We start from the raw sequence: 54406 nt of genomic DNA, 5'->3' as shown, positions 1-54406 counted from the left end.
ATGGCCAGGCCCATGGTTGCCAGCGGAATTTGCCCACGCCCGGCCCCGAGGATCGACCACACGTAGTCGTCGCCAAACAGCCGGTCGGCGGTGCGACGCATGTGCGCCAGGTCTTCCGGGTGCCCGCCGATGCCGCCGCGCAGGCCGAACACCGACTGGATAAACAGCGGTGGCTTGAGCAGGCCGCGTTCCAGAAAGTGGGCAGCGGTGTAAAGGTGGCCGATGTCGTAGCACTCGATTTCAAACCGGGTGCGGTTCTCGGCGCAGGAATTCAGGATGTGGGTGATGTCGCGGAAGGTATTGCGGAAGATCCGGTCGTCACTTTCTTCCAGGTAAGGCCGCTCCCAGTCGTGCTTGAACTCGGTAAAGCGGTTGAGCATTTCGTACAGGCCGAAGTTCATCGAGCCCATGTTCAGCGAGGCCAGTTCCGGCTTGAAGTGCATCACCGGTTGCAGGCGTTCTTCAACGCCCATGGTCGGTGCGCCGCCGGTGGTGATGTTGATCACCACGTCGCTGGCGGCCTTTATCTGCGGCAGGAATTCGGCGAACAACGCCGGGTCCTGGCTGGGGCGGCCGTCAATCGGGTCACGGGCATGCAGGTGGACAATCGCAGCGCCCGCTTCGGCGGCGCCGATGGCGGCGTCGGCAATTTCCTGCGCGGTAATCGGCAAATACGGCGACATTGACGGCGTATGAATGGCACCGGTAACGGCGCAGGTAATGATGACAGGACGATTTTTGGACATGACGAGACTCCGACTTTTATTCTTATGAAAAAAATCCCGGGTGCAGCGATGTGTTCTTCCGTGAGTTACAGGTACTCGACGTTGCCGTCGACGCTGATCGCCTGGCCGGTCACGTTGCGCGCGGCAGGGGAACAGAGAAACAAGGCCATGGCAGCCACGTCTTCGGCGGTGACCATGCGCTTGAGGGAAATCTTGTTGAGGTATTCCTGACGCATCTCGGCTTCGGGCACGCCGACCTGTTCGGCGCGGGCGCGGATCACGCCGTCCATGCGCGGGCCTTCAACGATGCCCGGCAGCAAGGCGTTGACGCGGATGTCGCTCTCGCCCAACTCCGAGGCCAGGGATTTCATCAGGCCGACGATTGCCCATTTGGTCGCCGCATAGGGCGTGCGCCACGCGTAGCCCAAGCGCCCCGCCACCGAGGCGATATGCAGCAAATGGCCGTGGGACGATTCCTTGAGCATCGGCACGGCGTGGTGGGCAAAGCGGTATTGCGCCGTGAGATTGATGTTGATGGTGGCTTGCCATTCGGCGTCGTTGATCGCATCGATTCCGCCGGTAGGCCCGGCGATTCCGGCGTTGTTGACCAACACATCAAGGCCACCGAAATGCTCGCGCTGAACCTTGAACACCGCCTCGATCTGCGCGGCGTCACTGACGTCGGCGCGGGTGGCGACACTGCCCGGGTATTTGTCGCGAAACGCCGCCAGGGCCGGCTCGCTCACATCACACACATGCACCTGCGCGCCGGCCTCCAGGTACGCCGCCGCCAACACTTCACCAATGCCGGCAGCCCCGCCGGAAATCAACACACGTAACCCAGGATAGGGCTGCAGCCGCTGTAGGACACTCATGCACGTTTACCTCCTGAAGCAGACGACCGCGAACGGTCGTTCTTGACGAGCAGGCGCGCCAGGGAATCGGCGGCCTGCATGATGTCATCGGTCACCGCTGCGCGAGCGCCGGCGCCATCACGGGAAGCCAGGGCTTCGACGATGCGCGTATGCGCCTCCATCGAGCGTTGCAAGTGAGCTTTATCGGGGGCGACCAGGGCAAAACACGGGCCCATGTGCAGCCAGAAGTTTTCCACGGCGGCCATTGTCAAGTCGGCCTGGGCCACGGCGTAGATGCGCCGGTGAAAGGCGAAGTTGGTCCACAGGTAGCGGGACACGTCGACTTCATCGGCAGCGTGCTGCATTTGCCGGCACAGGTCGGTGATTTCATCGAGGTCGGTCTTTTGCAGAAGCAGCACCGCCTTTTCCGCGAGCAAGCCTTCAAGGGCCACCCGCGCATCACGAATTTCACGCAGACGCTCTACCGTCATCAGGCGTACCCGCAGACGCGAGGTTTCGGTGACTTCAAAGGCATTTTCGGCGCTGAGGCGTTGCAAGGCTTCGCGCACCGGCATGGGGCTGGAGCCCAGCGCTTCGGCGAGGCCGCGGATGGTGAGTTTTTGGCCAGGCTGGAAACGGCCACTCATGAGAGCTTCGCGGATCTGGCGATAGACCTGGTCTTGCAAGGTATCGCGGGACACCTGACGCAGGGTGGGCAGGAGGAGCGGACCATCTGTCATGAGTCAAACCTGTGTTGTCGTTCTTATGGCCTCAATATGTGATCACAAATCAAATATGTCAAATAGCTTCCTGAGTCGATTTAAGCTCGATTGACGAGTGGATGTGCGCTGACTCTAATGGCGCATTAATCAACGCAAGGAGCGCTCACTCATGAAATTTGCCTACACCATCCTCTACGTGCCGGACGTTGCGGCGTCGCTGGCATTCTTCGAAAGGGCCTTTGGCTTCAGTCGTCGTTTTCTGCATGAATCAGGCACGTATGGCGAACTGGAAACCGGCAATACGACCCTTTCATTTGCCGCGCATGAATTGGGTGAGATGAATTTCAAGGGCGGGCATGTGCAGGCGCACACCTCTCGGCAGCCGCTGGGAATGGAGGTGGGGTTTGTGACTGACGATGTGCCTTCGGCGCATGCCAGGGCGCTTGAACAGGGCGCACTAGAGCTGTCGGCGCCGAGCACCAAGCCGTGGGGGCAAGTGGTGTCTTATGTGCGTTGCCCGGATGGGACGTTAGTGGAGTTGTGCACGCCGATTCAGGCTTGAACACTGTTCCAATGTGGGAGCTGGCTTGCCAGCTCCCACATTTTTTACCGCTTACTTCCGGGAAATCAGGGTTTTAGTGGCCGTCCGGCTGATCGTGGCGCTGCTGTTCTTCAGCCACTTCCACCTCCCATTCGTATGAATTTGTCACACGCCCACCCACAGGGTTTCTGACGCCGCTCTGTATTGATAGCCTGCGTGCATCAATAGATCCAAATTACTCACTTATCATTTCTAAATGTGTCAGCCACTATCGGCGGTCTTAAGCGAAACAAGCACTTTAAAAAGAACGCTGGAGACACAAAACCATGACAAGCCCTTCCCGGCCCGCCTCTGCCCGCTCGAAAGTTGGTGCGGTTTTCCGCGTTACTTCGGGTAACTTCCTCGAACAGTTCGACTTCTTTCTGTTCGGTTTCTACGCCACCTATATCGCTGCCGCGTTCTTCCCCGCCGCCAACGAATTTGCGTCATTAATGATGACCTTCGCCGTCTTCGGTGCCGGCTTCCTGATGCGCCCGCTGGGCGCAATTATTCTGGGTGCCTACATCGATGACGTCGGCCGTCGCAAAGGGCTGATCGTGACGCTGTCGATCATGGCCAGCGGCACGCTGCTGATCGTGCTCGTTCCGGGTTATCACACCATTGGCCTGTGGGCGCCGGCGCTGGTGCTGCTGGGCCGCCTGCTGCAAGGCTTCTCGGCCGGTGCGGAACTGGGCGGTGTGTCGGTTTACCTGGCTGAAATGGCCACCCCGGGCCGCAAAGGTTTCTACACCAGCTGGCAATCGGGCAGCCAACAGATCTCCATCGTGGTCGCCGCTGCACTGGGTTACGGCCTGAACGTATGGATGGAACCGGCCGTGGTTGCCGATTGGGGCTGGCGCATTCCGTTTGCCGTCGGTTGCGTGATCATCCCGTTCATTTTCCTGCTGCGTCGCAACCTGCAGGAAACCGAAGAGTTTGCCAACCGCACACATCGCCCGACCATGCGTGAAGTGCTGGCCACGCTGGTGAAGAACTGGACCGTGGTGATTGGCGGCATGATGATGGTGGCGATGACCACCACCGCGTTTTACCTGATCACCGTGTACGCGCCGACCTTCGGCAAAACCGTGTTGCAACTGAGTACTTCGGACGCCCTGCTGGTGACCTTGCTGGTGGCCGTGTCGAACTTTGTGTGGCTGCCGATCGGCGGCACCTTGAGTGACCGTTTCGGCCGCAAGCCGATGCTGATCGCCATGACTGCCTTGACGGTAATCACCGCCTACCCGGCGCTGTCGTTTGTGGTCAACGCGCCGAGCTTCGGCCACATGCTGGAAACCTTGCTGTGGTTCTCCTTCCTTTATGGCATGTACAACGGCGCGATGATTCCGGCCCTGACCGAAATCATGCCGGTGGAAGTGCGCGTGGCGGGCTTCTCCCTGGCCTACAGCCTGGCAACGGCGATCTTCGGCGGGTTCACCCCGGCGATCTCCACCTGGTTCATTCACATCACCGAAGACAAGGCCTCGCCGGCCTACTGGATGATGTTCGCCGCGCTGTGCGCCTTTTGCTCGACCCTGGCGCTGTATCGCAATGCGAAAACCCGTGGCCAGGTGATTCAGGGGGCCGTGTGATGAAGCCGCTGATCAACACCCTGACGGCGCTCGCCCTCGGCGCCCTCGCGCTGACGGCCCAGGCTGAAGAGCTCAAGGTCATGACGTCCGGCGGCTTCACCGCTGCGTATAAATTGCTCGGCCCGCAGTACACCGAGAAAAGCGGCGACACCCTGGACACCCTCCTCGGCCCGTCGATGGGCAAGGCGCCGGAAGCAATTCCCAACCGCCTCGCCCGTGGCGAACACGCCGACGTGGTGATTATGGTCGGCTACGCCCTGGATGACTTGATCAAACAGGGCAAGGTCGACAAGGCCTCGCGTGTGGAGCTGGCGGATTCGCGAATCGGCTTGGTGGTAAAGGACGGCGCGGCGAAACCTGCGATCGGCACTGACGCCGAATTGAAAGCCGTGCTGCAAAAGGCCAAATCCGTGGCGTATTCGGACAGCGCCAGCGGTGTGTATGTCGAGAAAGAGCTGTTCAAGAAACTCGGCATGCCGGCCAAGGGCAACATGATCGAACGCATCCCGGTGGCCTCGGTGGTCGCCAAGGGTGATTACGAGGTGGGCTTGCAACAGGTCGCAGAATTGCTGCCGGTGCCGGGCGTGACCTATGTCGGCAAAATCCCCGAAGACGTGCAGTCGGTGACGCGCTTTGCGGCGGGTATACCGGTTAACGCCGAACACCCGGCCCAGGCCAGGGCGCTGCTGCAGTTCCTGGCTTCGCCCGAGGCGCAACCGGTGGTGCAATCCACCGGCCTGGACTCGGTGTCACACTGACCGAAACGGCGTCTCGCGCACTAACCGCTCCAACTCCAGCGCCGCTGGCGGCAGTGTCCGCCCGCGGCGTTTTATCAAGCCCACGTTGCGCATCACCTGCGGCTCCACCAGCGGCACACTCACCAGAATCGGGTGCGTGCCGGCCGGCATCGCAATCGACGGCACCATCGCCACGCCCAGGCCCGCCTCCACCAACCCGATCATGGTGGTCACGTGGTGCGTCTCGCAAATGCTCGGTTTTTTCACCCGCACGCCACGCAACGCCTGGTCCAGCAGGAAACGGTTGCCGGAGGTTTTGTCCACGGTGATGTAGTCGTGCTCATAGGCCTCGGCCCAGGTCACGCTCTCGCGCTCGGCCAGCGGATGATCCCGGCGACAGGCCAGCACGTAGCGTTCCTGCAACAGCAACTCGAACTCCACTTCATCGGCCAGGCTGCCGCTGAAACTCACGCCGAAATCCGCCTCGCCACTTTCCACCGCATTGCACACTTCACCGGCACTGGCATCCAGCACGCGCAGGCGAATTTTCGGGTACAGCTTGTGGAATTCGGAGATCACGTGGGGCATGAAGTAGTACGCGGTGGACGGCACGCAGGCGATGGTCACATTGCCCATGCGCGTGGACGCCACGTTACTGATGCCCATCAAGGCGACGTCGAGGTCATCGAGCATCCGCTCGACCTGCGGCAGAAACGCGCGCCCGACCATGGTCAGGCTGACCCGCCGGGTGGTGCGTTCGAACAGCTTCACGTCGAGGGCCGATTCAAGCTTTTCGATACGCCGGCTGAGGGCCGGCTGCGAGATGCGGATGGCCTCGGCGGCGCCGCGAAAACTGCCCTTGTCTACCACGGCGCGAAAGGCCTGGAGGTCGTTGAGGTCGAAGTTGATGATCACGAGGGTTGGCCAGGGTGGTCGATGTGGGGGGCATTATCGTCTGCGCGGCAGTGGTGCGCCATGCGCGCGGGTGTCGGTTTGAGTTAATAACCCTGCTACAAATATGAAGTCATACATATCAGCGGGTTATCTGTCTGGCTGAGCCACGCTGGCGCGAGATAGGCGCTGGCTCAACTCGATGCCCTTGAAGACTACATCAGTGTTTTATGGCGGCCAGAATTACGCAGCTTTTTTACACAATGAGGGCGACTGAGCTCGTTTGGTCGCACCGCTGAACGATGAGTGAACAGCCCTTGTCTACCCCAACGCGGAACGCCAGGCTGGCGCCGACCCGATCTTTGACAAGGTTTGGTACAAAAACCCTCAAAACCCGTCAAATCGGCTCGATTTAGTATAAATTGCACGCAGTTTATCTAAGACATTCAAGGAGGTTATCCGTGGCAACTCTGCAAGCGACTACGATCCAGGCTCTGCTGAACAATCGCACTTCCCTGCTCTCCGAATGGGTAGCCAGCCAGGAAGCTACAGGCGCCACGCGTAACCTCAAAGACGATGAAGTCAAACGCCAGACCGGCGAGTTTCTCAGCCTGCTGACCGGTGCACTTGAGAACAACGGCTCGCAAAACACCCGTCAGGAAAACTGGGCAGAAACCCGTACATTCCTCGAGAAGCTGTCCCACAGCCGTGCACTGGCCGGCCAGGACTCGCAACAGACCGCCAGTTTTATTTTTGCCCTCAAAGGCCCGCTGTTCGCTCTGCTGCAACGCGAGTACGCCAACGACGCAACGCAATTGGCCGAACAACTGTGGGAAATCTCCGAGTTGCTCGACGCGCTGGGCATGCACACCATCCGTACCTTCCAGAAATCCCGCGAGTCGGTGATCAAGCGCCAACAGGAAGAGCTGCTGGAACTCTCCACCCCAGTGGTGAAACTGTGGGACGGCGTACTCGCCCTGCCGATGATCGGCACCCTTGATTCACAACGCACCCAGGTGGTGATGGAATCGCTGCTGCAACGCATCGTCGACACCGGCGCCGAAATTGCCATCATCGACATCACTGGTGTGCCGACTGTCGACACCCTGGTGGCCCAACACCTGCTGAAAACCGTGACGGCTATTCGCCTGATGGGCGCTGACTGCATCATCAGTGGCGTGCGTCCGCAAATCGCCCAGACCATCGTTCACCTCGGCCTGGACCTGCAAGGCGTGGTGACCAAAGCGAATCTCGCCGACGCTCTCGCGTTGGCCCTCAAGCGTCTGGGCGTCACTGTCACCAAGGCGGTTTAAGCATGGAACGCATTCCTATTCTGCAGATGGGCGATTTTTTGCTCGTCACCATCCAGGTCGACATGCATGACCAGCTCGCGCTGACCCTGCAGGACGACTTGTCCGAACGCATCAGCCGCACTTCGGCGCGTGGCGTACTTATCGATATTTCGGCGCTGGACATGGTCGACTCGTTTATCGGTCGCATGATCGGCACCATTTCCGGCCTGTCGCGGATCATGGATGCCCAGACCGTACTGGTCGGCATGCAACCGGCTGTCGCCATCACCCTGGTGGAGCTGGGCATGACCTTGCCCGGGGTGGCCACCGCGCTCAATGTCGAGCGCGGCATGAAACTGTTACGCGACCGGGTAGAACACTCATGACCCAAGCCAGCAACGGCACGCACCCCGTGCTGATTGAACAGGACGTTGTGCTGGCTCGACAATTGGTGCGCAAACTGGCGCAGGAATGCGGCATGCGGCTGATCGACCTGACCAAGCTGGTCACGGCCGTCAGCGAACTGGCCCGAAACACCGTGGTGTATGGCGGCGGCGGCTACATGGACTGGGCGGTGATCGAAAAAGACCACCGCGCCGGCATACGCCTGACCTTTCGCGATGAAGGGCCGGGCATCCCCGACCTCAAGCTGGCGATGACCGACGGCTGGACCTCCGGCGGCGGTTTGGGCCTGGGGTTGACCGGCGCCAAGCGCCTGGTGGATGAGTTTGAACTGGACACCGTGCCAGGCCAGGGTACCCGCGTGACGATCACACGATGGTCCTGAATATTCCCAGCGCGTTGACGCACGTGTTGTTGATTGAAGACGTCAGCCAGGTCGGACACGCCCGGCGCACGGCGCAACACTTGGCCGAGCACCTGGGTTTCGATGAAACCGACGCGGGGCGCGTGGCGTTGGTTGCCACCGAGCTTGCCAGCAATGTTCTCAAACACGCCGACCATGGCGAACTGCACCTGCGGGCCACGGGCAATGGCGGTGTCGAGATGATAGCTGTCGACCGTGGGCAAGGTTTTGATATCAGCAGCGGCCTGGTAGACGGGTTTTCCACGGGCGGCACCCAAGGCATAGGGCTCGGGGCAATTTCACGCGTAGCCCAGGTGTTCGATGCTTACACCGGTTCACGTGGGACGGCGATTCTGGCCAGGCTGACACCACGTTCAGGCGCGGTGAAAGACATTCGCTATGGCGTCAGTCAGCACTCGCTGCACAACGACCCGCACTGTGGCGACGCCTGGCACCTGGCGATCGAACCGGGGCGCTTCAGCGTGATGATGGCTGACGGGTTGGGCCATGGTGAGTATGCAGAACGTGCAGCCCGGGCCGGTGAAGAAGTGTTCGCGAAAGAAGCGTTTCTTGATGCCCAGGTGTTGATGAACGATATGCACATCAACATGACTGGCACCCGCGGGGCAGCCATGGCCATCGTCCAATACGACGCCGGCGCTGACCGACTGCGCTTTACCGGTGTGGGAAACATTGGCGGCAGCCTCATCAGCCCTGGCAAGTCACGAGGGTTGGCCTCGCACCCCGGCATCGTCGGCGTGCAGTTTCGCAAGGCACAACCCTTCGACTACGATGAGGTGGCCGATCAGTTGCTGATTCTGTACAGCGACGGCCTGCAGTCACGCTGGAACCTGTCGGACTATCCCGGGCTCATCTATCGTCACCCGGCCCTGATCGCCGCCATTTTGCACCGTGACTTTTGTCGCGGCCGGGATGATGTCACCGTATTCGTGATCGCCCTGGAGGCTATTGATGTCTGAATCCACTGCCTCGCTCGTCAAGGAAGTCCAACAACTTCGCCAGGAAGCGGACGCGTTGCGTGCTGAACTGGACGAGACCAACCAGGGCGTGCTGGCGCTGTATGCCGAATTGGACATGCAGGCCGACCAACTGCGCCAGGCGTCAGACCTGAAAAGTCGCTTCCTGTCGTACATGAGCCATGAATTCCGTACGCCGTTGGGCTCGATCCTGAGCATCACCAGCCTGCTGGTGGATGAGCTGGATGGCCCGCTGAGCCCCGAGCAGCACACCCAGGTCGGCTTCATCCGCAGCTCGGCACGCGAACTGCGCGAAATGGTCGATGACTTGTTGGACCTGGCCAAAATCGAAGCCGGGCGCATCAACATCTCGCCAGCCTGGTTCGACATGCTTGACCTGTTCTCGGCCCTGCGCGGGATGTTCCGGCCCATCGTTGATGGTTCTTCCGTGGACCTGATTTTCGAAGAGCCCTCTGGCCTGCCGCGCCTGTACACCGATGACAAGAAGCTTGCGCAAATCCTGCGCAACTTCATTTCGAATGCGCTGAAGTTCACGCTGCAAGGCGAGGTTCGCGTCTCGGCAAGCATGTTCGGCGAGCAGGAAATACGCTTCGCGGTGCACGACACCGGGCTGGGTATCGCACCGGAACTGCATAAAAACCTGTTCGAAGACTTTTCCCAGATCGACTCTCCCCTGCAAAAACGCTTGCGCGGTACCGGCCTGGGCCTGTCATTGTGCAAGCGCTTCGCCGAATTGCTCGGTGGACGGGTTGGTTTGGAAAGTACGCCGGGCGTGGGCTCAATGTTCTACGTGATCATTCCTCTGTCTATTGCCAGTGAGAACGTCGATGAATCGTGATATCCAGCTGCTGATCGTCGACGACAACGCCGCCACGCGCTACGCATTGCGCCGCCGACTGGAGCGCCATCGTTTCGTTGTCAGCGAAGCCGGCACTGGCCAGGATGGCCTGGACCAGATTGCCCGGGGAAAAGTCGATGCGCTGATTCTGGACGTCAACCTGCCGGACATGAGCGGTTTCGATATCGTGCGTAAACTGCGCGCCGATCCCGCCACGGCGTTGCTGCCGGTGGTGCATGTGTCGGCGGCGTCCATCGAGACCGGCGACATTATTACCGGCCTGGACGCGGGAGCCGATGCCTACCTGATTCACCCGGTGGACCCGGATGTGCTGCTGGCGACCCTGCGCACCTTGCTGCGGGTACGCGACGCCGAATACGCCCTGCGCGAGAGCGAGGCGCGCTTTCGCGAGATCTTCTTCAACATCAGCGCGCCGATTGCCGTGATGGATGCGCAACTGAAGGTCCACGAATGCAACCACGCCTTTGCTCAACTGATCCTCGACAACCTTAACCCCGATGCCTTGCAGGAATGCTTTGCTGACGATCAGCAAGCTGTCCTCTCCGAGATGTGCCTCGGGCTGTCAGGGGGCGAGCGCTGGAAAGGCACGCTGCAAATGAACGTCGAGGGTCAGCTGCGCGAAACCGAATGGCAGATCTCACCTTACAACCGCACGGATTTGAGCCTGGTGTTTGTCGAGGACGTCACCGAGCATCGCCATCGCGAACGCCATCAACAGGCTGAGCTGGCAAACGCCACCACTCAACTGGCGCGCACCGAGGCGCAGTTGCTGCAGGCGCAAAAGATGGACGCCCTGGGCAAACTCACCGGCGGCATTGCCCACGATTTCAACAACCTGCTGACCGGCATCATCACCAGCCTGGAACTGATCAAAAAACGCATCGAAGCCGAGCGTACCGACAAGGTCGTCCACTATGCCGACGCTGCGCTCACGTCAGCGCTGAGCGCCGCCGCGCTGACCAACCGTTTGCTCGCCTTCGCGCGGCAACAGCCACTGGATACGCGGCCGGTAGACATCAATGCGCACGTCCGCTCGCTGGAAGACCTGCTGGTACGCACCATCGGCGAACACATCGCGTTGAAACTGGAGCTGACCACAGGTACGGCCGTGGCGATGGTGGACCCGATTCAACTGGAAAGCGCAGTGCTCAACCTGGTGATCAACGCCCGCGACGCGCTGCCCCAAGGCGGCATTATCTGGGTGACGACTTACCCGGCTTACTCCAACGGCAACCTCAAGCTGGAAAACGGCCCGTACATCGCGTTGTCGGTACGCGACAACGGTGTGGGTATCGAACACAGCGTGATCGACAAGGTGTTCGATCCGTTCTTCACCACCAAACCCGTTGGCCAGGGAACCGGTCTGGGCCTGTCAACCATCTATGGGTTTGCCCGCCAGTCCGGCGGTGATGCGCAGATCCGCAGCGTCACGCGCCAGGGTACCGAAGTGACCATCATGCTGCCCGCTGCTGCCGGGCCTGCCATCGCGCCGGTGACCAAGGTCGTGGCAGCACCGGGTGTGAGCAGCGGCGAGCACGTGCTGATCGTTGAAGACATGCCATCGGTGCGCAGCTTTATTTCAGAAGTACTGATAGACGCCGGGTACCGCTGCACCCTGGCGGCGGACGGTGATGAAGCCATTGGCATCTTGCAGGCCGACCCGTCCATCGAACTGTTGCTGACTGACGTGGGCCTGCCGTACATGACCGGCCGCGAACTGGCAGATGTAGCCCAGACATTGCGCAGCGACTTGCCGATTCTGTTCATGACCGGCTACGCGGAAAACGCCGCCAACCGGCAGAGCTTCCTGGGCGAAGGGATGGACCTGATCGCCAAGCCGTTTCATATCGACGAGCTGCTGGAGAAGATTCGACAGGGCCTGGAGCGGCGTTTACAGGTAACGCCGAAAGGGGACAGCGGCGCCGTCACAGGCTGAAATCCTGCGACATGCTTGGTAGGTTTGTCAGCGCTCCACCCTACCCGAATGACTGCTGGCGCTGACCGATGACGCACGCTCTAAAACAAAACCGCCCCCTGCAACGTCGCTGGCCGTCCTTGGCCTGCTTGGCCTGCTTGGCGTTGCCAGCCGTACCGGTTGGCTTGCATTGCCTGATAAATATTAAGTCATCAATATCAGTCGGTTATTTGTGCAGCTTGAGCAGCGTAATACCCACCAGCGACAATACTGAGAGCTTATCAGCGCCACCTCTCAGTAGGCCCGACATGGAAAAAACAGTCATCGCTGCAACCCCGTTCTCGTGTCAGCAGCGTTTTCAGTGCCACGTTTCAAGGACTGGAAACGAGCAGATTCAAGTCACTCACTTGCATAAGTCCCACTACGGGACTAGGCTCTTTGCATGAGAATTATCGCGATCAGCCAACTCAAAATCTTTTGGCAGAAACACCCGGACTCAGAGCAATCTCTGCTCGCCTGGATAGACGAGGCAAAAACTGCCGATTGGTCCACCCCGGCGCAGATTAAGGATCAGTTCCGTCACGCGAGCATTCTCAAGAGCCGACGGGTCGTCTTCAACATCAAGGGAAATGACTACCGGCTCGTGGTCGCCGTGGCCTATCGCTATGGCGCTGTCTATATCAAGTTCGTCGGTACGCACAGGCAGTACGACACCATTGACGCCGATACCGTTGAAGCGGAGTAACCCATGAACATCCGACCTATCCACACCGAACAGGACTATAAAAAAGCCTTGAAGGCTGTGTCGCCGCTGTTCGATAACGAACCAGAGCCTGGCACGTCAGAGGGTGATTACTTTGATGTCATGATCACGTTGATCGAAGCCTATGAAACGAAGCATTTCCCGGTGGACCTACCCAACCCAATCGACGCCATTCGTTTCAGGATGGAACAATCCGGCCTTACTGCGGCCGACCTTGTACCGGCCATTGGTCGTCAAAATAGGGTGTATGAAGTGCTCAATGGAAAGCGCGCGCTCACCCTGCCGATGATCTGGAAACTGCATGAGATGTTTGGAATACCGGCGCAGAGTCTGATCAAACCGGTAAAGCATGCCTGAGGGCAATGCCTGTGTACCTGACTCAAAGCCTGCTGAACATTGCGCTCAGCAGGCTTTTCGGCTTCAAGAGCCAGACCTTTCGCGGTCTTTGGAAACCGGCCATTCCTGGCTGATACCAGCCCGATGAGGCCAAATATTATCAGACAGATTTCCAAAAACCTTGAAAGGGCTGGCTTTAAGAGCCGATCAATTTCCTGGCGGGTTCCCACGCCAGAGGGGCTGCGAAAAACGCCTGCGCATTACTGTCCAGTGTTTCCAGGTGATAACCACCCTCCTGCACAATCACGCACGGCAAGCCCAGCCCGCGTATGCATGCCCCTAACCGCGCAAACCCTTCCCGGGTGACTGCGACTTTGCTTTGCGGGTCCAGCTCGTAGATATCGAAACCCAGGGACACCACCAGCACCTGCGCCGAGAAGTCTTTCACCGCCGCCAGGGCGAGGTCGAGCTTTTCGAAAAACAGCGCCTCACTGGCGCCGTGAGGCATTGGCAGGTTGAGGTTGAAGCCTTCACCGGCGGCGCTTCCATGCTCGTCGGCAAAGCCTGCAACACCGGGATAGAAGTTGGTGGGGTCGCCATGGATCGACACATACAGCACGTCGTCGCGGTCGTAGAAAATCTCCTGAATACCCTGGCCGTGGTGCATGTCGGTATCCAGCACCGCCACGCGCGTGAACCCTTCGCGCAGGGCTTGCGCCGCAACGGCCGCGTTGTTGATGTAGCAAAAACCACCGGCGGCGTCGTATCGAGCGTGATGGCCTGGTGGGCGGCACAAGGCATAGGCGGCGGGTGCGCCAGCGAGGATGTCCCTGGCGGCGGCGACGGCACTTTGGGCTGACCAGTAGGCGGAGCGCCAGGTGAGTTCGCCCACCGGGCAACTGCCGTCCGCCAGGTAGCGCGCGGCCTGGGCGAGGATGCCGCGCAGGGCATTGGGCTCGCGCACGAAGAGGTTGGACATGACTTCGTCGCCCCAGTCTTCCGGGATTTCCTTCCAGCGTTGGTGCGCTTCTTGAAGGAAGGCCAGGTACAGCGCGCTGTGCACGGCGAGCAGCGGGTCGAGGCCGTAATCTTGCGGTTGCTGAATATCAAAGCCCAGGGTTTGCGCGGCCAACAGCAGGTTGCGCGCGCGCTCGGGGACTTCCTGTGGGGTGCGCATCTGGCCACGGGAGTAGTAGTTGCGCGGATGGTGCAGGAGTTGTTCGGGGTGAAAATAAGTACGCATAAAGTGCTCCTGGATGATCACCGAACCTGTGGGAGAGCTTGCCTGCTCCCACATTTGAATGTGGTCTGGCTTGGAAAATGAGGTGTCAGTGAGCCTGGCCGGCGCGTTGCAGCACGGCGTTGAGCAATACATCGGTGCCCTGACGCACGTCTTCGGGCAGCACGTCTTCGGCTTCGTTGTGGCTGAGGCCGCCGACGCACGGAATGAAGATCATCGCGGTCGGGCAATAACGCGCCAGGTGGATGGCGTCGTGGCCGGCACCGCTGACGATGGGTTGTTGGCTGTAGCCCAAGGCGTCCACCGCCGTTTGCACACAGGCCACGCAGTCTGCGTCGAATGGGGTGGCGGGGCTGATCCAGTGCGGGCTGATGGTGACGCTCAGGCCACGTTTGTCAGCGATGGTTTGCAGCCGCGCGCGCACGTGTTGCTCCATGGCGTCGATGTCGGCGTCACGGTGATGACGCAGGTCGACGGTGAAATTCAGCAGGCCGGGAATCGTATTGCGCGAGGACTTGGCAATGTTTAATTCGCCGACGGTGGTCAGGCCTTCAGGGGCGAAATCCGTCGCGAGGTGTTCCAAGGCCTGGATCATTGTGGCGGCGCCGTACAGTGCGTCTTTACGCAGCGGCATCGGCGTGGTGCCAGCATGCGCGGCCATGCCTTCGACGCGCACGTCGAGCCAGCGAATCGCCTGGCCGCCGGTAACCACGCCGATGCTCTTGGCGTTGTCCTCCAGGATCGGGCCTTGCTCGATATGCGCCTCGAAATACGCATCTACCGCGCCACCCAACGGGCGCTCACCGCTGTAGCCAATAGTGCGCAGCGCTTGCGCCACGCTGATGCCATCCACATCCGCCGTGGCCAGCGCCTCGTCCAGCGCCAAGGCCCCGGTGAACACCGCCGAGCCGAGCATGGCCGGGGTGAAACGGGCGCCCTCCTCATTCGTCCACACCGCGATTTCCAGCGGTTTGCGGGTCTGGATGCCGTGATCGTCGAGGCTGCGCAGCACTTCCAGGCCCGCCAATACGCCGTAGACGCCATCGAAACGTCCGCCTTCGGGCTGGGTGTCGAGGTGGCTACCCATCATCACCGGGGCGGCGTCCGTGTCGGTGCCAGCGCGACGCGCGAACAGGTTGCCGATGGCATCCACGCCAAGGCTCAGCCCGGCAGCGGTACACCAGTGGCTGAACAGCTCACGACCGGCTTTGTCTTCGGCACTCAAGGCCAGGCGGCAACTGCCACCGCGTGCGGTCCCGCCGACTTCGGCCATGGCCATCAGGCTCGCCCACAGGCGCTCGCCATTGATTTTCAACATCACGCAACCTCCATCATTTCAACGCGGTGAGCAGCGGCGTGGCGGCGTGACAATGCCAGCACACACACCAGCGAAACCGCCGCGATCAGGCTGTAAAACACCGCCATCGGCCACCACTGCCCCTGGTATTCGTGGGCCAGCCAGGTGCCAATCAACGGCGTCAAGCCACCGGCCAGCGCGCCGCACACCTGATACGCCAGGGAGATCGCGGTGTAGCGCACGCGGGTCTCGAACAGGCCGCTGACAAAGCCTGCGATCACCGCATAAAACGAGGCCATGCAGACCACCGCCAAGCCGATGCCTAGAATGATCAGCGGCGCCTGGCCGCTGCTGACGAGCATAAACATCGGGTAAGGCGAGGCCATCGCCAGCACGGTCATGGCGCAGAGAAAACGCGTGGCACCGACCTTCTCGGCCACCCAGGCGGCCAGCGGCTGCACGCAGAACTGGATGATGGCGACGAAAAACAAGCACTCCAGAATCAGCGAGCGCGGCAGGTTCAGTTGCTGCGTGGTATAGGCAATCATGAAGGTGTTGGTGAAATACACACCGGCGATGCCAAGGGTGTTGGCGCCGATGCACAACAACAGAGGGCGCCAGGCGGTTTTCAGCACCTCGATGACCGGGGCCTGATCCTTCTTGATCGCCCGCGCCTTTTGCGCGAGGGCTTTGTCTTCAAGAAATTCAGGCGACTCGTTCACGCCCAGACGAATCGCCAAACCCACAATCAACAGCAATGCACTGGCGAGGAACGGCACACGCCAGCCCCAACTCAGCAGGTCGTCTTCCGGCAAACGGGTGACCGCGCCAAACGCAAGCAGCGACAGGATCAACCCCGCCGGGCTGCCCAGTTGCGCGAAGGAAGCAAAGAAGTTGCGACGGCCCTTCGGCGCATGCTCGCCAGCCATCAACACGGCTCCGCCCCACTCGCCGCCGACGGCAATGCCCTGCACCACGCGCAACAGAATTAACATCACCGGCGCCGCGACTCCGATCTGTGCGTAGGTCGGCAACAGGCCGATACACACCGTGACCACGCCCATCATCACCAGAGTAATCACCAATGATTTCTTGCGCCCGATGCGGTCACCAACATGCCCGAACACAACGCCGCCCAGCGGCCGCGCAAAGAAGCCCACGGCGAAGGTACCGAACGCGGCCATGGTGCTGAACAGTTTGTCTTCGGAGGGGAAAAATAGTTGGCCAAACACCAGTGCGGCGGCGGTGGCGTAGATGTAAAAGTCGTACCACTCGATCATGGTGCCGATAAAGGCGGCGGCCGCAGCACGGCGCGGCTGCGGCGAAGCGGAAGGCTTCATGGGGCTGGCTCCTTTGGTTATTTTTTTGGCAGGAGAAGTTCAAACCGGGGCGCTCTGATGGCGCTTGTTGAGGGAGATTAATCGTCGCGGGGCTATGATTAGTCAATTTTCTATTTATTATTCCAATTATAAATCCTGCTTATGATTAGGCGGTGCCATGCCTGAGACTCGTCGCGATATTCACCCACTGCTCAACGACCGCCTGGACTGGAACCTGCTGCGCACCTTTCGCGTAATCGGCCAGGAACTGAGCATCAGCCGCGCCGCCGCCCGCCTGCACTTGACGCAACCGGCCATCAGCCAGGCGCTCAAGCGTTTGGAAGACCAACTCGACTGCCAACTCATCGTGCGCCGAGGCCCGCGCTTTGTGCTGACCGAGGCCGGCGAGCAGATCTTTGCCATTGCCGGCGAGATGTACGGCCAGGTGTCGCAGATGAGCAATGCCCTGCAAAAACCCGGCGACGAGGTGATCGGTAAGGTACGACTGCTGATGATCAGCCGCATCAACTCGGACACCTTCGACGACTTTCTCGCCAGGTTTCACCGCGAGCATCCCCGAGTAGACCTGGACGTCGAGGTGATGCGCAGCTCAGACATCGTCGCCGCCCTGCTGGAAAAAACCGCGACCCTGGGCCTGAGCCTCAATCGCCGGCCCCAACCGCGTCTGGAGCAGCACCTGTTCCTGCGCCAGCGCTACGCATTTTTTTGCGGGCGACACCACCCCCTGTTCGGGCGCAGCGGCTTGGCCGAGGGGGATTTGCAGTCGGAAAATTTTGTGAGCTTCACCAGCGACCAGATTGGCGGAATGCTCTCGCCCTTGACGATTTTCCGCGACCAGCAAGGGTTCAGCGGGCGAATCGTGGCGTCGTCTTCGAGCCTGGAAGAGGTGCGCCGTTTGGTGATTGCAGGGTTTGGCCTGGGGTGCTTGCCGATCCATGTGGTGGCCGAGGATGTGAAAAACGGATTGCTGTGGCGGCTGCCGCCGGATGAAGGCATTGCGGATGTGGATATACACCTGCTGTGGAATCGGGAGCAGAAGATGAGTCGGGCGGAGACGGTGTTTATCGAGCGTCTTTCGGGGCGGTTGGCCGATCGATAAAGGGCGTGCTTTGCAAGGCACCTGACGCCCTCTTGCTGGCGTAGGAACACCAACCACTCTTCAACTCACCAGTGTCTTCTCGACGCTGCTGGCCATGATCTGCAAATCCTCAAAAGGGTTTCTGCCGATCAGCATGAACCCATGGGATGGGTTGGACCAATACACCACATTCATCCCACGGCGTTGCTCGGTTGCGACCGGTTGCGCACCTTTTTTGCTGGCCGTGATGCACAGCGCCAAGGGGCCGTGGCGCGGGTCAAGGTAGGTCAGTTGGCCGATCAATACGCTGTCATAGTCGAGAATCTGTGCACGCCGAAATTCGGCGCCGGGCAGGCTTACGGACTCAGGGGATAACGGCAAACCCAATTGCGCACCTACGGCGTTGAGTTGAGCGCGGTGAGAGGCCGGATCGCTGCTGAGGTGTTCCAGGGTTTGCGGCGTGTACAAGGCCATGTACTCAGCGACTGACGCGCGCCAGCCCTGGCCGGACTCCGCGTGGGGCCAGTTCATGAACAGGCGGTCGGCCACCACGCCGGCCACCGTGAAGCTCGCGGCGACGGCCAAAAACCGACGTCGGCTAAACGTGGCTGTTGGTGCGGACGGCAATGTCTTGAGCATCGCCTGCAGACGTTCGTTGGGGGCTTGATTGAGCACCGAGTCAAACGCTGCCTTGAACGGCATATCAGCGCAGTGCAATGCCTCCAGGCGCGCGGCCAGGTCTGGGTCGGTTTGAATCTGGTCGGCGATAAGCCTGTGCTGTTCGGGCTCCAACTCACCGTCCAGGTAGGCCACCAGCAGTTCGTCCGTCGGTGCATGAGCATGAGTCATCGACGTTCTCCGCTGGATTTTTCAGGCTGGGCTTTCGAGGGCGCCGTTTCTGCCAGCTTCAGGCGTGCAGCCGCCAGACGACTCATCACTGTTCCCACCGGAATGTGCAGCACCTTGGCAATTTCCTTGTATGAAAGACCTTCCACGTACGCCAGAAAAACTGTCTCCCGCTGCGCTTCCGGCAGCCCGTTCACGCGCTTGATCACCTGTGCGGCCAACACGTGGTCCTGCGCGTGGCTTTCCCCGTCAAACGACAGTTCCTGCTCCGCATCGACAAAGCCCTGCCCCTGACGCACGCGCTGGGAGCGCAGCTCGTTGAGCCAGATCGAGTGCATGATCGCCAGCAACCAGCGATCCAGCCGCGTGCCCGCGGCAAACTGCCCCGCACGCTCCAGCGCCCGCACGCAGGTGGCTTGCACGAGGTCTTCGGCCACGTGCTTTTGTCGCGACAACACCAACCCATATCGCCATAAACGCGGCAACAACAGGCCCAACTCGCGACGAAACTCAGCCTCTCTGGTGATGGCTGCACCCTGCCCTTTCACTCATGGGTTTAAGCCTGCGGTGCAGCGGCTGTGGGGCAGGTAATCGGGTGTTCCTCGCGGTTCTTCATCGTGGGCATGCTCCGTAACGAATGGGGAGTACAGCAGCAATATTCATTTTTCAAGCGCGCCGGGCAGCATACGGCGCAGGGTGTTGTCGCCCTTCACAGAGTGATGCCACAACGCAGCCACCGCGTGCAGCCCCGCCAGCAGGATGATCGCCCACGCCACATTGTTATGCAGACCGCCGAGGGTGCCGCGCCACTCGTGATCAATCACAAAGGGCGCCGGGATGGGGAACAGCCCGAAAAAGCTGAACGGCTCGCCTTGAGCCCAGCGAAACAGAAAGCCCAACACGATTTGCGCCAGCAGCAACAGGTACAAGAGACCATGCGCCATTTTTGCCAGCAGGTTAAGTGTGGGGTGACTGTCGGCCTTTATGCGAGTGCCCCCGGACAGGCGCCAGATAATTCGCGCCGCGATCAGCACCGCCAGTGCAATGCCAAGGGAGATATGCACCGATTGCAAGCCCTTGCGCAGTGGCGTGCCCTTCTCCAGGTAGTCCCAGATGTGCGCGCTGGCGAACATAAAGATCACCACGGCGGCGGTCAGCCAGTGGAAGGTGCGGGTCAGGCGGTCGTAGCGGGCGACGGTGGTGTTCATGGGCGTTTCCTGGAGGGTCTGTAAGGTGAACACCACAACGCGTGAAGTTATTCGCTGAGGCGCCAATTATTTATGCCGCTGATCTGGCATACACCGAACGCAGGTAAACGAAAAGCCCCGTAGCTGGCTTTGCTGCGGGGCTTTTAATGCAATGGCGAGGTGGGTAATTCAGTCCCCGCGCTCTTTGTTGGATTGGGACAGCACTGAAGCAGCCAAGGATTTTGTCCCGTCACTGTATTTGTCGCTCTGAAGTGCTTTCCCGGCTTTTTCCTCCATCTCTGCACCGGTTTGTTTATCGGTGCCGCTCTGGGCCAAGGCTGAAGCGGCAAGGCTTTTGGCAATGGCCGATGCAGTTGGATTGCTGAGCGTTTCACCTGCCAAGGTGGCCATCTTGTCGGATGTTTGTTTCGTGTTCGTACTCATCGGGCACTTCCTTTGCGGTTTAAAGATTTATACCTACGGATTTAAGCGATTTAACTCGCAACCAAAAGATAGTGCGTTAGATAAATCACCGCAATAAACTCACTATAGCCGACATCGCAAACATAAGTACGAAAGAAGAATGCATGATGTAGTCCTCGTACTACATGCCATCGCCATAACTTCACACCTGCAAGTAAAAACAAAAAACTTGAGTCTTCTGCCTACTTTTATTAGATTTAGCCCGACTAACTAAACCCTGACCATTACCCGCTGCACGCTTAGCCAAGGATGCTCACAATGCCCCAACCTGCACTAAACGACACGCTTGTAACGTGGACGTTTCAAAACTACACAGCGCTGATTGGACTATTAAGTGGCTTCGCCGTATGCGCCCTGGTTTTATATATTTACTCGCGCTCAGGCTCATTGATTTTCCTGCGTGATTTGATGTGGCGATTTTTCGGTGGATCGACGGTATTCGAAAACGAAAAATATGAAACCACCCGCAAAAACCTCCGCGAAGTTGAATATTATCGGTTCGAATTCAACATTCCCGCCCTGAGCCTGGAGCATGCCGAAAAGGCCGACAAATGGATCACTGATAACAACTTCAGTTATAGCGACGTGTCCAGAATCAGAAAATATATCGACTGGAGAGATTTTGATAATTTATCACTTAAGGAAAAAATGGTTTCCTCGGGTAAAAAACAATGGTTTCTGGGTCTGGGCGCATTTTTCCTTGCCATCCTGAGTGTCACTCCTCCGCTGGCAGACTCCAGCTACCTGATGGTCTCTTTGCGAAAAGCGCCGGAGGTACCGTCGTTTTATCTCTCGGAAAACAATGCAAAATTCCACTTCTGGCCCAGCGAAACCCTTTCTGTCGACGAGTGCAAATCACCGACCGCGCTGGAAAAATTCTATAACGATGATTTCTCTGAGCACACCATCAACACTATCTGTTCGTTATTCCTTTCTCCCACTTACCGCGACAATGTAAAAGCCGGATTGAAGGAGCAAAAAGGGTTTTTACTGTTTATAGCCTGCCTTTCCATATTTGCCGTTTTCTGCATATTGACCAAGCTCTCACGCCTGGGCGTGGCAAAAAAACTCCACGATCAAGTGACCACGCAAGCCAGCAATGCTCAAACAGAAGTGCCTCAAGGTTGAAAGCGGAATACGTTCTGAGCTACGACGTGGGATAACCTCTTTAAAAATGGCAATGCCCCCAGACCACGGGGGCTGGAACACTGCATTATTTCTGCCTCCAAACGCTCTATAGCGCTCTATCGGGCCCGTCGCATCGATTGCACTGATGATTACTATCGAAACGAGCGCCTGCCCGATTCTCAACACTGATTCCTATAATCGCCTCCTAATTCCCTCCCCTTCGCCTGTTTACAGGCGACGTTCACCCTGGAACCAGACACCATGCCAAGCGCCAGCCAGGCCCCTAGCGGTCTTCCCGAACATAATCAGCAGAGCGTCAAACAGCAGTGGCTGGCGATTCTCTCGGTCGCCGTGGGTGCCTTCGCCCTGGTGACAAGCGAGTTTCTGCCGGTGGGCGTACTCAATGACGTCGCCAGCGACCTGGGCATCAGCGCCGGGCATGCAGGCCTGATGGTGACCCTGCCCGGCATCATGGCCGCCCTCGCCGCGCCTTTGTTGTCGGTGATCATTGGCGCCATGGACCGTCGCTACCTGTTGATTGGCCTGACGCTGATCATGATCGTCGCCAACATGGTCGTGGCCTACGCCAGCGACTTCAGCCTGCTGCTGTTCGGCCGCGTGCTGCTGGGCATCAGCATCGGTGGTTTCTGGGCCACTGCGATCGCCCTCAGTGGCCGCCTGGCCCCCAAAGGCGTCGGCGTGGCGAAGGCTACCTCGATCATCATGATGGGAGTCACCCTTGCCACCGTACTGGGCGTGCCCGTCGGCACCTGGCTCAGCGGCCTGATGGGCTGGCGCATGACGTTTCTGGTCACCGCGCTGGTGGGCATCCCGGTGCTAATGGCTCAGGTCTTGCTGCTGCCAACGCTGAAACCGGAAAAAGCGATTCTCGTCAGAGACCTGCCGGCCCTGTTTATCAACCCACGCGCGCGGGTTGGTTTGATTGCCGTATTGCTGATCGGCCTGGCGCACTTTGCGGCGTACACCTATGTGGCACCTTTCTTCAAAAACAGCTCCGGCTTTGACGGCCCCACCATTGGTTCACTGTTGCTGATGTTTGGTGTGGCTGGGGTGGCGGGTAATGTATTCGCCGGTTTCGCCGCCAACCGCAGCGTGCGGTACACCCTGCTGCTGGTCGCGCTGATGATCGGCACCAGCACCGCCCTGTTCCCCTACTTCGCCACTGGCCTGACCGGCGCAACCATGCTGATCGCGCTCTGGGGTTTTGCCTTCGGCGCCTTCCCGGCCTGCGCCAGTATCTGGATGTTTGTGGTAGCCCCCAAGGACGTCGAACGCGGCATGCCGCTGTTCGTGGCGTTGTTCCAGGTCATTATTGCGCTGGGCTCGTTCTTTGGCGGGCGGATCGTTGACCAGATGGGCACCTCGGTGCTGTTGAGCTTGGCCACGGCGTTGGTCGGCATTGGTTTTGCGACGGTGCTGGTGTTGGGCCGCAATGTGAGTAATAGCGCGGTGGCGCAAGCCGCCTGACCTGACGGTAACGATTAAAAAGCCTGCTGAGCGTTGAGCTCTGCAGGCTTTTTTTGTTTCAGATACGGGTCATTTTTCGCCGGGTGGATCGGTGGGGAAATTGCGCTCAAGTACAGCGTCCACCAGCGTCTGGGCATTCTCGATCAATTGAGCAAGGCCCATGATTACGGGTGACTGCGTGCTGTCCGGGTTTTCGGCGGATTGATAGGCGGTGTGAAGTGCGGATCCAGCACACGGCAATCAGGAGTTTGGAAAAGCTTTGTAATCAGAATTCGCAGAACGAAGCGTGTCTGCCCAAAACGCTGAGCTAGCCTCAAAAAGGTCGCTGGCGTGGCGACACTTTGCTGAGGAGTTCATATGCCAACTGGATATCGTGATGCGGTCACAGAGGGGCGTGACAGAAAATGAGGACCATGCGTCGACACGTACTTGCCAACAATGCAGGCTTGATCCAAGGTAATGACAAATGTCATTACATCGGGAATTTTTTCATGGCCTCCATAAACATTCGAATCGATGACGACCTGAAAGCTCGCGCCTACCTCGAACTGGAGAAACTCGGCGTCACGCCTTCCGAACTCATGCGCCAAGCGCTGCAGTATGTGGCAGACCGTGGTCAGTTGCCCTTCAAACCGGTGCTGATGACTGAGGACGATGAAGCTCTGATGGCCACTGTGCGAGAACGACTGGCGTCTCCTCAACGTGTGAAGGTTTCCATAGATGACCTATAGCCTCGATTTTGATGCCCGCGCATTGAAAGAATGGCAAAAACTCGGCGACACCGTCCGTCAGCAGCTCAAAAAGAAGCTGGTGGAAATCCTGAAAAATCCACGCGTTGAAACTAACCGCCTGCATGGCCTGCCGGACTGTTACAAGATCAAGCTGCGTAGCAGTGGTTACAGGCTGGTTTATCAAGTGATTGATCAGGAAATTACCGTGTTTGTGGTGGCCGTAGATAAACGGGAGCGTGATCAGGTTTATCAGAAGGCATCTGAGCGATTGAGCTAGTCGTAAATTTGATGGTCCTGTCATAAAAAAATTCGTCAAAACAAAAAAGCCCCGTAGCTTATTCAGCTACGGGGCTTTTTCTATGTAATGGCGGAGAGATAGGGATTCGAACCCTAGGTACCGGTGAAGGTACAACGGATTTCGAATCCGTCCCATTCGGCCACTCTGGCATCTCTCCAACGGCGCGCATCATAACAGTGTGTATCGCGAAAGCAAACCCAAACTGCGATTTTTTTCCGTGCTATCAGATGCTTGCGTCGATTAAAGCGGTACGCCCAGACGGTTGGCGACTTCTTCGTAGGCTTCGATGACGTCACCGAGGCCCTGGCGGAAGCGGTCTTTGTCCATCTTCTTCTTGGTGTCTTTGTCCCACAGGCGGCAGCCGTCCGGGCTGAACTCGTCGCCCAGGACGATGGAGCCGTCGTGGAACACGCCGAATTCGAGCTTGAAGTCGACCAGCAGCAGGCCTGCGTCGTCGAACAGTTTGCTCAGCACGTCGTTGACCTTCAGGGACAACTCTTTCATGCGCGCCAGTTGCTCAGCGGTACCCCAGCCAAACGCCACCACGTGGGATTCGTTGATGAACGGGTCGCCCTTGGCGTCGTCCTTCAGGAACAGCTCGAACGTGTAAGGGTTGAGCTTGAGGCCCTCTTCCACGCCCAGACGCTTGACCAGGCTGCCGGCGGCGTAGTTACGCACAACGCATTCAACCGGGATCATGTCGAGCTTCTTGACCAGGCACTCGTTGTCGCCCAGCAGTTTGTCGAATTGGGTCGGAATTCCGGCCTCTTCGAGTTTCTGCATGATGAAGGCGTTGAACTTGTTGTTCACCATGCCCTTGCGATCGAGTTGTTCGATGCGCTTGCCGTCGAACGCCGAGGTGTCGTTGCGAAACAGCAGGATCAGGCGGTTGGCGTCGTCGGTCTTGTATACCGATTTGGCTTTGCCGCGGTAGAGTTCTTCACGTTTTTCCATGATGGGCTCCGCTTGCTAAATGGTGGGCTAGGCGATGTGTCGCCAGTCGAGCCCTGAATCTTGATCGGCCAGTTGCAGCCAGTCCGGGTCACACCCGAGGGTGTCGACAAAACATTGCCGGGCTAGCTGCGGCAGGTTGTTCTTGCTGCTCAGGTGGGCCAGGACCAAGTGTTGCAAGTCTTGCCAGCCCAACTCATACACCAGGTACGCCGCCTGGTGGTTGTTCAAATGTCCCAGCTCGCCGCCCACCCGCTGCTTGAGAAAATAGGGGTAATGACCGCGCGCCAGCAGGTCTCGACAGTGATTGGACTCGATCATCAAGGCATCGAGGTCGCGGTAGCCGTCCAGCACCTTTGAGCAGTAGGAGCCCAGGTCGGTAAGCACGCCAAAACGTCGCTCACCGTCACTGAATACGTACTGCGTCGGTTCCTGGGCGTCGTGCGCAACGGCAATCACATCGATGCTCAAGGCACCGATTCGAAGCTGTTCGCCACCGGCCAGAAAACCTGCAGGTTCAATGGGTTTGCGCATCCCGCGCAGAGTGCCGCGACTGAGGTACACCGGAAGATTGTAGCGCCGAGACAGCAAACCCACGCCATGCACGTGGTCTGCATGTTCGTGGGTCACCAGAATCGCGCTCAGCTGCGCGGGGTGAACCCCCAGGCGCAGCAGGCGCCGCTCGGTTTCTTTTAACGAGAAACCACAATCTACCAGCACGTACGTGTCGTCATGAGCGACCAGCGTGCCGTTCCCTTGGCTACCGCTGCCGAGAACGGCAAAACGCATCGGATCAGCCCAGATTGTCCTGAATCACGCCCAACACTTTGCGCGCTGTTTCAGCTGGCGCAACGGTGTTGATGTTCTTCTCGACCGTGACTTGCACGCTTTCGCCAACCTTGCTCAAACGAACCTGGTAACGCTCGGCGCGGGTTTCGACCTCTTCCTTGGTCGGCTCGCTGCCGAACAGTTTGCCGAAGAAGCCCGGCTCGTCGTCTTTCTTCACGGCTTTTTCAGCCACGTTGATGTAGTACAGGCCCAGGCTGCGGTTGATGTCTTCTACACGCCAAGGGCCTTTTTCCAATGCCCGGCCAACGCTGGCCCAGGCACGGTCGAGGTCTTCACCCAGGTTCAGGACCACGTTGCCGCTGCCGTCTTCGGTGAGGCTGACGCGGTTGGGCGTGTCGTAATCACGTGCGGCAAGCAGGGAAACCGAACCGCCCTTCTCGGAGATACGGCTCATGCTGGCGAGCATTTCGTCAACCAGCGCGGCGTCAACACCCATGTTGACCGAACGCGGGGTGAAGTCGACGTTGGCGGTGCTGCCGGCAGGACGCTCGGCGCTGACCACGTAGACTTCACTGGTGTTGCGCTGCACGCCTGGCTCGATGCGCACACGCACACGGGCTTCGCTGTCAGGCGCTACGCCGCCAGCCTGCAGGCGCTGGGCCATGTTGGCGGACAGCTCGCTGCCACGCTGCCACGCGGTGGTGAATTCACCGGTCTGCGGGCGTTGCTGGTCAATGCGAAAACCGTTGTCCTGGAAGAACTGCAACGCCACCGGCCAGACTTCGGCAGGCGGGCGCTGAGCGATGATCCAGCGGTTGTCGCCGCTTTTTTGCAGGCTGTAGTCGCTGGCGTCCGCCACGGCCGAGATAGGCTGTGGACGCGGCACTACGTATTCACCCTTGGTGGTGTCGTCGGCAACGTTGCGTGGAATCGGCAGCAACGGGTCAAGGCGCTTGGCGACATTGACGTCCGGCGGCAATTGCATCGGTTTGGTTGCTTGTGCTTCCAGGTAATCGCTGCCGCGGTCACGGAAGTAGCCTTCCGGGCCCCATACCCAACCGCAGCCGCTGGTGCTGGAGATAATCAAGGCAAGTGCGGAAAGTCCGGCCAATCGCTTCATGCGTAGTGCTTCCTCAATTAAACCAGGACGCCGGACTGGCGCAGGGCCTGTCGCAGCGGTTCGTGACAGGCTTCGCTGAGACGGGTGAGCGGCAGACGGATACCGTCCGGCATCAGGCCCATCTCAAACAGCGCCCATTTCACGGGGATAGGGTTGGATTCGATAAACAGTGTTTTGTTGAGCGGCATCAGCTTCTCGTGGATCGCGCGAGCGGTTACGGCGTCACCGGCGATGGCGGCGGCGCACAACTCACTCATGGCGCGCGGGGCCACGTTGGCAGTCACGGAGATGTTGCCCTTGCCGCCCAGCAGGATCAGCTCGACAGCCGTGGCGTCGTCACCGGAATACACCAGGAAGTCGCTGCTCACGCCGGCCAGGATGTCCTTGGCGCGTTGCAGGTCGCCGGTGGCTTCCTTGATGCCGATGATATTCGGCACGGTGGACAGGCGAATCACGGTCGCAGCCTGCATGTCGCACGCGGTACGGCCAGGCACGTTGTAGAGGATTTGCGGGATATCAACGGCTTCGGCGATGGTGCGGAAGTGCTGGTACAGGCCTTCCTGGGTCGGCTTGTTGTAGTACGGGGTCACCAGCAGGCAGGCGTCGGCGCCAGCCTTCTTGGCGTTTTTGGTCAGCTCGATCGCTTCACGCGTCGAGTTGGCGCCCGTACCGGCGATCACGGCAATACGGCCCGCGACGCGCTTGACGACGAATTCGATCACCTTGATATGTTCTTCCACATCAAGGGTGGCCGATTCACCTGTGGTGCCGACCGCCACAATGGCGTTGGTGCCCTCTTGCAGGTGGAAGTCCACCAGTTTGCCCAGGCTATCCCAGTCGAGATGACCTTGTGCATCCATGGGTGTGACCAGTGCCACCATACTGCCCGCAATCATGCAACCGCTCCTGCCGGAAAAAGAGAGCCGTAATGGTACTGGCGCCAAGATGCTTGTACAAGCGAAGTACCGCGTGAGGACGCGTTCTGCACCAACTAAACGACGGGCAATGCCATCATTGGGCCAAAGCCTGGCTTGAAGCACGCTGTAATCAGACCGATCGCGTAATGAAAACGCCACCTCCTAGCCCTTGGCGACGCTTTTCGCTACCCTTCATCCTTTGATCGATATGGCCCACACGGTATCGACCGCTCATCGCTTTAGGAAGGCTGCATGTCCACCCCCACAGTTCGCGAACAATTCCTTGTTATCAGTGCCCTCGGCGCCAACCCCATGGAGCTGACCAACGTCCTGTGCCGCGCCAGCCATGAGAATCGCTGCGCCGTCGTGACGTCCCGCCTGACCCGCCATGGCGAGTGCAGTGCGCTGGTGCTGCAGATTTCCGGCAGCTGGGACGCCTTGGCGCGCCTTGAAACCGGCTTGCCGGGCCTGGCCAAGAAGCACAATTTCACCGTCAACGTGGTGCGCAGCGCCGCGCTGGAAAACCGCCCCCAGGCGCTGCCTTATGTAGCGTATGTCAGCTCGGCCTACCGCTCGGACATCGTAAATGAGCTGTGCCAGTTCTTTATCGATCACAACGTCGAGCTGGAAAACCTGACCTGCGACACCTACCAGGCCCCGCAAACCGGCGGCACCATGCTCAACGCCACATTTACCGTGACCTTGCCGGCCGGCGTGCAAATCAGCTGGCTGCGTGACCAGTTCCTGGATTTCGCCGATGCGCTGAATCTCGACGCATTGATCGAGCCTTGGCGCCCTCAGAACCCAATGTAAGGAAGTTTTCATGGCTGTAGTCATCGACACACCGGTAGCCGACTTCGAAGCCCAAGCCACCAGCGGGCAGACCTTCAGCCTTGCCAGCCTCAAAGGCAAGCAGGTGGTGATCTACTTCTACCCGAAGGACAGCACCCCGGGCTGCACCACGCAAGGCCAGGGTTTCCGCGATCAGTACGCTGCGTTCAAAGCCGCCAACACCGAAGTGTTTGGCGTGTCACGCGACAGCATGAAGTCGCACGAGAACTTCAAGGGCAAGCAGGAATTCCCCTTCGAGCTGATCAGCGACAAGGACGAAGCGGTTTGCCAGCTGTTTGATGTGATCAAACTGAAGAAATTGTACGGCAAGGAATACCTGGGCGTTGATCGCAGCACTTTCCTGATCGACAAGGATGGCGTGCTGCGTCAGGAATGGCGTGGGGTGAAAGTGCCAGGGCATGTGGATGCGGTGTTGGCGGCGGCGCAGGCTTTGCACAAGGCTTGAAACGCGGCGGGCTGCTGTGGTGAGCGGGCTTGCTCACCACAGTTGACTGCTACTACAACAGCGGCGCTACCACCGGCTCTTGCCGCGGCCACGCGTCCAGCACGGCCTTGAACAGCGTCGCCAGGGGAATCGCAAAAAACACCCCCCAAAATCCCCACAGCCCACCAAACAACAACACTGCGCAGATAATCGCCACCGGGTGCAGGTTGACTGCCTCCGAGAACAGCAACGGCACCAGTACGTTGCCATCCAGGGTCTGGATAATGCCGTACACCGCCAACAGGTAGATGAACTGGTCACTCCAGCCCCACTGGAACAGCGCGATCAGCATGACCGGCACCGTCACCACCACCGCGCCGACATACGGCACCACCACCGACACGCCTACCAGCAACGCCAGCAGCGCGGCATAGTTCAGCCCGAGCGCAACAAACGCGATGTAGGTAACGCCACCGCAAATAACGATTTCGATGCCCTTGCCACGGATATAGTTGGCGATCTGGCGATGCATCTCCTCAGCCACGCGGGTAATCAGCGCCCGTTCACGTGGCAGGTAACCGCTCACCCAGCGACCAATCATTGCGCGGTCCTTGAGGAAGAAAAACACCAGGATCGGCACCAGCACCAGGTAGATCATGATGTTGACCAGCAGCGGCAGGCTGGACAGAGAAAACGTCAGCGCCCATTGCCCGAATTTTCCGATTTCGCCGCGCGCCACGTCGATGGCCTGCAGTACCTGCTCGTCCGACACCAGGTGCGGATAGCGCTCCGGCAGTAGCAGCAGCAACGATTGCCACTTGGCGAGCATGCCCGGCAATTCGTTGAACAGGGTGATCAACTGATGCCACAGCAAGGGCAACACCACCACGATGAACACCACCAACAAGCCCATGAACAGTGCGAACACCAGCCCTACCGCCATTGCGCCCGGCAAGCGCATACGCTCCAGCATGGTGACCAGGCCCTGCATCAAATACGCCAGCACCATACCCGCCAGTACCGGCGCGAGCATGCCACCCAGGGTGAGTACGACGGTAAAAGCCAGGATCAGCAGGACGGCCAGCACCACCGCTTCCTCATCGGAAAAGTAGCGCTGAATCCAGTCTCGTAACACTTTGAACATCAATCAGCCTCGGGGGTGGGGGCAACGACTCAGGCCTTGCGCAACCAGTACTGGTAAACACCGGCAGCGTCTTCTTCGCGCAACAGCGTATGGCCAGCCAACTTGGCGAAGGTACGGAAATCGCGCTGGGAGCCCGCGTCCGTGGCAATTACCTTGAGCACAGCGCCGCTGGCTAACCGATTGAGTTCCAGCTTGGCTTTGAGCAAAGGCAATGGGCAATTGAGGCCGCTGGCATCGAGTTCGGCATCAAAGGCTACAGCGTCGGTCATGGTTTTACTCCGGGCACGCGTTTGGGCCTCTTAGAATATCTGGTCCGAAGCTCAGTGTCCGGCTACAGTAAGCTCTTTGTCCAAAGGCTCTGTGCATGACTTTTTTGCGCCCTACCCTGCTGACGCTGGCTTGCCTGCTGGCCTCTCCAGGCTTTGCTGACGACCTGCCGTCACTTGGCGACGCCAGTTCTGCCATTGTCTCGCCTCAACAGGAGTTTCAACTGGGCCGCGCCTGGCTGGCCTACCTGCGCGGTCAGGTCTCGCAACTCAACGACCCGCAGCTCAAGGATTACGTCGAAACCAGCGTGTACAAACTGGTGGAGACCAGCCAGGTGAATGACCGGCGCCTGGAGTTCATCCTGATCAACAGCCCGCAGCTCAACGCGTTCGCCGCACCGGGCGGGATTGTGGGTGTCAACGGCGGTTTGTTTCTGAACGCCCAAACCGAAGGCGAATATGCCTCGGTACTGGCTCACGAACTGGCTCACTTGTCCCAGCGCCACTTTGCCCGGGGCGTCGAAGCGCAATCACGCATGCAAATTCCGATGATGGCTGCTCTGCTCGGCGGCATCATCGCCGCTGCTGCGGGTGCAGGTGACGCGGGTATCGCTGCAATTGCAGGCTCACAGGCGGCCGCGATTCAGGAGCAACGCCGGTTTTCCAGACAGAATGAGCAGGAAGCTGACCGCATCGGCATCCTCAATCTGGAAAAAGCCGGGTACGACCCAAGGTCCATGCCGACCATGTTTGAACGCTTGATGCGCCAATATCGGTTCGATGCCAAGCCGCCGGAATTCTTGCTGACTCACCCGGTTACCGAGTCGCGTATCGCCGATACCCGCAACCGTGCCGAACAAGCCAAGCCGGGCGGCAAGGAAGACAGCCTGCGTTATCAGCTGATTCGCGCTCGCGTGCAGTTGCAATACGAAGACACCCCAGGCCTCGCCGCCAAGCGATTCCGGGCACAGCTGGACGAAAATCCGAAAAGCGATGTGGCACGGTACGGTCTGGCCATCGCTCAAATCAAAGGCACCCAATACAACGAGGCGCGAGAAAGCCTGCAGCCGCTGCTGGCCAAGGCGCCGAACGACATCACGTACAACCTGGCGCAGATTGAACTGGACATGGACAACAACCGTCTGCCAGACGCCCAGCAACGTACTGATCGGATGCTCACCCAATATCCCGGTAATTACCCGCTGAATCAGGTGCGCGTGGATTTGTTGCTGAAGCAGAACAGAACTGCTGATGCCGAGAAAGCCCTGGATGCGCTGCTCAAATCCCGTCCGGATGATCCGGATGTCTGGTATCAGGTCGCCGAGACGCGTGGCTTATCCGGCAACATCATTGGCCTGCATCAGGCCCGCGCCGAGTACTTTGCGCTGGTGGGTGACTTCCAGCAGGCGATTCAACAACTGGACTTTGCCAAACGTCGGGCCGGTAACAACTTCCCGTTAGCCTCGCGCATCGACGCCCGCCAGCGTGAACTGATCGAACAGGAACGTTTAGTAAAAGGGATGATGAGCTAAACCCCGCGCCCACAAAAAAGCCCCGCCTTCGATAACCGAAGGCGGGGCTTTTTATTGGGTTTGAACTAGCGGATTACTCAGCCAGCTTGAAGGTGATGAAGCTGGCACGCCCTTGGCGCAGAACACGCATCGATACCGAACGATTCTTCGGCAGCGCCTTGGCGATGTCGGTGAACTGCTTGGTGGAGTCGATCGCCTGATTGTTCAAGTGAGTAATCACATCGCCTGGCTGCAGGCCGATCAGGGAGGCAGGACCGTCCTGCACTTCTTTGATCACGACGCCGCTTTTCAGGTCGAAGCTCTTCTTCTGCTCATCGGTCAGCTCGGCGACAGCAATGCCCAGGCGATTGCTGCTGCGCTCGGCACCCGGCTTGGTGTTGCCCAGGGCATCCAGAGTCGCGCCTTCTTCCGGGATTGCGCCGACGGTCAGTTCAACGGTTTGGCGCTTGCCATCACGAATCACTTCCAGCTTGGCTTTGCTGCCGGCTTTGAGTGCGCCTACCAGGTGCGGCAGGTCGGCAGACATAACGATCGGCTGACCGTTCATGCTCAGAATCACATCACCGACTTGCAGGCCGCCCTTGGCAGCCGGGCCATCGTCCTGGATCTGCGCGACCAGCGCACCGGCCGGCTTGTCGAGACCGAAGGACTCAGCCAGGTCTTTGTTCACTTCCTGGATCACTACACCCAACCAGCCACGGCTGACCTTGCCACCGCTTTTCAGCTGATTGGAAACGTCCATGGCCACGTCGATCGGGATAGCGAACGACACGCCCATAAAGCCACCGGAGCGGGTGTAGATCTGCGAGTTGATACCCACCACTTCGCCCGCCAGGTTGAACAGCGGACCACCGGAGTTGCCCGGGTTGATCGGCACGTCAGTCTGGATAAACGGCACGTAGTTTTCGTTCGGCAGGCTGCGGCCGATGGCACTGACGATGCCTTGAGTCACTGTATGGTCAAAGCCGAATGGCGAACCGATTGCGACCACCCACTGACCGGCCTTGAGGTCCTGGGATTTACCTAGCTTCAACACCGGGAGGTCTTTGCCGTCAATCTTCAGCAAGGCCACATCGGAACGTGGGTCAGTGCCCACCAGCTTGGCTTTCAGCTCACTGCGGTCAGCGAGGCGCACGAGAATTTCGTCAGCATCAGCGATCACGTGGTTGTTAGTGAGGATGTAACCATCCGGCGAAATAATGAAGCCTGAGCCCAGGGACTGAGCCTCACGCTGGCCGCCACCACCGCCACGTGGGGAACGCTGTTGTGGCATCCCACGCTCGAAGAACTCGCGCAGCATCGGCGGCAGGCCCTCGAGGTCCGGCATCTGCTGGTTCGAGACTTTGCGATCCGGCAGTTTCTGCGTGGTACTGATGTTGACCACGGCAGGCGAGGCCTGCTCTACCAGTTGGGTGAAATCAGGCAGCTCCGCCGCTTGCGCGGACACGGCCTGACCCAGCACCAGCAGCGTGGCGACTATGGATAGGTAAGACTTCATGCGTGGTATCGACATACAGCTCCCGTTACGACGAGCAGGGTTGAGCGACAGGGTTCAAGAAACGCCAAAATTGCGACCGGCGTCTTTGTTCCGCGAACGAAACAAGGCCAGGGCCATCAAGCCCTGACCTATAAAAAACATGTGGGTTATTTGCAAGTGAAAATACTGATCCAGACATTTCATGCTCTCGGCTGCCAACCTGGCATGGACGTAGATTGAAAGGTCAGGATGAACATAGGATTAACGGCTCACGGCTTGGCGGCAGCCTTTTCACCGCGCACCGACAGCGCAATGCGCTCGGCAGTGCCGACGGGAATTTCGCCGACAACCGTCACCATCACTTCACCGTCCACCGTATTCAAGCGCCGGGACACTGCAACCGTAGGTCCCAGTTGAGTGCGGGTCTCCGTCACGCTCGCACCTTCGGTGGATTCCAGAAATACTGAAAAGCGTGCCAGCCCATCGTCGTACATCAAGCTGTCAACGGTGGACTTGGTATGAGTGTCTTTGCGCGAGACGCTGTTCGTGAGCTGAAACCCCGCGGGCAACCAATCCAGATGCCACGTTTGGGTGGCGGGCACTTCGGGAGCCTTACTGTTGGTCAGCGCAATAGGCGTGCATTCACTGCTGGGCTGCAAGTCATGATCAGTGGGCGCTTTCGACGTATTCAGGCGAGTGAACTGGAAGCGCTCCAACAATTGACCTTGATCATTTAGCAAGAGAGATTTGAGCGGTAAACCGGTCTCACGGTCAAGGTGCAACTCAAAACCATAGCGATACTGATCGCGGGGAGTAATCGACACAATCACTGCATTACGACCGGCCACGCGAGACTTGCCAATGACGGCGAGTTCGTAAAATTTAGTGAGTTTTTGAGGGTCAAGCGTACGTGAAGATGCGCCACGCGAATTGCCAAGGCCAGCAACCAGAGTGCCACTGACGCATTGGGTTTGACCATCTACCCGTACAACTTCCTGAGCAGAGCCATCGAGCTGCAACAGCCTCTCACGGACCTGACCGTCCTGGACACGATGCCAGATGTTATGGGTAGAAAAACTGCCGTTACGTTCATAGACGAACGTACCGTCGAAACTTTGTTGCTGCTCTGCACGCCCAAGTCGAGTCAGCCAGTCTTGGGCTTCGTCGGCATGGGCGGATAGTGCAAACCAACTGCTGAGTAAAAACGTAAGGAGCGGTATGGCGCGCATAGGGCCCCTTGCGGTTTAGCGGTTTTCCAGGCTTGCAGCACGAGCGTATGGCAGAGCACTTTCAGTGCCTTTCAAGGCCGATTCCTGTGCGTGTTGACGCAGGTAGCCTGGAAGACGCTGATCCTGCCAGCCGGATTGCCCTTGCAACACGCCGTTGGCCATAGGGCCAGTGGTGTCGGAGCTTTCCTTGTAGCCTGCCAGTACGGCTGGACCTTTGACTTGCGGACCGGCCATGACCGGTTGCTGAGTCTGTTGGGCCAGTTCGGCACCAGCGATTTCGTCCTGGTTGTACAGGCGAACACCGGCCAACACAGCAACAGTCACCGAAGCAGCTACTGCAAGGCGACCCAGGCTACGCCATGGACCACGAACAGCCTTTGCCGGAACGGCTTCATCAGCCAGTGCAGCAGAAACAGCCGCAGCAATATCCAGACGAGGGATTAGAAGATCCTTGTGCATCACCGCCCGAGCGACTTGGTAACGAGACCAGGTATCACGGGTTTCGGCATCATCAAATGCGTTAAGCACTCGACGAAGTTCCAGTTCATCCGCTTCGTTATCCATCACTGCGGACAGCGATTCCTGCAGGGCATCACGACTCATGGCGGTTCCTCTCTTGGCTGTAGCCGCTGTCTTTAGTTCTCTTGCAACAACGGTTGCAAGGCTTTGTCGATGGCTTCCCGGGCCCGGAAAATCCGTGACCTTACAGTCCCCACCGGACACTGCATGACGCTCGCAATGTCTTCGTAACTCAGACCATCGAATTCACGTAAAGTTAACGCCGTACGCAAATCTTCTGGCAGTTGCTGAATTGTGCGATGGACGGTTCCTTCGATCTCGTCGCGCAGCAATGCACGCTCCGGCGACTCGAGATCTTTGAGGCCGTGATCACCATCGTAAAACTCTGCATCTTCTGAACTGACATCACTATCCGGCGGGCGGCGACCGCGAGAAACCAGATAGTTCTTCGCCGTGTTAATGGCGATGCGGTAGAGCCACGTATAAAACGCACTGTCACCGCGAAAATTGCCCAGTGCACGGTATGCCTTGATAAAGGCTTCCTGTGCAACGTCCTGCGCTTCATGGGTGTCGTGCACAAACCGCACGATCAACCCGAGAATTTTGTGCTGGTATTTCAGCACTAGCAGATCAAATGCTCGCTTGTCGCCGCGTTGAACGCGCTCGACCAGCTGCTGATCCTCTTCCTGGGTTAGCATGAACACTCCTCGTTGAACTTGAAGGAGGCTTGCATAACTAAACGATCAGGCTTGCAAACATAGACTCGGACTTTTCGCAAAAGTTCTCCCCCTTCAAGCAAGTTTCCGGCGCGCACTGATTTGGCACACACGAAAAACGCAGCGCGGGCAAAGCCGGCTGCGCGAATAATCTTGTCGCCGGTTTTATGACGCGTCCAATGCTACCGACGGGCCAATAAACTCAACGTTTTGCCGGCTTTCGGGCAACCTGCTATTGAGTCGGGGCTTATGCAAAAAGTTCCCGCTCCAATAACTGGCTGATTTTACCCAAGCCGTGCACCGTAATCTCACATTGCCACGAATGCCTGGCTATTGTGCCGCTCCCCCCCTCTATATACTAGTGGCCCGTGTGCCCCTTTGATTCGCCGATCCAGGCGTCCTGCTTGCGCCACCCCTTCGGATCGCTTTTTGCGGAATCCTACAAATGAGCCAACAGTTTCAATACGATGTACTGGTGATCGGTAGCGGTGCAGCCGGCCTGAGCCTGGCGCTAACCCTCCCAGGCCACCTGCGCATTGCGGTACTGAGTAAAGGCGACCTGGCCAATGGCTCGACATTCTGGGCGCAAGGCGGCGTTGCGGCGGTGCTGGATGACACCGACACCGTGCAATCACACGTTGAAGACACCCTCAACGCCGGTGGCGGTCTGTGCAATGAAGACGCGGTACGCTTCACCGTCGAGCACAGCCGCGAAGCCATCCAATGGCTGATCGACCAGGGCGTGCCTTTCACCCGAGACGAACACGCGGGCAGTGACGACGGCGGCTTCGAATTCCACCTGACCCGCGAAGGCGGCCACAGCCATCGCCGCATCATTCACGCCGCCGATGCTACCGGCGCCGCAATCTTCAAGACCCTGCTCGACAGAGCCCGCCAGTGCCCGAATATCGAGTTGCTGGAGCAGCGCGTCGCCGTCGACCTGATCACTGAAAAACGCCTGGGCCTGGCCGGCGAGCGTTGCCTCGGCGCCTACGTGCTCAATCGCGCGAGTGGCGAAGTAGACACCTACGGCGCGCGCTTCACCATTCTTGCCTCGGGCGGCGCGGCCAAGGTCTACCTCTACACCAGCAACCCCGACGGCGCGTGCGGCGACGGCATTGCGATGGCGTGGCGTTCGGGCTGCCGGGTGGCCAACCTGGAATTCAACCAGTTCCACCCCACCTGCCTGTATCACCCACAGGCCAAAAGTTTTCTGATCACCGAGGCGCTACGCGGTGAGGGCGCGCACCTGAAATTGCCAAATGGCGAACGCTTCATGCAGCGCTTCGACCCACGCGCCGAGCTCGCCCCGCGCGACATTGTTGCCCGCGCCATCGACCATGAAATGAAGCGCCTGGGCATCGACTGCGTTTACCTGGACATCAGCCACAAGCCCGAAGCCTTCATCAAGACTCACTTCCCGACCGTCTACGAGCGCTGCCTGGCCTTTAACATCGACATCACCAAAGGCCCTATCCCGGTGGTCCCCGCCGCGCACTACACCTGCGGCGGTGTGATGGTCGATCAAAACGGTCGCACCGACGTGCCTGGCCTGTATGCCATCGGCGAAACCAGCTTCACCGGCTTGCACGGCGCCAACCGTATGGCCAGCAACTCGCTGCTCGAATGTTTCGTCTACGCCCGCTCAGCGGCCGCCGACATTCTCGAACAGCTGCCGCGCATCCCCGTACCTGCCGCCCTGCCCCGCTGGGATGCCAGCCAGGTGACCGATTCGGACGAAGACGTCATCATTGCCCACAACTGGGACGAGCTGCGCCGCTTCATGTGGGACTACGTAGGGATCGTGCGCACCAACAAGCGCCTGGCGCGGGCGCAGCACCGGGTGCGGTTGCTGCTGGATGAAATCGACGAGTTCTACAGCAACTACAAAGTCAGCCGTGACCTGATCGAGTTACGCAACCTGGCACAAGTGGCCGAACTGATGATCCGCTCCGCCATGGAACGCAAGGAAAGCCGAGGCCTGCATTACACCCTCGACTACCCGCAAATGCTGCCCGAGGCACGCGACACTATTCTGGTGCCAGCCACCTACGGCGGCTGAATTTGAGTCGAACCCGCAGGCGCCGGTGCACATCGGCGGCCTGCGAATCCCTTGGCACACAAATCGAACGCACCCACCACTCGCCCTGCACCCGATAGCGCAGCACGACCATCAGCGGCAAGGCCAGGCTGTCGGGACGCAACTGCACGCTGTGCCAGCCACGCTCAGTGCTGAACAACTGCCAACCGTCCTCATCGCGACGCAGGCCACGAATCGACAAACGGTGGGTCAGCAGGATATGCCGCGGTAAAACCCACGCGGCGTGAGCCAGGCACAACAGCATGCCAAGGCTGGAATAAGGCAGATCGAGAAAGAGTAAGGCGCCCTGTGCAAACAGCTGGGCGAGCAGATAGGCCGCCAGCAAAAGCCGAGAGGCCTGCCAGCGGCATTCGAACGCATTACTTGGGTTGAACACGGTCCAGAATGATCCGAACCATACGCTGCAGCTCAGGGTCCTCGGATTCGGCACGCTCCATGAACCAGCCGAACATGTCCTGGTCTTCGCAGGTCAGCAACCTGACGTAGAGATCGCGGTCCACTTTATCGAGCGTCGCGTAGACCTCTTTGGTGAACGGTACCAACAACACATCCAGTTCAAGCATGCCGCGGCGGCTGTGCCAGTAGAGGCGATTGATTTCTACATCTTCGACCATGGAACGCTCCTCAAATAGAGCGCAAGTATACAGGCCGGACGACACCGGAACACTCGGCTTTGGTCGCCCCATATGGAAACTATCCATTTCACGGGCGCCCCTCTATGATGCACCCATCACTTTTTTACCTGCGATGAACCATGGCTGACTCTGCTTTCTTCTGCCCCCTGTCACACGAAGGCGTTCTTGCCGTCCGCGGTTCCGATGCCGCCAAGTTCCTGCAAGGGCAACTGACCTGCAACCTCAATTACCTGAGCGACACTCAGGCCAGCCTGGGCGCGCGCTGCACGCAAAAAGGCCGCATGCAGTCGAGCTTTCGCATCGTGTTGCAAGGTGACGGCGTCCTTCTGGCCATGGCCACTGAACTGCTCGAACCGCAGCTGGCAGACTTGAAGAAATACGCCGTGTTCTCCAAATCCAAACTCACCGACGAAAGCGCCGCCTGGGCGCGCTTTGGCTTGGCGAATGCGGATCAGGCGCTGGTCAGCCTTGGCCTGGAACTGCCTGCCGAGACTGACAGCGTCGCGCGCACCGAAACCCTGCTCGCCATTCGCGTCTCCCCTGGTCGCGCCGAGCTTTGGGTACCGGCGGAGAGCGCCGACTGTGTGCGTAATCAATTGGCCGCTATGCTGAAACAAGCCGAATTGAATGAATGGCTGCTGGGCCAGATCCGCGCCGGTATCGGCCAGGTGATGCCGCAGACCCGCGAGCTGTTCATCCCACAGATGCTCAACCTGCAAGCCGTCGGCGGCGTCAGCTTCAAAAAAGGCTGCTACACCGGCCAGGAAATCGTCGCGCGCATGCAGTACCTGGGCAAGCTCAAGCGCCGGTTGTACCGCTTGAGCCTGGATGCCGCCCAATTGCCCGAACCCGGCACGCCGCTGTTCGCGCCCAGCCACAACAGCGCGATCGGCGAAGTCGTCATCGCGGCAAAAGCTGGCAGCACCATTGAACTTCTGGCCGTGCTGCAAGCCGAAGCTGCCGAGAGTGGCGATGTGCACTTGGCGACCGTCGAAGGCCCCGGCTTGCATCTGCTGGAGCTGCCATACTCACTGGACCGTGATCGAGAGATCCAGCGTTAATCGCCGTACCTTTTTTGCAGCACCTAGAGAGTATGAATGAACAAGCTGGCGGAAAAAGTCCAACAGGCTTTGGTAACGGCCATCGGCAACGATGACCTGGTTCTGCCGACATTACCGGAAGTGGCCCTGAAGATTCGTCAGGCCGCCGAAGACCCGGATATCAGCATCAGCCACTTGAGCAAAGTGATCAGTCGCGATACTGCGCTGTCAGCGCGCCTGATCAAAGTGGTCAACAGCCCCCTGCTGCGTGCAACCCAGGAAGTTACCGACCTGCACACTGCTATCACTCGGCTGGGCACCAACTACAGCAGCAACCTGGCAATTGGCCTGGTGATGGAACAGATCTTCCACGCCCGCTCGGAAGTCGTCGAACTGAAAATGCGTGAAGTGTGGCGTCGCAGCCTGGAAGTAGCGGGCGTGAGTTATGCCCTGTGCCGCCGTCACAGCCAGCTCAAGCCTGATCAAGCGGCACTTGGCGGCTTGGTGCATCAGATTGGCGTACTGCCCATTCTTACGTACGCCGAAGACCATTACGAACTGCTGTCCGACCCGGTCAGCCTCAACCATGTGATCGAAAGCATTCATCCGGCGCTGGGGGACAAACTGTTGGGCGGCTGGGATTTTCCGGAAATGCTGGCGAAACTGCCGGGGCAATACCTGGACCTGGAACGCGACTCCCCACGCCTGGACTACATCGACATCGTGCAAGTGGCTGTGCTGTATTGCCACCGCGGCACCGATCATCCACTGGCTCACGTAGCCCTTGCGGACCTGCCGGCAATCAAGAATCTGCGAGTCGACCCCACCAGCGAAACCCTTCGCGCAGAGCTGGATGAAGCGCGCTCAATGTTTTACTGATCAACCCGCGATAAAACTCACGCGCACCTTCAACCCCGCCAACTCGCCATCGTGCAGGCTGATCTGCGCCAGATGCGCGCGGCAGATTTCCCCGACGATCGCCAGCCCCAGCCCCGACCCCATGCCTTGCTGGCTCCGGCGATAGAAACGTTCAAACACCCGGTCCCGCTCATCCAGCGGGATACCCGGGCCATCGTCTTCAACTTCAAGAACGGCTGGCGCCGTGACGCGCAGAATCACATTGCCGCCCGGCGGCGTGTGGGCCAACGCGTTATCCACCAGGTTACTCAGCAACTCGTTCAACAGGGTCGGCTCGCCGCGCAACCACACCGGTTCATCCGCTTCCAGCGCCAGGGCGACGCCACGCGCGTGAGCCAGCGGCGCCATGGCCATGCCCAGCTCACGGGCCAATTGGCTGAGGTCGAGTAACTGCGCGCCGCCTTCAGCGATGGCCCGGGCGCCGTTTTCGATACGCGCCAGCGACAGCAGTTGATTCGCCAAGTGGGTCAGGCGGTCGGTGCCTTGGGCGGCGGTTTCCAGCGTGCTGCGCCAGGTAACCGGGTCGTCGGCACGCAGGCCCAGTTCCAGCCGCGCCTTGAGCGCCGCCAGCGGAGTACGCAGTTCGTGGGCGGCATCGGCAATAAACTGCGCCTGACGCTCAAACTGGCCGCGCAGACGCTCGGTGAAGTGGTTGAGCGAACGCACCAACGGGCCAAATTCATCTTGCACCTCGACCAGCGGCAGCGGCCGCAGGTCGTCGGGCTGGCGCTCTTCCACCGCCGTGCGCAGACGCTCCAGCGGACGCAACGCGGCGCTGACGGCAAACCACACGAGCAGCAACGCGCCGATGGCCAGCATGCCAAGGCGCAGCAAGGTGTCGGCCATGAGGCTACGGGCCATGCTCTCGCGCGCTTCATCGGTTTCCGCGACGCGAATCTCTGCCATGCCATTCATATTCGGCTCGGAGACCGCCTTGAGCAGGCTGACCACGCGCACATTCTGGCCCTGATACGTGGCGTTGTAGAACCGCGCCAACGCCGGGTAGTGATCGGTGCGCGGTGTGCCAGGCGGCGGCCCGGGAAGGTTTTCGTAGCCAGAGATCAGCTTTTTATCAATGTCATTGACCTGATAATAAATGCGCCCGGCGCTGTCGTAGGCAAAGGTGTCCAGGGCCACATACGGCACGTTGGCGCTCAGGGTGCCGTCCACTTGGGTCAGACCGGCGGCGATGGTGCGCGCCGAGGCCAGCAAGGTGCGGTCGTAGGCGGTGTCGGCGGCTTCGCGACCGTTCCAGTAGGCGCTCATGCCGCTGGCGAGCATCAACACCACCAGCAACAGCGCCAGGTTCCACAGCAACCGCCAGCGCAGGCTGCTGGGCTTATGCATCACGGGCTTCCAGCAAATAGCCCAGGCCACGGAAGGTCACGATGGCGATGGGCTGGCCGTCGAGCTTCTTGCGCAGGCGATGCACATAAATTTCGATGGCGTCGGGGCTGGCTTCTTCATCCAGCCCGAAAACCTGGGAGGCGAGTTGCTCCTTGCTCATCACCCGGCCCGGGCGAGCGATCAAGGCTTCCAGTACGGCCTGCTCGCGGGACGTCAGCGTCATCAGCTCGCCACCCACTGTAAAACGTCGAGTATCCAGGTCATAGACCAGCACCCCGCAGGTTTGCTGACGCTCGCCGCCCAGCACACTGCGCCGTAGCAGCGCTTTTACCCGCGCCTCCAATTCAGTCAGTTCAAAGGGCTTGGCCAGGTAGTCGTCAGCGCCCAGATTCAGGCCGTGAACGCGGTCCTTCACGTCACTGCGCGCGGTCAGCATCAGCACAGGCAGATTTTTCCCACGCGCCCGCAACCGCGCCAATACCTCGAAACCGTCCATGCGCGGCAAGCCCACATCGAGCACCACGGCCGCGTATTCCTCACTGCTCAAGGCCAGGTCCGCAGCCACGCCGTCGTGCAGCACGTCAACGGTCAAACCCATGCCCTTGAGCGCTTGGGCGACGCTTTCGGCAAGTTGCAGATGGTCTTCAACCAAGAGAACACGCATGGATTTTTACCTCGTTCGGGCATGGTCGACGCCACGCTTTGCCGGGCAGTTTACAGGCGCCGACTGCCCTGTGAAGCCCGAAAACATTGAAAGGCAACTGAAAGGTTAGTGAAAGCTTCGCCCTTTAGCATCCAGCGACGGTGGGCAATGCCCGCCCAGCTGCCTGATCCGCAGCGCCCGAAAAACGCCTCGAAGCGTTTTCGCCAAAAATAAGAACAATAACGGAGTACATAACGATGCTGTCGACTCAGCGCCAGGCCGCCTCGCCTGTTCGTTTTTCTCGTCTTGCCAAGACCACCCTTGCCAGTGCTACCGCCCTCGCCGGCTTTTCGCCGATGAGTCAGGCTGCCTTTTTCGAAGACAGCAGCGGCACCCTCGAAACCCGCAACATGTACTTCAACCGCGACTTTCGCGACGGCACCGGTGCCCTGCAATCCAAGCGTGACGAATGGGCTCAGGGCTTCATGCTCAACCTGCAATCGGGCTACACCGACGGCACCGTCGGCTTCGGCGTGGATGCGCTGGGCATGCTCGGCGTCAAACTCGACTCCAGCCCCGACCGCACCGGCACCGGCCTGCTGCCAACGCACGACGATGGCCGCGCCGCCAACGAGTACTCCAAGCTGGGCGTGACCGGCAAAGTGAAAGTCTCCGCCACCGAGCTGAAAATCGGTTCGTTGATCCCTGAATTGCCGATCCTCAAGCCCAACGACGGCCGCATTCTGCCGCAGACCTTCAACGGCGGCTTGCTGACCTCCAAGGAATTCAAAAACCTGGTGCTTACCGGTGGCCGCTTGGACAAGGCCAGGGACCGCGACGACACCAGCTACGAAGACATCGCCCTCAACAACAAGAACAGCCGCTTCCTCAGTGGCGCCACCGGCAAGCATTTCAACTTCGGTGGCGCGGACTATAAGTTTGCCGACAAGATCACCGGCAGCTACCACTTCGCCCAACTCGATGACGTGTACCGCCAGCATTTTCTCGGCCTGGTCGCCGCCCGCCCGATGGGCCCCGGCACTGTCGGCGCTGACGTGCGCCTGGCCATCAGTGATGACACCGGCAGCGCGCGTGGCGGCAAAATAGACAACACATCCTTCAGCAGCCTGTTCAGCTATGGCCTCAATGGCCATAAGCTCAGCGCCGGCTACCAGCGCATGTTCGGTGACAGCGCGTTCCCGTATGTGGATGGCAGCGACCCGTACCTGGTCAACTTTGTCCAAATCAATGACTTTGCCGGCGCCGAAGAGCGTTCCTGGCAGGCGCGCTACGACTACGACTTCGCCAAGCTGGGCATTCCCGGTTTGAGCTTCATGAGCCGTTACCTGTCGGGTGACAACATCAAGCTCAAGAACGGCGAGACCGCCAAGGAGTGGGAACGCAACAGCGAGGTCCGCTACGTGGTGCAAAGCGGCACATTCAAGGATGTGGCCTTTCGCCTGCGCAACGCCACTTACCGCACCAACTATTCGGCGCGTGATGCAGATGAGGTACGCGTACTCGTCAGCTACAGCGTCGCACTGTGGTAAGTGCACTCAGGCAAGCAGCAACTCATAACAACAAGACGGAGAAAACCATGACCTTTTCACTGCGTAAACTGGCCCTCACTGCCGGCTGCATGATGTTCGCCGGCCACCTGCTGGCCGCCGACGAACCCAAGCGCCCGGAGTGCATCGCCCCCGCCTCCCCTGGCGGTGGTTTTGACCTGACCTGCAAACTGGCGCAAAGCGCGCTGGTCAACGAAAAGTTGCTGAGCAAGCCCATGCGCGTGACCTACATGCCCGGCGGCGTCGGCGCGGTGGCCTACAACGCAGTGGTCGCCCAGCGCCCGGCGGACGGCGGCACGCTTGTGGCCTGGTCCAGCGGTTCGCTGTTGAACCTGGCCCAGGGCAAGTTCGGTCGTTTCGATGAAAGCGCCGTGCGCTGGCTGGCGGCGGTCGGCACCAGCTACGGTGCTATCGCGGTGAAAAGCGATTCGCCCTACAAGACCCTCGACGATCTCGTCAAAGCCCTGAAGAAAGATCCAGGCAGCGTAGTGATTGGTTCCGGCGGCACCGTCGGCAGCCAGGACTGGATGCAAACCGCCCTGATCGCCAAGGCCGCCGGGATCAACCCGCGCGAATTGCGCTACGTGGCCCTCGAAGGCGGCGGCGAAATCGCCACTGCCTTGCTCGGTGGTCATATCCAGGTCGGCAGCACCGACATCTCCGACTCCATGCCGCACATCCTCAGCGGTGACATGCGCCTGCTGGCGGTGTTCGCCGAAGAGCGCCTGAACGAGCCGGAAATGAAGAACATTCCGACCGCCAGAGAGCAAGGCTACGACATCGTCTGGCCAGTGGTTCGCGGTTTCTACCTCGGGCCAAAAGTCAGCGATGCCGACTACGCCTGGTGGAAAGAGGCGTTCGACAAACTGCTGGCCTCCGAAGAGTTCGCCAAGCTGCGTGACCAGCGCGAGCTGTTCCCGTTCGCCATGACCGGCCCGGAACTGGACACCTACGTGAAGAAACAGGTGGCTGACTACAAAGTGCTGGCCAAAGAGTTCGGCCTGATCCAGTAACTGCCCCTCTGTGGGAGCGGGCTTGCCCGCGAACAACCTCAACGATGACGCGTGCTGCCTGGCTACACGCGCCGCCCTTGGGTTCTTCGTGAGCAAGCTCGCGCCTACAAGACTCCAAGGAGTTTCCTATGCTCTTACAACGCATTTTCGCCGGTGTGCTATTGCTGGCCTGCGCGATTCTCGCGCTGATGGCCTGGCCGTATCAGGCAGCATTTTCCTACGAGCCGGTGGGGCCACGCGCCTTCCCGCTGCTGATGCTCGGGCTGATGAGCCTGGCACTGATCTACATGCTGATTCGCCCGCAGGCGACCAAACATACTGAAGAAGAACCGGCACTGGACCGCGCCACCCTGATCAAGATCGGCATTTGCGTGGCATTGCTGATCGTGTTCGCTGGCACCTTCGAATCCCTGGGTTTCATCCTCAGCAGCCTACTGATCGGCATCCCGATGGCGCGCCTGTATGGCGGCCGCTGGTTGCCCAGTGTGGTGATCGTCAGCCTGATGGCCATCGGTCTTTATCTGTTGTTCGATAAAGTCATGGATGTGCCTCTGCCCCTTGGCCTGCTCGACGTTCTGGAGAACTGATATGGATACTTTCGGCTATTTGGGCCAGGGCTTCGGCGTTGCACTGTCCCCCTACAACCTGGTGACCGCGCTGTGCGGCACCTTGATCGGCACCGTGGTCGGCCTGCTGCCGGGCCTGGGTCCGATCAACGGCGTCGCCTTGTTGATTCCCATCGCCTTCGCCCTCGGCCTGCCACCGGAGTCGGCATTGATCCTGCTGGCAGCGGTGTACCTGGGCTGCGAATACGGCGGCCGTATCAGCTCGATCCTGCTGAACATTCCGGGCGAAGCCTCCACCGTAATGACCACCCTCGACGGCTACCCGATGGCCCGCAAAGGCCTGGCCGGTGTAGCCCTGTCGCTGTCGGCATGGAGTTCGTTCATCGGCGCGTTTATCGCCACCTGCGGCATGGTGCTGTTTGCGCCGCTGTTGGCTAAATGGGCGATTGCCTTCGGCCCGGCGGAATATTTCGTACTGATGGTGTTCGCGATTGTTTGCCTCGGCGGCATGGCGGGCGATAAACCATTGAAGACGTTTGTGGCGGCACTGATCGGCCTGTTTTTGTCGGCGGTCGGCATCGACGCCAACAGCGGCGTGTACCGCTTTACCGGCGATAACATCCACCTCACCGACGGTATCCAGTTTGTGGTGTTGGTGCTGGGCTTGTTCTCCATCAGCGAAATCCTGTTGCTGCTGGAAAAAACCCACCGTGGCCAGGAAGCGGTAAAAGCCACCGGGCGGATGATGTTCAACTTCAAGGAAGCGTCGTCGGTGTTTGTGGTGAACATCCGCTGCGGCCTGCTCGGCTTCATCATGGGCGTGTTGCCGGGGGCTGGTGCGACCCTGGCATCAGCCGTTGCCTACATGACCGAAAAACGCCTGGCCGGTGCCAGCGGTAAATTCGGCGAGGGCGACATGCGCGGCCTCGCCGCTCCAGAAACCGCCATTGGCGCATCCGCCTGCGGCGCCCTGGTGCCGATGCTGACCCTCGGCGTACCGGGTTCGGGCACCACGGCGGTGATGATCGGCGCGCTGTCGCTGTACAACATCACGCCTGGCCCACTGCTGTTCCAACAGCAACCGGACATCGTGTGGGGCCTGATCGCTTCGTTGTTTATCGCCAACATCATGCTGGTGATCCTCAACATCCCGATGATCCGCATCTTCACCCGCATCCTTGCCGTGCCGAACTGGGCGCTGGTGCCGGTGATCGCCATCATTACCGCGATTGGTGTGTACGCCGTTCACGCCACCACTTTCGACCTGTTCCTGATGGTCGGCATTGGCATCTTCGGTTACATCCTGCGCAAGCTGGACTTCCCGCTGTCGCCGGTGCTGCTGGGCTTTATCCTCGGCGGCTTGATGGAGCAAAACCTGCGCCGCGCGCTATCGATTTCCAACGGTGCACTGGAAATCCTCTGGTCGAGCCCGATCACTTTTGGTGTGTGGGTACTGACCGCAATCATGCTGTTTGTGCCGTTACTGCGCATCTACCGCAAACGCGCCCTGCAGCGTCGTGCCGTGGCCGATGTCTGAGGTCAGCTTTAAACAATGGTGGGGAACACCGCTGGTCGGCCTGGCCGGCGGTTACCTGGCCAGCCTTGTCGGCTGGCCTTTGCCGTATATGGTCGGCTCGTTGCTGGCGATTATCCTGGTGCGCTGCCTGACGCCGTGGCAGTTGGCCGAAATACCCGGCGGCCGCAAATGCGGCCAATGGGTGGTGGGCATCGGCATCGGGCTGCACTTCACCCCGCTGGTGATCGAGCAGGTGATGAGCCACTTCGGTTTGATCTTCTTCGGCGCGCTGGTCACCAGCCTGTCGAGCATTGTCGGCGTGTGGTTGATGCGCCGCAGCGGTGAAGACCGCGCTACCGCGTTTTTCTCCAGCATGCCGGGCGGTTCCGGCGAGATGGTCAACCTCGGCGCACGCAATGGCGCGGTGCTTAGCCGTGTCGCGGCCGGGCAGAGTTTGCGGGTGCTGGTGGTGGTGCTGTGTGTTCCGGCGATCTTCAAGTATTTGCTGGAGGGCGGCGCACCGCAGTTTCACCCCGCGCCGGTGAGCTGGATGTGGCTGGCGGTGCTGTTTCCGATAGGCGCGCTGGTCGCCTGGGGCTGGCAGCGTTTGCGTCAGCCAAACCCGTGGCTGTTCGGGCCGCTACTGGTGAGTGCTACGGCGAGTGTTTTATGGGACTTGCACATCGGCCTGCCGGACGGCGGCAGCCAGATTGGCCAATGGTTGATCGGCAGTGGTTTGGGCTGCCACTTCAACCGTCAGTTCTTTCGTCGGGCGCCGGCGTTCATGGGCCGCACATTGATCGGGACGGCCCTGACCATGGCGCTGGCGACATTGGCGGCGGTGGGCTTGAGTGCGCTGACGCACCTGGATTTGCGCTCATTGACCTTGGGCATGATGCCGGGCGGCATTGCTGAGATGAGTTTGACGGCGGAGACCTTGCAACTGTCGGTGCCGCTGGTCACGGCAATGCAGGTGATGCGTTTGTTGTTTGTGCTGTTTTTGGCGGAGCCGTTGTTCAGGCACTGGAATCGCCAGCCCGAATGATCTTGAAGCTTTGCACAATTCCAATGTGGGAGCTGGCTTGCCTGCGATAGCGGTAGGCTAGCCAACAAATCTGTCGACTGACAGTCAGTCATCGCAGGCAAGCCAGCTCCCACATTTGATCGTGATTGGTCTTAAATCGGCGGCAACCGCCACTCGATCGGCGTCTCGCCATTCTGCTCCAGAAACTTGTTCGTCCGGCTGAAATGCCCACACCCCAAAAACCCGCGATACGCCGACAGCGGCGACGGGTGCACCGACGTCAGCACCAGGTGCTTGGTGGCATCCACCAGCTTCTGCTTGCCCTGGGCATGCGCGCCCCACAGCAAAAACACCAGGTGCGGCTGATGCTCGCTGACCACTTCGATCACCCGATCGGTAAAGTGCTGCCAGCCTTTGCCCGCATGGGCGTTGGCATTGGCGCGCTCGACGGTCATGGTGGTGTTGAGCATCAACACACCCTGATCGGCCCAGCTCTGCAGGCATCCGTGGTTGGGGATGTCGATGTTCAAGTCACGCTTGAGCTCTTTGTAGATGTTCACCAGCGAGGGCGGCGTTGGCACGCCTGGCTGCACTGAAAAGCACAAACCGTGGGCCTGACCGGGGCCGTGATACGGGTCCTGGCCGAGAATCACAACCTTGACCTTGTCCAGCGGCGTGGAATTAAGCGCATTGAAAATCAGCGGGCCAGGCGGATAGATCTCTTTACCGGCAGCATGTTCCTGGCGCAGAAACTCGCGTAATGCAGCCATGTAGGGCTTATCGAACTCCTCGCGCAGGGCGTGTTTCCAGCTGGGTTCGAGTTTGATACGGTCGCCATCGGTCATGGTGGGGTCATCGCGTAAAAAAGAATGGGCGAACCCTAGGAAAGCCGACCCCGCTTGTCAATTGATCTGACACACAACCGGCACTTTCCCGCGAAGGGATCATACTGAGCCTTCACTGTCTCGATTGAGGTCACAATGAACCTGCACTTCGAAGAGCTGACCGGCAACAACGGTGCCCGCCTCGGCATCGCCAGCCTGGACGCTGAAAAGTCCCTCAACGCACTGTCCCTGCCGATGATCCTGGCCCTGAACGAACGCCTGGATGCGTGGGCCAAAGACCCGAACGTCACTTGCGTGCTGCTGCGCGGCAACGGCCCCAAGGCTTTTTGCGCCGGTGGCGAAGTACGCAGCCTGGCGCAGGCTTGCCGTGAACAGCCAGGCGTTGTGCCGCCGCTGGCCGCAGACTTTTTTGCGGCGGAATATCGCCTCGACTATCGCCTGCACACCTACCCCAAACCGCTGATTTGCTGGGGCCATGGTTATGTGCTGGGCGGCGGCATGGGTCTGCTGCAGAGCGCCGCCGTGCGCATCGTCACGCCGAGCAGCCGCCTGGCCATGCCCGAAATCAGCATCGGTTTGTACCCGGACGTGGGCGCCAGCTGGTTCCTGTCCCGCTTGCCCGGCAAGCTCGGCGTGTTCCTGGGCCTCACCGGCGCACACATCAACGGTCGTGACGCTCTGGATTTGGGCCTGGCCGACCGCTTTCTGCGCGACGACCAGCAAGACGAGTTGATCGAAGGCCTGCTGCAACTGAACTGGCAGGAACAAACCGCCATTCAACTCAACAGCCTGCTCAGGGCGCTGGCACAGGAAGCTGTCGACCAGCAACCCGAAGCGCAATGGCTGCCGCGCCGGGCTCAGATCGACGAATGGCTGGATGTAGGCGATGTGCGTTGTGCCTGGCGCGCCTTGAGCCTGTTACGCGACCACGCCGACCCGTTGTTCAGCCGCGCCGGCAAGACCCTCAGCGAAGGGTGCCCGCTGACCGCGCACCTGGTGTGGGAACAGATTCAACGGGCGCGGCATTTGTCGTTGGCCGAAGTGTTCCAGATGGAATACACATTAAGCCTCAATTGCTGCCGTCATCCGGAATTCAGCGAAGGGGTGCGTGCGCGGCTAATCGACAAAGACCAGGCACCTCACTGGCACTGGCCCGACATCAACACCGTGCCCGATGCGGTGGTGCAAGCGCACTTCAGCAAAGCGTGGGAAGGCAGGCACCCTCTGGCAGACCTGTCCGACTATTAACGGGTCGCCCCTTCAGATTTCAACGGTAAATGCACAATTATCCGGTTGGCTGTCCAGGCAAACGTAAACATCCAGTTTCAATGGATCGACGGCGAGTTCCCAATGCAGGGAGCTCGTCAGCGACATGGTAGTGGGCTGACCGGGCCGGTCATATTGCAAGGCCACCGTCTTCCCATTGCCCATCCGATAAACGCACCGGTCCAGAAGGCCATTTTCCCGCTCCTTGCCGTTGCTCGGTGTGAAGAGTGCGCCAATAAAACTGTTGGCGAAGTTGGGCGAATCAACCTCGTGGCTTTTCCACTGAGATTGCCCGTTATTGGCCACGAAGTAGCCATTTACATATTTGATCGACGACGGATAGGGGCAACTCTGTTCTGCGTAAACTTGCGTGATACCTGCCCCCGCCAGAAAACACAGGCACGTTAGTTGACTGATCATAAAGCGCTGGTTCCATTACCTAGTGGTACACCGGATACGCACGACGGCGCTATCGCATTGAATCCCGGCTGAAACCCTCGCAATAGCTGTCAGATTTGACAGTCCCGACGAATGGCAGGCAAAAAAAAGCGGCGCTCGAAGCGCCGCTTTACATCAAAAGCCTTCAACGATGGCCGCCGCCGCGCCCCCCGCCATGATCGCCGCCACGACCGTGCCCCCCATTCCCCCAGTGTCCGCCCCCCCAGCCCTGGTTCGGATAAGGCCGGTAACCGGGTCTGGGGTAGTAACGCGGCGCCGGCTGGTAATAACGCGGCGACGAGTAATAGCGTGGTTGAGGTGCGTAGTAGCGCGGTGGGGCGTAATAGCTGCGTCCGGACTGATAATACGTCGGGCCGCCGTAGTAGTACGCCGGTGCCGGGGCGGTATAAACCTCGGAGCGATAGTAGGTAACGCCTCCATCGTAGGGCACGCAAGCTGAAAGGGTCAGGCCAAGCAAAGCGGTGAGTAGCAGTCGTCGATACATGGCGGCCTCCTGGACCGCGGAAGAGCACCTCCAGCGACGCTGGGGAGCGGCATTCAGCTTTCACTGAATGACGAAATATCTGACATCGAAAACCGAATCTGGTGCGTTTTCGACACAGGTTGAAACATGTGTTTCAGACGAACCGATCGCCTCATTGCAGTGCGACCGCGCACCAGCGCAATGCACAAACAGTTACCGGTCTATTCCCCTCGCACGCAAACCCGCGATCTACACGCTTGCCTGCCACTTGGCACGACTCTCGCTTTGCCTACCCCGTGCAGGATTCATAACAGGTTCGCGGCACCACAATTTGCAATGGCTGACTAGGGTTCCGGCTCGCTTGACGCGAGTGGCTGGTCCGAGAGTTGGCGACCTCCAGTTGAGGTTACACGGCGGGATAAAAGCCCGGGAGACAAGCCACCGTTTACGGTGCCGCGTTGCTCCTGCTCGCCCATGTTCAACTGGAGAAAACCCATGCCATCACCCCGTTTACCCGCCCTGCTCGCCGCCGCCTTCGCCGCCGTGCTGAGCTTCCAAACCCAGGCCGCCCCCAAAGATCACTTCAGTGTGTGCTGGACGATCTACGCCGGCTGGATGCCCTGGGAGTACGCAGGCAGCAGCGGCATCCTCGACAAGTGGGCCAGGAAATACGGCATCACCATCGACATGGTCCAGCTCAACGACTACGTCGAATCCATCAACCAATACACCGCCGGCCAGTTTGACGGCTGCACCATGACCAATATGGACGCCCTGACCATCCCCGCCGCCGGTGGCGTGGACAGCACCGCGCTGGTGGTCAGCGACTTTTCCAACGGCAACGACGGCGTGGTGATCAAAGGCACCGGCAAAACCGTGGCCGACCTCAAAGGCATGAACGTCAACCTGGTGGAACTCTCCGTTTCCCACTACCTGCTGGCCCGCGCGCTGGAGTCCGCCGACCTCAGCGAAAAAGACCTGAAAGTGGTCAACACCTCCGACGCCGACATCGCCGCCGCCTTCAACACCGATCAGGTGCAAGCCGTCACTACCTGGAACCCGATGCTGTCCGAGATCAAGGCCAAACCGGGCGTCAGCGAAGTGTTTGACTCAAGCAAAGTGCCCGGCGAAATCATGGACATGATGGTGGTCAACACCCAGACCCTCAAAGACAACCCGAAGCTGGGCAAAGCGCTCACCGGCGCCTGGTTTGAAGTGGTCGCGCTGATGAATGCCAAGAACGCCGCCAGCACCGAGGCGCTGGAACACATGGCAAAAGCCTCCGGCACCGACCTCAAGGGTTTCCAGTCGCAACTGGACACCACCAAGCTGTTCGCCACGCCGAAGGAAGCCCTGGCCTTCGCCACCAGCGCGCAGTTGCCGGCGACCATGCGCAAGGTCGCGCAGTTCTCGTTTGAACATGGCCTGCTTGGTGAAGGCGCCAAGGACACCGGCGCCGTGGGCATGAGCTTCGCCAATGGCGTGACCAGCGGCGACACGGCCAACCTCAAGCTGCATTTCGACCCCAGCTACGTACAGATGGCCACCGACGGCACGCTGTAAGAGGACCTGGCCATGCGCCTGATCAACCGTCACCCGGAGCGCTCCAGCCGCCTGCTGTTGGTGTTGCTGCCGTTCGCGTTGCTGCTGTTTGCCTACTTCGTGGGCTCGGCCGAGCGCTTGGCGCAAAACCCCAACGACAAGCTGCTGCCAAGCGCCGTGCAAATGGGCGACGCGGTAAAACGCCTGGCGTTCAGCGCTGATGCACGCACCGGTGAATACGTGCTGTGGCAAGACAGCGCGTCGAGCCTGCGCCGCCTCGCAATCGGCTTAGGGATAAGCGCCCTCGCGGGTCTGTGCCTGGGCATCGCCGCCGGAACGTTGCCGCTGTTTGGCGCGCCGTTGTCGCCGCTGCTCACGGTGCTGTCGATGGTGCCGCCGCTGGCGATTCTGCCGATTCTGTTCATCGTGTTCGGGCTTGGGGAATTGTCGAAGGTGATGCTGATCGTCATCGGCATCACCCCGGCGCTGGCACGCGACCTGGAACAGCGCGCGCGGGAAATCCCCGTGGAGTTGCTGGTGAAAGCGCAGACCCTCGGCGCTTCCACCTGGACGCTGATGCTGCGCGTGGTGCTCCCGCAATTATTGCCGCGCCTGCTGATTTCGCTGCGCCTGATGCTCGGCTCGGCGTGGTTGTTTCTGATCGCCGCCGAAGCCATCGCCTCCACCGACGGGTTGGGCTACCGGATCTTCCTGGTGCGCCGCTACCTGGCAATGGACGTGATTTTGCCCTACGTAGTGTGGATCACCCTGCTCGCCTGGCTGATGGACTGGGGCCTCAAGGCCCTGACCCGGCGCGCGTTCCCCTGGTACGAAGGAGCGCGGGCATGAGCTTTATCAGCGTCAACAATGTGTGGCAGCGCTACGGCGACCAAGTGGTGCTGGAAGGCCTCAACCTGCACGTCGCCGAGGGTGAATTCTGCACCCTGGTCGGCACCTCGGGCTGCGGCAAGTCCACGTTTCTGCGCCTGCTGCTGGGCCAGGAAACCGCGAGCAAAGGCCAGATCCTGCTCGACGGCCAACCGCTGGCTGCCGAGCCGGATGCCAGCCGTGGTGTGGTGTTTCAGCGGTATTCGGTGTTCCCGCATTTGAGCGTGCTGGACAACGTTGCCCTTGGCCTTGAACTGCCGCGCTCACGCCTGCTCGGGCGGCTGTTCGGCAAGGCGAAAAAAGACGCACGGGAACAGGCCTGCGCACTGCTGCAAAAAGTCGGCCTCGGCCATGCCCTGGACAAGTACCCGGCGCAGCTTTCGGGCGGCATGCAACAACGGCTGGCCATCGCCCAGGCGCTGATCATGAAACCCCGCGTATTGCTGCTGGA

59 protein-coding genes, 1 tRNA gene and 1 riboswitch (2 of these 61 cut by a window edge) are annotated in these 54406 nt (G+C 59.7%); of the genes, 31 read left to right on the top strand and 29 right to left on the bottom strand.

What is annotated here, in order from left to right:
* The 3 genes from ACP7A2_RS11395 to ACP7A2_RS11385 all read right to left on the bottom strand — a co-directional run.
* A protein-coding gene (locus ACP7A2_RS11395; RefSeq protein ID WP_426134278.1) for a 3-keto-5-aminohexanoate cleavage protein crosses the window boundary here: on the bottom strand, positions 1–746 show its 5' portion. The gene continues 187 nt to the left of window position 1, outside the view; the window shows 746 of its 933 coding nt (coding positions 1–746); its start codon is at positions 744–746; its stop codon lies beyond the left edge, outside the window.
* 65 nt (positions 747–811) lie between these two features.
* Positions 812–1600 carry an SDR family oxidoreductase gene (locus tag ACP7A2_RS11390; RefSeq protein ID WP_375067826.1) on the bottom strand — a complete coding sequence of 263 codons (789 nt, stop codon included), beginning with the start codon at positions 1598–1600 and terminating at the stop codon, positions 812–814.
* Positions 1597–2319 carry a GntR family transcriptional regulator gene (locus tag ACP7A2_RS11385; RefSeq protein WP_426134277.1) on the bottom strand — a complete coding sequence of 241 codons (723 nt, stop codon included), beginning with the start codon at positions 2317–2319 and terminating at the stop codon, positions 1597–1599. The genes ACP7A2_RS11390 and ACP7A2_RS11385 overlap by 4 nt, the downstream gene beginning before the upstream one ends.
* A gap of 151 nt (positions 2320–2470) precedes the next feature.
* Between ACP7A2_RS11385 and ACP7A2_RS11380 the strand changes: the two genes are divergently transcribed.
* The 3 genes from ACP7A2_RS11380 to ACP7A2_RS11370 all read left to right on the top strand — a co-directional run bounded on the left by ACP7A2_RS11380 (position 2471) and on the right by ACP7A2_RS11370 (position 5231).
* Entirely contained in the window at positions 2471–2863 is a 393-nt protein-coding gene (locus ACP7A2_RS11380; protein WP_426134276.1) for a VOC family protein, read from the top strand.
* 305 nt (positions 2864–3168) lie between these two features.
* A complete protein-coding gene (locus ACP7A2_RS11375) occupies positions 3169–4473 on the top strand; it encodes an MFS transporter (protein WP_426134275.1) in 1305 nt (434 codons plus the stop codon).
* Positions 4473–5231 (top strand): substrate-binding domain-containing protein, encoded by a 759-nt coding sequence (locus ACP7A2_RS11370; protein ID WP_426134274.1) that lies wholly within the window; start codon positions 4473–4475, stop codon positions 5229–5231. The genes ACP7A2_RS11375 and ACP7A2_RS11370 overlap by 1 nt, the downstream gene beginning before the upstream one ends.
* Here the strand turns inward: ACP7A2_RS11370 and ACP7A2_RS11365 are convergent.
* Positions 5223–6125, bottom strand: coding sequence for a LysR family transcriptional regulator (locus tag ACP7A2_RS11365; protein ID WP_426134273.1), 903 nt, complete (start codon positions 6123–6125; stop codon positions 5223–5225). The genes ACP7A2_RS11370 and ACP7A2_RS11365 overlap by 9 nt on opposite strands.
* Before the next feature lie 437 nt (positions 6126–6562).
* On the opposite strand from ACP7A2_RS11365, the gene ACP7A2_RS11360 reads away from it, so the two are divergent.
* From ACP7A2_RS11360 to ACP7A2_RS11325, 8 genes are all read left to right on the top strand, one after another.
* A complete protein-coding gene (locus ACP7A2_RS11360; protein ID WP_426134272.1) occupies positions 6563–7414 on the top strand; it encodes an STAS domain-containing protein in 852 nt (283 codons plus the stop codon).
* Between the two features lie 2 nt (positions 7415–7416).
* Positions 7417–7779 (top strand): STAS domain-containing protein, encoded by a 363-nt coding sequence (locus tag ACP7A2_RS11355; protein WP_426134271.1) that lies wholly within the window; start codon positions 7417–7419, stop codon positions 7777–7779.
* Positions 7776–8180 carry an anti-sigma regulatory factor gene (locus tag ACP7A2_RS11350; RefSeq protein WP_348054963.1) on the top strand — a complete coding sequence of 135 codons (405 nt, stop codon included), beginning with the start codon at positions 7776–7778 and terminating at the stop codon, positions 8178–8180. Before ACP7A2_RS11355 ends, ACP7A2_RS11350 begins: the two co-directional genes overlap by 4 nt.
* Positions 8171–9178, top strand: a complete 1008-nt coding sequence (locus ACP7A2_RS11345; RefSeq protein ID WP_426134270.1) for an ATP-binding protein — start codon at positions 8171–8173, stop codon at positions 9176–9178. Before ACP7A2_RS11350 ends, ACP7A2_RS11345 begins: the two co-directional genes overlap by 10 nt.
* Positions 9171–10034: a sensor histidine kinase gene (locus ACP7A2_RS11340; RefSeq protein WP_426134269.1), complete on the top strand. Its 864-nt coding sequence runs from the start codon at positions 9171–9173 to the stop codon at positions 10032–10034. Before ACP7A2_RS11345 ends, ACP7A2_RS11340 begins: the two co-directional genes overlap by 8 nt.
* Positions 10024–11991 (top strand): response regulator, encoded by a 1968-nt coding sequence (locus ACP7A2_RS11335; RefSeq protein ID WP_426134268.1) that lies wholly within the window; start codon positions 10024–10026, stop codon positions 11989–11991. Before ACP7A2_RS11340 ends, ACP7A2_RS11335 begins: the two co-directional genes overlap by 11 nt.
* A 421-nt stretch (positions 11992–12412) precedes the next feature.
* A complete protein-coding gene (locus ACP7A2_RS11330) occupies positions 12413–12715 on the top strand; it encodes a type II toxin-antitoxin system HigB family toxin (RefSeq protein ID WP_426134267.1) in 303 nt (100 codons plus the stop codon).
* Positions 12716–12718: 3 nt separating this feature from the next.
* On the top strand, positions 12719–13090 hold the full coding sequence (locus ACP7A2_RS11325; RefSeq protein WP_426134266.1) for a helix-turn-helix domain-containing protein: 372 nt from the start codon (positions 12719–12721) through the stop codon (positions 13088–13090).
* A 175-nt stretch (positions 13091–13265) separates the two neighbouring features.
* Here the strand turns inward: ACP7A2_RS11325 and ACP7A2_RS11320 are convergent, their stop codons facing one another.
* The 3 genes from ACP7A2_RS11320 to ACP7A2_RS11310 all read right to left on the bottom strand — a co-directional run bounded on the left by ACP7A2_RS11320 (position 13266) and on the right by ACP7A2_RS11310 (position 16946).
* On the bottom strand, positions 13266–14312 hold the full coding sequence (locus tag ACP7A2_RS11320) for a histone deacetylase family protein (RefSeq protein WP_426134265.1): 1047 nt from the start codon (positions 14310–14312) through the stop codon (positions 13266–13268).
* Positions 14313–14397: 85 nt separating this feature from the next.
* Complete coding sequence (locus ACP7A2_RS11315) at positions 14398–15627, bottom strand: Zn-dependent hydrolase (protein ID WP_426134264.1); 1230 nt, start codon at positions 15625–15627, stop codon at positions 14398–14400.
* Positions 15627–16946 carry an MFS transporter gene (locus ACP7A2_RS11310; protein ID WP_426134263.1) on the bottom strand — a complete coding sequence of 440 codons (1320 nt, stop codon included), beginning with the start codon at positions 16944–16946 and terminating at the stop codon, positions 15627–15629. Before ACP7A2_RS11310 ends, ACP7A2_RS11315 begins: the two co-directional genes overlap by 1 nt.
* Positions 16947–17103: 157 nt before the next feature.
* Between ACP7A2_RS11310 and ACP7A2_RS11305 the strand changes: the two genes are divergently transcribed.
* On the top strand, positions 17104–18045 hold the full coding sequence (locus tag ACP7A2_RS11305) for a LysR family transcriptional regulator (protein ID WP_426134262.1): 942 nt from the start codon (positions 17104–17106) through the stop codon (positions 18043–18045).
* Positions 18046–18105: 60 nt separating this feature from the next.
* On the opposite strand, the gene ACP7A2_RS11300 is transcribed toward ACP7A2_RS11305, so the two are convergent.
* From ACP7A2_RS11300 to ACP7A2_RS11285, 4 genes are all read right to left on the bottom strand, one after another.
* A complete protein-coding gene (locus ACP7A2_RS11300; protein WP_426134261.1) occupies positions 18106–18873 on the bottom strand; it encodes an anti-sigma factor family protein in 768 nt (255 codons plus the stop codon).
* Positions 18870–19367 carry an RNA polymerase sigma factor gene (locus ACP7A2_RS11295; RefSeq protein WP_426134296.1) on the bottom strand — a complete coding sequence of 166 codons (498 nt, stop codon included), beginning with the start codon at positions 19365–19367 and terminating at the stop codon, positions 18870–18872. The genes ACP7A2_RS11300 and ACP7A2_RS11295 overlap by 4 nt, the downstream gene beginning before the upstream one ends.
* Before the next feature lie 162 nt (positions 19368–19529).
* The gene (locus ACP7A2_RS11290; RefSeq protein WP_426134260.1) at positions 19530–20078 is read right to left on the bottom strand and encodes a cytochrome b; all 549 of its coding nucleotides are present in this window, start codon (positions 20076–20078) and stop codon (positions 19530–19532) included.
* Between the two features lie 168 nt (positions 20079–20246).
* Positions 20247–20501: a hypothetical protein gene (locus tag ACP7A2_RS11285; RefSeq protein WP_426134259.1), complete on the bottom strand. Its 255-nt coding sequence runs from the start codon at positions 20499–20501 to the stop codon at positions 20247–20249.
* A gap of 297 nt (positions 20502–20798) precedes the next feature.
* On the opposite strand from ACP7A2_RS11285, the gene ACP7A2_RS11280 reads away from it, so the two are divergent.
* The 4 genes from ACP7A2_RS11280 to ACP7A2_RS11265 all read left to right on the top strand — a co-directional run bounded on the left by ACP7A2_RS11280 (position 20799) and on the right by ACP7A2_RS11265 (position 24164).
* Positions 20799–21668 carry a DUF6216 family protein gene (locus tag ACP7A2_RS11280; RefSeq protein WP_426134258.1) on the top strand — a complete coding sequence of 290 codons (870 nt, stop codon included), beginning with the start codon at positions 20799–20801 and terminating at the stop codon, positions 21666–21668.
* A 261-nt stretch (positions 21669–21929) separates the two neighbouring features.
* Positions 21930–23156 carry an MFS transporter gene (locus ACP7A2_RS11275; protein ID WP_426134257.1) on the top strand — a complete coding sequence of 409 codons (1227 nt, stop codon included), beginning with the start codon at positions 21930–21932 and terminating at the stop codon, positions 23154–23156.
* Between the two features lie 491 nt (positions 23157–23647).
* Positions 23648–23887: a type II toxin-antitoxin system RelB/DinJ family antitoxin gene (locus tag ACP7A2_RS11270; RefSeq protein ID WP_026083362.1), complete on the top strand. Its 240-nt coding sequence runs from the start codon at positions 23648–23650 to the stop codon at positions 23885–23887.
* Positions 23877–24164 (top strand): type II toxin-antitoxin system RelE family toxin, encoded by a 288-nt coding sequence (locus ACP7A2_RS11265; RefSeq protein WP_016971342.1) that lies wholly within the window; start codon positions 23877–23879, stop codon positions 24162–24164. The genes ACP7A2_RS11270 and ACP7A2_RS11265 overlap by 11 nt, the downstream gene beginning before the upstream one ends.
* Positions 24165–24252: 88 nt before the next feature.
* On the opposite strand, the gene ACP7A2_RS11260 is transcribed toward ACP7A2_RS11265, so the two are convergent.
* From ACP7A2_RS11260 to dapA, 5 genes are all read right to left on the bottom strand, one after another.
* Positions 24253–24342, bottom strand: a tRNA-Ser gene (locus tag ACP7A2_RS11260).
* An 83-nt stretch (positions 24343–24425) separates the two neighbouring features.
* On the bottom strand, positions 24426–25139 hold the full coding sequence (gene purC / locus ACP7A2_RS11255; protein ID WP_003172493.1) for a phosphoribosylaminoimidazolesuccinocarboxamide synthase: 714 nt from the start codon (positions 25137–25139) through the stop codon (positions 24426–24428).
* A gap of 27 nt (positions 25140–25166) precedes the next feature.
* Entirely contained in the window at positions 25167–25925 is a 759-nt protein-coding gene (locus ACP7A2_RS11250; RefSeq protein ID WP_016971340.1) for an MBL fold metallo-hydrolase, read from the bottom strand.
* A 4-nt stretch (positions 25926–25929) separates the two neighbouring features.
* Positions 25930–27045: an outer membrane protein assembly factor BamC gene (gene bamC / locus ACP7A2_RS11245; protein ID WP_426134256.1), complete on the bottom strand. Its 1116-nt coding sequence runs from the start codon at positions 27043–27045 to the stop codon at positions 25930–25932.
* Between the two features lie 17 nt (positions 27046–27062).
* Positions 27063–27941, bottom strand: coding sequence for a 4-hydroxy-tetrahydrodipicolinate synthase (gene dapA, locus ACP7A2_RS11240; protein ID WP_375067858.1), 879 nt, complete (start codon positions 27939–27941; stop codon positions 27063–27065).
* A 273-nt stretch (positions 27942–28214) separates the two neighbouring features.
* Between dapA and ACP7A2_RS11235 the strand changes: the two genes are divergently transcribed.
* Together ACP7A2_RS11235 and ACP7A2_RS11230 are read left to right on the top strand one after the other, a co-directional pair.
* The gene (locus ACP7A2_RS11235) at positions 28215–28775 is read left to right on the top strand and encodes a glycine cleavage system protein R (protein WP_017137336.1); all 561 of its coding nucleotides are present in this window, start codon (positions 28215–28217) and stop codon (positions 28773–28775) included.
* A gap of 10 nt (positions 28776–28785) precedes the next feature.
* On the top strand, positions 28786–29259 hold the full coding sequence (locus ACP7A2_RS11230; RefSeq protein ID WP_426134255.1) for a peroxiredoxin: 474 nt from the start codon (positions 28786–28788) through the stop codon (positions 29257–29259).
* 52 nt (positions 29260–29311) lie between these two features.
* Here the strand turns inward: ACP7A2_RS11230 and ACP7A2_RS11225 are convergent, their stop codons facing one another.
* The gene (locus tag ACP7A2_RS11225) at positions 29312–30382 is read right to left on the bottom strand and encodes an AI-2E family transporter (RefSeq protein WP_426134254.1); all 1071 of its coding nucleotides are present in this window, start codon (positions 30380–30382) and stop codon (positions 29312–29314) included.
* A gap of 29 nt (positions 30383–30411) precedes the next feature.
* Positions 30412–30651: a sulfurtransferase TusA family protein gene (locus ACP7A2_RS11220; protein ID WP_348055059.1), complete on the bottom strand. Its 240-nt coding sequence runs from the start codon at positions 30649–30651 to the stop codon at positions 30412–30414.
* Between the two features lie 95 nt (positions 30652–30746).
* On the opposite strand from ACP7A2_RS11220, the gene ACP7A2_RS11215 reads away from it, so the two are divergent.
* A complete protein-coding gene (locus ACP7A2_RS11215) occupies positions 30747–32180 on the top strand; it encodes a M48 family metalloprotease (RefSeq protein ID WP_426134253.1) in 1434 nt (477 codons plus the stop codon).
* Between the two features lie 73 nt (positions 32181–32253).
* Here the strand turns inward: ACP7A2_RS11215 and ACP7A2_RS11210 are convergent, their stop codons facing one another.
* From ACP7A2_RS11210 to rpoE, 4 genes are all read right to left on the bottom strand, one after another.
* Positions 32254–33693: a DegQ family serine endoprotease gene (locus ACP7A2_RS11210; protein WP_426134252.1), complete on the bottom strand. Its 1440-nt coding sequence runs from the start codon at positions 33691–33693 to the stop codon at positions 32254–32256.
* 233 nt (positions 33694–33926) lie between these two features.
* On the bottom strand, positions 33927–34886 hold the full coding sequence (locus ACP7A2_RS11205) for a MucB/RseB C-terminal domain-containing protein (RefSeq protein ID WP_426134251.1): 960 nt from the start codon (positions 34884–34886) through the stop codon (positions 33927–33929).
* Positions 34887–34901: 15 nt separating this feature from the next.
* Positions 34902–35489: a sigma-E factor negative regulatory protein gene (locus ACP7A2_RS11200; protein WP_069022289.1), complete on the bottom strand. Its 588-nt coding sequence runs from the start codon at positions 35487–35489 to the stop codon at positions 34902–34904.
* Between the two features lie 32 nt (positions 35490–35521).
* Entirely contained in the window at positions 35522–36103 is a 582-nt protein-coding gene (gene rpoE, locus ACP7A2_RS11195; RefSeq protein ID WP_003172477.1) for an RNA polymerase sigma factor RpoE, read from the bottom strand.
* Positions 36104–36566: 463 nt separating this feature from the next.
* Between rpoE and nadB the strand changes: the two genes are divergently transcribed.
* Positions 36567–38183, top strand: a complete 1617-nt coding sequence (gene nadB / locus ACP7A2_RS11190) for an L-aspartate oxidase (RefSeq protein ID WP_426134250.1) — start codon at positions 36567–36569, stop codon at positions 38181–38183.
* On the opposite strand, the gene ACP7A2_RS11185 is transcribed toward nadB, so the two are convergent.
* Positions 38152–38598, bottom strand: a complete 447-nt coding sequence (locus tag ACP7A2_RS11185) for a hypothetical protein (RefSeq protein ID WP_426134249.1) — start codon at positions 38596–38598, stop codon at positions 38152–38154. The genes nadB and ACP7A2_RS11185 overlap by 32 nt on opposite strands.
* The gene (locus ACP7A2_RS11180) at positions 38582–38836 is read right to left on the bottom strand and encodes a succinate dehydrogenase assembly factor 2 (protein ID WP_058413293.1); all 255 of its coding nucleotides are present in this window, start codon (positions 38834–38836) and stop codon (positions 38582–38584) included. Before ACP7A2_RS11180 ends, ACP7A2_RS11185 begins: the two co-directional genes overlap by 17 nt.
* Before the next feature lie 140 nt (positions 38837–38976).
* Here ACP7A2_RS11180 and ACP7A2_RS11175 point away from each other — a divergent pair, with 140 nt between their 5' ends.
* Together ACP7A2_RS11175 and ACP7A2_RS11170 are read left to right on the top strand one after the other, a co-directional pair.
* A complete protein-coding gene (locus tag ACP7A2_RS11175; protein ID WP_426134248.1) occupies positions 38977–39918 on the top strand; it encodes a YgfZ/GcvT domain-containing protein in 942 nt (313 codons plus the stop codon).
* A 36-nt stretch (positions 39919–39954) separates the two neighbouring features.
* The gene (locus ACP7A2_RS11170) at positions 39955–40776 is read left to right on the top strand and encodes an HDOD domain-containing protein (RefSeq protein WP_426134247.1); all 822 of its coding nucleotides are present in this window, start codon (positions 39955–39957) and stop codon (positions 40774–40776) included.
* On the opposite strand, the gene ACP7A2_RS11165 is transcribed toward ACP7A2_RS11170, so the two are convergent.
* Complete coding sequence (locus ACP7A2_RS11165; protein ID WP_426134246.1) at positions 40777–42162, bottom strand: sensor histidine kinase; 1386 nt, start codon at positions 42160–42162, stop codon at positions 40777–40779.
* Positions 42155–42826, bottom strand: a complete 672-nt coding sequence (locus ACP7A2_RS11160) for a response regulator (RefSeq protein WP_375069271.1) — start codon at positions 42824–42826, stop codon at positions 42155–42157. The genes ACP7A2_RS11165 and ACP7A2_RS11160 overlap by 8 nt, the downstream gene beginning before the upstream one ends.
* A gap of 236 nt (positions 42827–43062) precedes the next feature.
* On the opposite strand from ACP7A2_RS11160, the gene ACP7A2_RS11155 reads away from it, so the two are divergent.
* From ACP7A2_RS11155 to ACP7A2_RS11135, 5 genes are all read left to right on the top strand, one after another.
* Complete coding sequence (locus ACP7A2_RS11155; RefSeq protein WP_426134245.1) at positions 43063–44355, top strand: OprD family porin; 1293 nt, start codon at positions 43063–43065, stop codon at positions 44353–44355.
* Positions 44356–44402: 47 nt separating this feature from the next.
* The gene (locus tag ACP7A2_RS11150; RefSeq protein WP_426134244.1) at positions 44403–45386 is read left to right on the top strand and encodes a Bug family tripartite tricarboxylate transporter substrate binding protein; all 984 of its coding nucleotides are present in this window, start codon (positions 44403–44405) and stop codon (positions 45384–45386) included.
* A 128-nt stretch (positions 45387–45514) separates the two neighbouring features.
* Positions 45515–45973: a tripartite tricarboxylate transporter TctB family protein gene (locus ACP7A2_RS11145; protein WP_426134243.1), complete on the top strand. Its 459-nt coding sequence runs from the start codon at positions 45515–45517 to the stop codon at positions 45971–45973.
* Position 45974: 1 nt separating this feature from the next.
* Positions 45975–47489, top strand: a complete 1515-nt coding sequence (locus ACP7A2_RS11140; protein WP_426134242.1) for a tripartite tricarboxylate transporter permease — start codon at positions 45975–45977, stop codon at positions 47487–47489.
* Positions 47482–48513 carry an AbrB family transcriptional regulator gene (locus ACP7A2_RS11135; RefSeq protein ID WP_426134241.1) on the top strand — a complete coding sequence of 344 codons (1032 nt, stop codon included), beginning with the start codon at positions 47482–47484 and terminating at the stop codon, positions 48511–48513. Before ACP7A2_RS11140 ends, ACP7A2_RS11135 begins: the two co-directional genes overlap by 8 nt.
* Positions 48514–48644: 131 nt before the next feature.
* Here ACP7A2_RS11135 and ung read toward each other — a convergent pair whose 3' ends face one another.
* Complete coding sequence (gene ung / locus ACP7A2_RS11130; protein ID WP_426134240.1) at positions 48645–49337, bottom strand: uracil-DNA glycosylase; 693 nt, start codon at positions 49335–49337, stop codon at positions 48645–48647.
* A 135-nt stretch (positions 49338–49472) separates the two neighbouring features.
* Here ung and ACP7A2_RS11125 point away from each other — a divergent pair, with 135 nt between their 5' ends.
* Positions 49473–50585, top strand: coding sequence for an enoyl-CoA hydratase/isomerase family protein (locus tag ACP7A2_RS11125; protein WP_426134239.1), 1113 nt, complete (start codon positions 49473–49475; stop codon positions 50583–50585).
* A gap of 12 nt (positions 50586–50597) precedes the next feature.
* Here the strand turns inward: ACP7A2_RS11125 and ACP7A2_RS11120 are convergent, their stop codons facing one another.
* Positions 50598–51023, bottom strand: a complete 426-nt coding sequence (locus ACP7A2_RS11120) for a DUF3757 domain-containing protein (protein ID WP_426134238.1) — start codon at positions 51021–51023, stop codon at positions 50598–50600.
* Between the two features lie 163 nt (positions 51024–51186).
* Entirely contained in the window at positions 51187–51546 is a 360-nt protein-coding gene (locus tag ACP7A2_RS11115) for a hypothetical protein (RefSeq protein WP_426134237.1), read from the bottom strand.
* 312 nt (positions 51547–51858) lie between these two features.
* A riboswitch (guanidine-I (ykkC/yxkD leader) is annotated at positions 51859–51960 on the top strand.
* Between the two features lie 60 nt (positions 51961–52020).
* Here ACP7A2_RS11115 and ACP7A2_RS11110 point away from each other — a divergent pair.
* The 3 genes in view from ACP7A2_RS11110 to ACP7A2_RS11100 are tightly spaced (at most 12 nt apart) and all read left to right on the top strand, a layout consistent with a single transcriptional unit that may run on beyond the window.
* The gene (locus ACP7A2_RS11110; RefSeq protein ID WP_426134236.1) at positions 52021–53088 is read left to right on the top strand and encodes a putative urea ABC transporter substrate-binding protein; all 1068 of its coding nucleotides are present in this window, start codon (positions 52021–52023) and stop codon (positions 53086–53088) included.
* A gap of 12 nt (positions 53089–53100) precedes the next feature.
* The gene (locus ACP7A2_RS11105) at positions 53101–53916 is read left to right on the top strand and encodes an ABC transporter permease (RefSeq protein ID WP_348061400.1); all 816 of its coding nucleotides are present in this window, start codon (positions 53101–53103) and stop codon (positions 53914–53916) included.
* A protein-coding gene (locus ACP7A2_RS11100; RefSeq protein ID WP_426134235.1) for an ABC transporter ATP-binding protein crosses the window boundary here: on the top strand, positions 53913–54406 show its 5' portion. It continues 271 nt past the right edge of the window; only the first 494 of its 765 coding nucleotides appear in the window; it begins with the start codon at positions 53913–53915; the stop codon falls past the right edge of the window. Before ACP7A2_RS11105 ends, ACP7A2_RS11100 begins: the two co-directional genes overlap by 4 nt.

Source organism: Pseudomonas sp. PWP3-1b2 (assembly GCF_049896045.1).
GTDB classification, from domain to species: domain Bacteria; phylum Pseudomonadota; class Gammaproteobacteria; order Pseudomonadales; family Pseudomonadaceae; genus Aquipseudomonas; species Aquipseudomonas antarctica_B.
The sequence above is the reverse complement of the archived record's forward strand: the minus strand, read 5'-3'. Positions and strand labels throughout refer to the sequence as shown.

Bases quoted from the DNA above. Each gene is read 5' to 3' on its own strand.
- ACP7A2_RS11390 (WP_375067826.1), bottom strand. From the start codon at position 1,600: ATGAGTGTCCTACAGCGGCTGCAGCCCTATCCTGGGTTACGTGTGTTG.
- ACP7A2_RS11385 (WP_426134277.1), bottom strand. From the start codon at position 2,319: ATGACAGATGGTCCGCTCCTCCTGCCCACCCTGCGTCAGGTGTCCCGC.
- ACP7A2_RS11380 (WP_426134276.1), top strand. From the start codon at position 2,471: ATGAAATTTGCCTACACCATCCTCTACGTGCCGGACGTTGCGGCGTCG.
- ACP7A2_RS11375 (WP_426134275.1), top strand. From the start codon at position 3,169: ATGACAAGCCCTTCCCGGCCCGCCTCTGCCCGCTCGAAAGTTGGTGCG.
- ACP7A2_RS11370 (WP_426134274.1), top strand. From the start codon at position 4,473: ATGAAGCCGCTGATCAACACCCTGACGGCGCTCGCCCTCGGCGCCCTC.
- ACP7A2_RS11355 (WP_426134271.1), top strand. From the start codon at position 7,417: ATGGAACGCATTCCTATTCTGCAGATGGGCGATTTTTTGCTCGTCACC.
- ACP7A2_RS11350 (WP_348054963.1), top strand. From the start codon at position 7,776: ATGACCCAAGCCAGCAACGGCACGCACCCCGTGCTGATTGAACAGGAC.
- ACP7A2_RS11345 (WP_426134270.1), top strand. From the start codon at position 8,171: ATGGTCCTGAATATTCCCAGCGCGTTGACGCACGTGTTGTTGATTGAA.
- ACP7A2_RS11340 (WP_426134269.1), top strand. From the start codon at position 9,171: ATGTCTGAATCCACTGCCTCGCTCGTCAAGGAAGTCCAACAACTTCGC.
- ACP7A2_RS11335 (WP_426134268.1), top strand. From the start codon at position 10,024: ATGAATCGTGATATCCAGCTGCTGATCGTCGACGACAACGCCGCCACG.
- ACP7A2_RS11330 (WP_426134267.1), top strand. From the start codon at position 12,413: ATGAGAATTATCGCGATCAGCCAACTCAAAATCTTTTGGCAGAAACAC.
- ACP7A2_RS11325 (WP_426134266.1), top strand. From the start codon at position 12,719: ATGAACATCCGACCTATCCACACCGAACAGGACTATAAAAAAGCCTTG.
- ACP7A2_RS11320 (WP_426134265.1), bottom strand. From the start codon at position 14,312: ATGCGTACTTATTTTCACCCCGAACAACTCCTGCACCATCCGCGCAAC.
- ACP7A2_RS11315 (WP_426134264.1), bottom strand. From the start codon at position 15,627: ATGTTGAAAATCAATGGCGAGCGCCTGTGGGCGAGCCTGATGGCCATG.
- ACP7A2_RS11310 (WP_426134263.1), bottom strand. From the start codon at position 16,946: ATGAAGCCTTCCGCTTCGCCGCAGCCGCGCCGTGCTGCGGCCGCCGCC.
- ACP7A2_RS11305 (WP_426134262.1), top strand. From the start codon at position 17,104: ATGCCTGAGACTCGTCGCGATATTCACCCACTGCTCAACGACCGCCTG.
- ACP7A2_RS11300 (WP_426134261.1), bottom strand. From the start codon at position 18,873: ATGACTCATGCTCATGCACCGACGGACGAACTGCTGGTGGCCTACCTG.
- ACP7A2_RS11290 (WP_426134260.1), bottom strand. From the start codon at position 20,078: ATGAACACCACCGTCGCCCGCTACGACCGCCTGACCCGCACCTTCCAC.
- ACP7A2_RS11285 (WP_426134259.1), bottom strand. From the start codon at position 20,501: ATGAGTACGAACACGAAACAAACATCCGACAAGATGGCCACCTTGGCA.
- ACP7A2_RS11280 (WP_426134258.1), top strand. From the start codon at position 20,799: ATGCCCCAACCTGCACTAAACGACACGCTTGTAACGTGGACGTTTCAA.
- ACP7A2_RS11275 (WP_426134257.1), top strand. From the start codon at position 21,930: ATGCCAAGCGCCAGCCAGGCCCCTAGCGGTCTTCCCGAACATAATCAG.
- ACP7A2_RS11270 (WP_026083362.1), top strand. From the start codon at position 23,648: ATGGCCTCCATAAACATTCGAATCGATGACGACCTGAAAGCTCGCGCC.
- ACP7A2_RS11265 (WP_016971342.1), top strand. From the start codon at position 23,877: ATGACCTATAGCCTCGATTTTGATGCCCGCGCATTGAAAGAATGGCAA.
- purC (WP_003172493.1), bottom strand. From the start codon at position 25,139: ATGGAAAAACGTGAAGAACTCTACCGCGGCAAAGCCAAATCGGTATAC.
- ACP7A2_RS11250 (WP_016971340.1), bottom strand. From the start codon at position 25,925: ATGCGTTTTGCCGTTCTCGGCAGCGGTAGCCAAGGGAACGGCACGCTG.
- bamC (WP_426134256.1), bottom strand. From the start codon at position 27,045: ATGAAGCGATTGGCCGGACTTTCCGCACTTGCCTTGATTATCTCCAGC.
- dapA (WP_375067858.1), bottom strand. From the start codon at position 27,941: ATGATTGCGGGCAGTATGGTGGCACTGGTCACACCCATGGATGCACAA.
- ACP7A2_RS11235 (WP_017137336.1), top strand. From the start codon at position 28,215: ATGTCCACCCCCACAGTTCGCGAACAATTCCTTGTTATCAGTGCCCTC.
- ACP7A2_RS11230 (WP_426134255.1), top strand. From the start codon at position 28,786: ATGGCTGTAGTCATCGACACACCGGTAGCCGACTTCGAAGCCCAAGCC.
- ACP7A2_RS11225 (WP_426134254.1), bottom strand. From the start codon at position 30,382: ATGTTCAAAGTGTTACGAGACTGGATTCAGCGCTACTTTTCCGATGAG.
- ACP7A2_RS11220 (WP_348055059.1), bottom strand. From the start codon at position 30,651: ATGACCGACGCTGTAGCCTTTGATGCCGAACTCGATGCCAGCGGCCTC.
- ACP7A2_RS11215 (WP_426134253.1), top strand. From the start codon at position 30,747: ATGACTTTTTTGCGCCCTACCCTGCTGACGCTGGCTTGCCTGCTGGCC.
- ACP7A2_RS11210 (WP_426134252.1), bottom strand. From the start codon at position 33,693: ATGTCGATACCACGCATGAAGTCTTACCTATCCATAGTCGCCACGCTG.
- ACP7A2_RS11205 (WP_426134251.1), bottom strand. From the start codon at position 34,886: ATGCGCGCCATACCGCTCCTTACGTTTTTACTCAGCAGTTGGTTTGCA.
- ACP7A2_RS11200 (WP_069022289.1), bottom strand. From the start codon at position 35,489: ATGAGTCGTGATGCCCTGCAGGAATCGCTGTCCGCAGTGATGGATAAC.
- rpoE (WP_003172477.1), bottom strand. From the start codon at position 36,103: ATGCTAACCCAGGAAGAGGATCAGCAGCTGGTCGAGCGCGTTCAACGC.
- nadB (WP_426134250.1), top strand. From the start codon at position 36,567: ATGAGCCAACAGTTTCAATACGATGTACTGGTGATCGGTAGCGGTGCA.
- ACP7A2_RS11180 (WP_058413293.1), bottom strand. From the start codon at position 38,836: ATGGTCGAAGATGTAGAAATCAATCGCCTCTACTGGCACAGCCGCCGC.
- ACP7A2_RS11175 (WP_426134248.1), top strand. From the start codon at position 38,977: ATGGCTGACTCTGCTTTCTTCTGCCCCCTGTCACACGAAGGCGTTCTT.
- ACP7A2_RS11170 (WP_426134247.1), top strand. From the start codon at position 39,955: ATGAACAAGCTGGCGGAAAAAGTCCAACAGGCTTTGGTAACGGCCATC.
- ACP7A2_RS11165 (WP_426134246.1), bottom strand. From the start codon at position 42,162: ATGCATAAGCCCAGCAGCCTGCGCTGGCGGTTGCTGTGGAACCTGGCG.
- ACP7A2_RS11160 (WP_375069271.1), bottom strand. From the start codon at position 42,826: ATGCGTGTTCTCTTGGTTGAAGACCATCTGCAACTTGCCGAAAGCGTC.
- ACP7A2_RS11155 (WP_426134245.1), top strand. From the start codon at position 43,063: ATGCTGTCGACTCAGCGCCAGGCCGCCTCGCCTGTTCGTTTTTCTCGT.
- ACP7A2_RS11150 (WP_426134244.1), top strand. From the start codon at position 44,403: ATGACCTTTTCACTGCGTAAACTGGCCCTCACTGCCGGCTGCATGATG.
- ACP7A2_RS11145 (WP_426134243.1), top strand. From the start codon at position 45,515: ATGCTCTTACAACGCATTTTCGCCGGTGTGCTATTGCTGGCCTGCGCG.
- ACP7A2_RS11140 (WP_426134242.1), top strand. From the start codon at position 45,975: ATGGATACTTTCGGCTATTTGGGCCAGGGCTTCGGCGTTGCACTGTCC.
- ACP7A2_RS11135 (WP_426134241.1), top strand. From the start codon at position 47,482: ATGTCTGAGGTCAGCTTTAAACAATGGTGGGGAACACCGCTGGTCGGC.
- ung (WP_426134240.1), bottom strand. From the start codon at position 49,337: ATGACCGATGGCGACCGTATCAAACTCGAACCCAGCTGGAAACACGCC.
- ACP7A2_RS11125 (WP_426134239.1), top strand. From the start codon at position 49,473: ATGAACCTGCACTTCGAAGAGCTGACCGGCAACAACGGTGCCCGCCTC.
- ACP7A2_RS11120 (WP_426134238.1), bottom strand. From the start codon at position 51,023: ATGATCAGTCAACTAACGTGCCTGTGTTTTCTGGCGGGGGCAGGTATC.
- ACP7A2_RS11115 (WP_426134237.1), bottom strand. From the start codon at position 51,546: ATGTATCGACGACTGCTACTCACCGCTTTGCTTGGCCTGACCCTTTCA.
- ACP7A2_RS11110 (WP_426134236.1), top strand. From the start codon at position 52,021: ATGCCATCACCCCGTTTACCCGCCCTGCTCGCCGCCGCCTTCGCCGCC.
- ACP7A2_RS11105 (WP_348061400.1), top strand. From the start codon at position 53,101: ATGCGCCTGATCAACCGTCACCCGGAGCGCTCCAGCCGCCTGCTGTTG.